Source organism: Proteiniclasticum sp., from assembly GCF_032054185.1.
In the GTDB taxonomy this organism is placed as follows: Bacteria; Bacillota; Clostridia; order Clostridiales; family Clostridiaceae; genus Proteiniclasticum.
The window spans coordinates 1-57,671 of the sequence record NZ_DAMBTF010000002.1 but is presented as its reverse complement, the minus strand read 5'-3'; the positions used below and the strand labels follow the sequence as shown (position 1 = coordinate 57,671).

Below are 57,671 nucleotides of genomic sequence, written 5' to 3'. Positions count from 1 at the left end.
TTGGAATTGTCGGGACAGGCATATATATTCCCGAAACCTATATAACGGGGAAAGAAATAGCCGGGAAGACCAATGGCGTCTGGTCAGAAGAAGCTGTTGTCGCGAAGCTCGGAATCCGCAGAAAGCCGATTCCAGGCGAAATAGACGGCACTCAGGAAATGGGTGCACTGGCAGCTCTGGACGCATTGAAGAACACTGGAATCGATCCTCTCGAGATCGATGTCATCCTGTGTGTGGGTGAGGAATGGAAAGAATATCCCCTGACCACATCGGCACTCTATATTCAGGATAGAATCGGTGCATTGAACGCATGGGGAATAGATCTTGCCAACAGATGCTGCACAACAGTATCGACCATGAAGATTGCAAAGGATATGCTGATGAATGATGAGAGCATCAATACGATACTCATTGCCGGCGGATACCGGAACGGTGATTTCGTGGACTATTCGGACAAGAACATGTCTATGATGTTCAATCTGGGTGCAGGAGCCGGGGCAATCATTTTAAAGAAAAACTACGGCAGAAACCTTCTGCTTGGTTCCCACATCATCGCAGACGGATCTCTTGCAAGAACCGCAGGTGTGGAAATTGGGGGAACCTGCAATCCGATTACGGAGGAGAACCGGGATGAAGCCTATAAGAGCCTGAGGCTCATGGATCCTGTCAAGATGAAGACAAGGCTGAACGAAGTGTCTATGCCGAACTGGTACAAGTGCATCGATGAAGCCCTCAGAAAATCGGATCTTGAAAGAAACGATATCGATTATCTTGCCCTGCTTCACATGAAGCGTTCAGGACACATCGCCATGCTGAATGAACTCGGGATGACAGAAGACCAGTCAATCTATCTTGAAGACTACGGTCACATCGGCCAGGTCGACCAGATTCTTTCTCTTCATCTTGCACTGGAAGAAGGCAAGGTGAAAGAAGGAAGTATCGTTTCCATGGTTGCAGCAGGCATAGGTTATGTCTGGGCGGCAAATGTTATCAAATGGGGTGAAGTATAATTGAGTACCTTCATACAGATCATCTTAAGAAGTCTTGAGACAGGAAGTATCTATGCCCTGGCGGCCTTAGGTATCATCATCATCTACAGAACTTCCTACACCACGAACTTTGCTCAGGGTGTAATGGCGATGTTCAATACCTTTGTGGTGACCTTTCTGTTCAATAAGTTCGGATTACCTCTCTGGCTTGCAGTCATCGGCGGTATCATCAGTGCCATTTTTACCGGTTTTCTCATTGATGTGCTCGTGCTGAGACATACGAAAAATGTTTCTCCGGTCGCAAAACAGATCATCACCCTGGGTCTCATCATGATTGTTCTTGGAATCGCTCCGATTTTCTTCGGTGTGGATCCTTTAAGACTGCCAAGACTCATCGAGTCCGGTGATGTGGGTATACTGGGTGCTTCCATTTCCTATAACGGTCTGTTCAATATCGCTCTGGGTCTTGCAATAATGATGCTGATGTTCTATATCCTCCAGAAAACAAAATGGGGTCTGGCCATCAGAACAACCGCCTCAAACGAATATGTCGCAAGGCTCATGGGGGTTCCCACAAAGAACGTGACTATGGCTGCATGGGGCGTTGCCGGTGTACTGGGTGTCATCGCGGGAGTCATGACGGCTCCAATGACCTCGGTAACCCTAAATCTGATGGACGAAGTACAGATCACGGCTCTTGTTGCCTGTGTACTGGGCGGATTCCAGACCTTCCATGGACCGGTCATCGGTGCCTACATCATGGGTATCGTAAGAAACCTTTTATTATTCTATGTTTCCTCCATCTGGGGTGGACAGATTCTATACATTCTTATCCTGATATTCATAGTGTTCAGACCTTATGGATTAATCGGTAAGAAGATTGTGAAGAAGGTGTAAGATGAAGACTTTGACGAACAAGAATATCTTTCAGAAATATCCCTTTGTCGGATTTATCCTTTTCGGATTACTCCTTGCTTCCATACCCACATTAGCTGAGATGGGTATCATGAAGAACGGTTATGTCACAACCATCGGGGGTGCACTGATCTACGCCATAGCAGCTCTTGGACTGAATGTCCTTCTGGGATGGTCCGGGCTGATTTCCCTGGGTACTGCAGGATTTATGGGACTTGCTTCTTATATCTCTGCGTATCTTACAGTGGATATGGAGCTTCCCTTTGAAGTGGCCTTCTTTATGGCAGTACTTATTCCAACACTCCTGGGTATCCTGGTCGGACTGGTATCTCTGAAGATCGAAGGTCTTTACCTTGCCATTGCGACTCTTGCGGTCTCAGAAGTGCTCCGAAAGACATTCGAGGAACTGGGACAGTTCACCGGAGGCTTCAGCGGAAAATCGGCTCAGTACCCTACACTTCTTGGAATATGGGTGCTGGACCGAACTACAATGTATTATTTCATTATATTTATACTGGTAATCATTATGATTCTGACATCCAATATGATGAACGGAAGGCTCGGCCGTGCACTCAATGCCATGAGAGGAAGCGAAGCTGCAGCTCAGGCAATGGGCGTGAATCTTCTTTCCCACAGGCTGATCGCCTTTGCACTGGCTACAATCTTCGCAAGTGTTGCAGGGGTACTCTACGTACATTTTGTCAAATTCTCCTATCCCTCAACATGGGTACTGAAAATGTCACTGGATTTTCTTGCCATCATCATCATCGGTGGACTAAGATCCATCTACGGAACAGTTCTTGGCGCATTCATCGTATATGCGGTTCCGGATCTCTTCCTTAAACAGATTCCCTATTTCGAAGATCTGTCCTATGTCCTAAACGGTCTATTGATCATTGTAGTCATCATATTCTATCCGAATGGACTGATCAGCATCGGTTACGATATCAGAAGATTCTTCAGGAAGCTTAAAAGAGGAGGGACTAAAGCATGAGCAACATGGAAAATCTCGTACTGAAAGTGGATGGACTATCCATCGCATTCGGCGGACTCAAAGCTGTAGACGATCTTTCCTTCGATATCAGAGACCAGGAAATCTATGGGCTCATCGGCCCGAATGGTGCAGGAAAAACCACAGTATTCAACTGCATCACTCAGTTCTATAAGCCGAACAGCGGCACACTGATGTTCAAGGGGCATGGCGATCAGGTGACAGACCTGACGACAAAGCCTGTACATGACATCATAAAACTGGGTCTTGTACGGACATTTCAGAATGTAGAGCTCATACGAGAGCTCAGCATCATAGACAACGTGCTCATCGGCGGACATATCGACTTTGAAGCCAATACTCTTTCCCAGGCGCTCAGACTGCCCAAAGCAAGGCGTGAAGAAAAGAAATACCGCGCTGAAGCAGAAAAGATTCTTCAGAATCTGGGTATCCTTGATCGAAAGGATATGCTCGTAGGCGGACAGCCTTACGGAATCCTGAAGAAAGTGGAACTTGCCAGAACACTCATGGCAAGACCAAAGCTCATCATTCTTGATGAACCCGCTGCCGGACTTAATGACAGTGAAACCCTGGAGCTGGCAAAAATGATCAGGAGAATCAGGGATGAATATGGCTGTGCAATCCTTCTTGTGGAACATGATATGAGACTGGTCATGGATATCTGCGACAGAATCTGTGCCATAAACTTCGGTAAACTTCTGACCATAGGAACACCTAAGGAAATACAGCAGAATGAAGCTGTCCAGGCAGCTTATCTAGGAGTTGATTAGTATGAGTGAAAAGAGAACTGCACTGGAAATAAAAGGTCTCAAAGTCAGTTACGGCGCAATTCAGGCACTTAAAGGGATCGATCTTACCGTCTATGAAGGAGATGTCGTGGCCATCCTTGGCGCCAACGGAGCAGGGAAGACCACAACGCTGAAGAAAATCAGCGGAATCATCGAGAGCTTTGAAGGGTCCATAAAACTCTACGGAGAGGAGATTTCAAAGCTTGAACCTGAGAAGATCGCAAGACTCGGTATATCCATGTCTCCTGAAGGAAGAGCGGTATTTCGGGATCTGACTGTAGAGGAGAACCTTAAGGCTGGTGCATTCACCCTGAAAAGCAGAGACCAGATTGCAAAGAATTTCGAAAGAGTTTATGGATACTTTCCGGTTCTAAAGGAAAGAAAGAATCAGGTTTCCTCAACCCTTTCAGGCGGAGAGCAGCAGATGCTCGCCATAGGACGTGCCCTCATGGGCAGCCCGAAGGTGCTTCTTCTGGATGAACCTTCCCTGGGTCTTGCTCCTCTTATCGTCCAGGACATCATGAAGATCGTCAAGGAAATCAAGGAAGAGGGTACAACGGTTGTCATCGTTGAGCAGAATGCAGCCCAGACCTTAAAAATCGCCGATTACGGATACGTCATAGAGCTGGGGAAAGTCAGTACCCACGGAAAGGCCGATGTCCTGGCGAATGATCCCAAGCTTGTCGAGGCATACCTCGGAAAGCACTAGCATTTATATTTAATGTACGTTCTGTACTTAAATAAAGGAAAAGCAACATACCTGCCCTACCAGACCCTATCATTATTTTGAAAATGACAATGGGAATCATTGTTAATTTTAAGGAGGAAATACAAAATGAAAAAGATCATTTCTATGCTTGCATCCCTTGCACTTGTTGCATCTCTTGCAGCCTGCGGCGAAAAGACAGAAACTCCAGCTGAGACTCCAGGAGAAACTCCAGCTGAAACACCGGCAGAAACTCCAGAAGAAGACGAGGAGCCTGCTCAGGGTGTCACAGATACAACAATCAAAGTAGGTAACTCAGCTGCAACTTCAGGGGCTTATGCTCCAGTAGGTGTTCCATTCAATGCCGGTATCGAAGCTTACTTCAAGATGATCAACGATGCAGGCGGAGTAGATGGAAGAAAGATCGAGTTCGTGCACATGGATGACGAATTTGACCCGGTCAAAGGTAAAGCCGCTCTTTCCACACTTGTTGAAGATGAAGAAATCTTCGCTCTTGTCGGACACTTCGGCACACCAGTAGTTGGTGCGACAATTGAAGATGTCAAGGAATACGGCATTCCAGCGGTTTATTTCGCAACAGGTATCGGTCAGCTTTATAATGACAAAGCTGAAGGCAAAGACAGAGGAATTTTCCCTGTACAGCCGATCTACAAAACTGAAGGTCAGATCATGGTAGCTAGAGCTGTCGGTGACTTTGAAGCAAAGAAGATCGGTGTCATCTATACTAATGATGATGCTGGTAAGGACCTTTTCGCAGGTGTTGAAGCCAAGGCAAAAGAACTGGGTATCGAAGTTGTCGCTGAGCAGGTTGCTGCCGGTGCTACTGACGTATCTTCCGCTGTTACATCCATCAAAAATGCTGAAGTTGACTTCATCATCGGTGCTGCAATTCAGGCGACAATTCCAACAATCGTCAAGGAACTTGCTGCACAGAACGTAAACAAAGATGTCATCACAACTTATGTCAACGTATCCCCGGTTATTTCAGAAGCGGTCATCAATGAAATCAAGGGCAAGTTCGATGTATACGGACTTGGATGGGTTGATCTTGTTGAAAATGCAGATGCACTTAAAGAATTCGGCGAGTGGGCACCTGACTATGCAACAAACGTATATGCAATGACAGGATGGATCGCTGGACACTTCTTCGTTGAAGGTCTGAAGAGAGTTGAAGGAACAGTTACATGGGACAAGTACATGGACGCTCTTGAAAGCGAACCGATCAAGAACCCATTTGGCGGAATCATCGACTATGCCGGCGGACTTAGAGCAGGTACACAGGAAATGAACCTTGCAAAGGTCGGCGAAGTTGAAGGCGCACCAGGCTGGGAACCGGTTGACGGATTACAGTCAATGGATTCACTTCTAGGAAACTAGAGAGAAATTGAATATTGACCGATATGGACCGTGGGACACATAAAATCTCTCTGATCCCTGTTCCCTCAGTATGATTAGATATAGGAAACCCGCCGGTAGTTTCGGTGGAATAATGTGTCCTGATGTGAGATATTGGTCTAAGGTAAGGGCAGGCTGATACCTGCCCTTATTTTTATAAATGATATATGGTAAACAGGAGGAGTAAAAATGTCATACAAAGATAAAGTGATCACCCTTGAACAGGCTCTTGATATGATCAGATCCGACATGAATGTCGTGACAGGTCTTGGTGCAGGAGAAGCTCAGCTGATCATGAACAATATCCATACTATTGCCGAACGCGTGAAAAACGTGACCATAACAAACTGTCTGTCCATGTCAAATGGTGAATTTTTGAAAGAGGAATATATAGAGAACTTCAATATCGACGGATGGTTCTTCTCACCCCCTCTGAGAAAAGCTTTTAAGAATGGTAATATCTCTTTTATCCCCAATCATCTGCATCTGGCAGGATGGAAAAGACTTGATCATGTCAGACCCGATGTCTTTGTGGGGACAGCATCCATGCCGGATGAGCACGGATTCATCTCCCTATCCACGTCTAATACCTATGAATCCCAGATGATCGAAAAAGCTGATGTTGTTATTCTTGAGATCAACCCGAATTATCCAAGGACTTTCGGAGATGTGGAGATTCATTACTCCGATATCGACTATTTCATTGAAGCGGATTATGAGGTTCCATCACTTGTGAGCGTCGAGCCTAATGAGAAAGACATGAAGATCGGAAACTACATAGCCGATCTGATCCATGACGGAGATACCCTTCAGCTGGGGATCGGTGGAATCCCGAATGCTGTCGCACATGCGCTGAAGGGCAAGAAAGATCTGGGTATCCACACGGAGATGATGACTTCCGGGATGGTCGATCTTATCGAGTGCGGAGCGGTAACCGGCAAGAAAAAGAGTCTGCATAAGAACAAACATGTGGCTACATTTGCGCTAGGCAACAAGAAGCTGTATGATTTCATCGACAATAATCCATCGGTTATGATTCTGAACGGAAAATATGTCAATGATCCGGCCGTCATCGGACTCAATGACAACATGGTGTCCATCAATACCGCACTGGAAGTGGATCTTACAGGTCAGGTCTGCTCCGAATCCATCGGTCATATCCAGTTCTCCGGAACAGGCGGACAGGCAGATACGGCGGTTGGGGCACAGAATGCGAAGAACGGAAGAAGCTTCATTGCGCTTTACTCAACAGCTATGGTAAGAAACCCTGTAACTGGAGAAAAGGAAGAGAAATCGAAAATTGTACCGTTCCTTAAGCCTGGAGCCATTGTGACCCTCTCGAGAAATGATGTGGATATGGTGGTTACTGAATACGGTGTAGCACATCTCAGAGGAACAAATGTCAGAGAAAGAATATTGAGACTCATCGAGATTGCACATCCTGACTTCAGGCAGCAGATTATGAATGAAGCCCATGAACTTGGACTCATCTACAACAAATAGGAGGAGCTATGCCGAATTTCAGTTTTAACGGAAAGAAAGTCTATTACGAAACCCATGGCGAAGGCAAGCCTCTTATGCTTTTAAACGGCATCATGATGTCCACGAAGAGCTGGACAATCTTTAAAGATGCCTTCAGTCATCAGAACAGGCTGATCCTCTTGGATTTTCTGGATCAGGGTCAGTCTGAAAAGATGTCGGAGCCGTATACTCAGGACCTTCAGGTGGAAGTGGTGAAAGCGCTTATAGATGAGCTGGGCTATGACCGGGTGAATATTCTGGGCATTTCCTATGGTGGCGAAGTGGCACTCAATTTCATCACGAAATATGAGGAAATGGTGGATCGCCTTGTGCTTTTCAACACCACATACAGAACAAGCCCATGGCTGAAGGATATAGGCGATGCGTGGAATCTCAGCCGGGATAATGCCATGGACTATTATCTGACGACGATCCCTGTCATCTATTCTCCGAAATTCTACAATGAAAACAGAAAATGGATGGAAGACAGAAAGAAGCTGCTTACAGACACGGTGTTCAGCAACAAGGATTTTATGGATTCCATGGTCAGGCTGACCATCAGTGCGGAAACCCATGATGTCACCGAAGCGCTGAAGGGGATAAAAACAAGGACTCTTATCGTCAGCAGCGAAAATGATTTCATTACACCCAAGGAAGAACAGGGAGCGCTTCACAGGCTGCTCGTAAATTCCGACTATGTCATGATTCCGGAAACAGGCCACGGCTCCATGTATGAGCAGCCTGCACTATTTACAGCGCTGACCCTTGGGTATGTGAATGCTTCGGATCTTACCATGAGCGTACTGTAATTCCAGAATCTTAAGGTGTTTCATATTGGGCGCTAATATGATAAAATCGAAATGATATAAATTGGAGACCAGTCGATTTAAGATACATTAGGGAAAGACTGGCAGTTAGGAGATACATTGGAAGAGTTTGTAAATTTACCGAAAACCAAAAGAGGACAAAAAACGTTAGACAATATCGTCAGGTCCGCGGAAGAACTGTTCTTTGAGAAAGGGTACCATGCGACTTCCATCATTGATATCACCAATGAAGCGAATATTGCACTTGGCACATTCTATATCTATTTCAAAGACAAATACAGCCTGTACAAGTATCTGCTTTTAAGCTACAGCCATTCGATCAGAAAAGCCATCGCGCTGGATATCAAGCCAGGTCATACAAGATTCGAAGCGGAAAAAATCGGTCTTAAAGCGTTTCTTCAGTACATTCGGGATAACAAACATGTTTACAACATCATCTGGGAATCGCTCTACATCGATAAGACACTGTTTGTGGAATACTATGAGGATTTTGCGCAAAGATACACTCATGGTCTTGTGACCGCGCAGGAAAAGGGTGAGGTTGTTGATGTGGATCCGGTGATCCTCAGTTACCTGCTTATGGGTGTTTCCAACTTCATCGGTCTGAAATATGTGATGTTCGATGAAGAAAATGATGATGATTTTGAAGAAGTTGTGGATAAAGTCATGGACATCCTGAAATCGGGTATGTTCCTCAGTAAGAAATAAAATCCGCCTATCTGACAGGAATAAAAGCCAAACCGGGAAACTTGTTGTTTTCCAGGTTTGGCTTTTATCATTTTCAGGATCTTGTGTCTATGGGATCTATTTCATACGAGATATTTTCTTTGGGGATATGATAAGATGGACGCTTTTATTTCCGCACCATTTTTACTTCGAATAGAATGAGATGACCTTTGGGAAATCTGACTGATATACGGAAATTCATCTGTTCAATGATATCAGATACAGAATCATAAGATGCGCCGGATAAGCCAGGTAGAATCCGTATTTGAGCAGCTCGTTTTTTGGACCGGGCTTTCCGTTATAGTAGGAGATGAAGATTATACTGATGACTGAATACATCTGAAGGCCACCTGAGAGGAACAGATTCAACAGAGTGATGATTATGGCCATGACAATGTATTTCTTTGGCTCGGCAACCTTTCTCAGTCCAAAGATGGTGAGCATATAGAGAATTCCGAGGATTCCGTAATCACTTCTCAGAAACTCTGAAAAGAACATGGCAAAGATGAGACCCAGCATAGCCAGGACCGGTTTTTTTACAAAATAGACATCCAGCATATGGATGGCAATAAGACCTAAAAACAAAGTAAAGAAGATATTCTGGTGGCTGCTTTCGATTCTGCCTGAAAAGGCCAGATCAAACGGAACTTCCGAGATGAATGCAAAGATCAGAAGTCTTAAACTGTATTTACGGACATCTCTTGTATGGAAGTACCCTTCAACAAGAAGAAAGCAGAATATAGGGAAAGAGATTCTGCCGATAATTCTGAACCAGGGCTCAAAAGGAAAAAATATTGCACCCACATGATCGATGATCATGGTGACAAGCGCTATGAGTTTTAATAACATCGTATTCATCACAATCAGCCTCCTATCTTTGATTATAGTTAATCTTTAGAAGAAGTAGAAGAGCTTTCAGAAATAATAAAGCTCAGAAATCAAAGGGATTCTTTGGATTTCCGAGCTTCATTTTCTGAGCCTTTACTTTCTTTATTCTGAGGACTTCGGAAGCCAGGGGAAGAATTTCGGGGTTCTCCTTGCATAGGCTTTGAAGTCTTCTCTGTCTTTGTACTTTTTCTCAAGAAGGGGTACACCTGATACGTAGAGAAGAAGAAGAGTCATGATGATCGGGCTTATGATGAAGATCGCATCTCCGAAGTTTCCAAGTGATACAAGGAAGATTCCCCACCACATGGCGGATTCTCCAAAATAGTTCGGATGCCTTGTGTAAGCCCACAGACCTTCAGTCATCAGTTTACCTTTGTTTTCAGGCTTCGCCTTGAAGCTTTTTAGCTGGGCATCGCCGATGGTTTCAAAGAGGAAGCCGATGATCCAGAATGCGATACCCACATAGTTTATAAGGGTAAGGGTCTGAATCTCAGATGAATTTGTGCTGATGATGGGCAGCCCTACGATATAGGAAAGCACACCTTGAAGGAGAAAAACATTTGCGTATGCCTTCAGCAGCGGGAAAGAATCACCCCAGCGTTTTCTCATATTCACATAGCGGTAATCTTCAGGCTTGTTCCAGTTCCTTACCGTGATGTACAGGAACAGCCTCAGTGCCCACAAAGTGACCATAGCTGTAAGAATGAAGGAACGGATACCCGGTTCCTCCTGGATGATCAGGGTGTATACCGCAACGATGAGAAACGAGGGACCCCAGAAACTGTCTACGATGGAATTGTTCCTTAGGATCTGAGCTATGATGAAAATGATGGTGAAGAAAATTAGAAGAAGTAATGCACTTCCGATGTACGGGTTCATTCTGTTGCTCCTTTCTCGCACATGTAGGATACCGCGACTGCGCCGGCACCTGCACTCATGCCTACAATGGTGGAAATATTCATGATGTATTCCGGTTCAAAACCCAGAAGGGAGACACATCGCTCTTTAAGATCCGAACTTCTCTCCTCGTCATTGGCATGTACGATGGAATATCTGGTGATTTTTCTATCTTTCTGGTCTGATTTCATGATTTCTATGATTTTTGAGGTGTTGGATTTTTCGCTGAACGCTTTGGCGGCTATGGTGCCTTTTCCATCTGCATCAAGAGAGACTACGGGTTTAAGGTTTATGACAGCACCTGCCACACCTCCGACCTTACTGAGCCTTCCTGATTTCACCATGTATTTCAGAGTGTTGACGCTCACAAGGATTCTTGTCCTTTCTCGGAGTTCACTGATCTCCTCTACAATGCGCTCATAATCCATGCCTGTTTCTATGAGCTCTGCCGCTTTCATCACAAGAAGGCCTTCAGCTCCGGAGTTCTGCTTTGAGTCGATGACAAAGATCTTTTTGCCGGCAGACTGAAACTTCTCCGCTGCCCTGGCAAATACGCCATGGGTTCCGCTCTGGGCTTTTGCCACAGTGATGACGATGATCTCATCATAATGGGCGACGATGCTGCCAAGAAAGTTCTCGACGGTCTTCGGATTGGGCTGAGCGGATTTCGGATATTCTTCCACCTGATCAAGAAGAGGATAGAAGATTTCAGGAGTCATGGTGACCTTATCAAGATAGGTTGTACCGTCAAACACAAGGTTTAAAGGGAGCATATGGATCTGATGTTCATCAATGAATTCCTGAGGAAGATCTGCGATGGAATCTGTAACAAGAGCAATGGAATATTTTCTGTGATGAGCTGTTTCATTCTGACGGACCATATCATCAGCTTTCTGCTGGAGAATGGTTCCCTTGGTTTTCAGAAACTGAAAGACTTCGGAAGGTCTATTGGAGTGGATGTGGACTTTAACTTTTCCCTTGTTTCCGGCAACGATGAGCGAGTCACCAAAGGAAGAAAGGTCTTCTCTGATGTGGTCAAGATCCATATCGTTACCTGAGATCAGCGCTTCTGTGCAGTACCTTTCACTGATATCTGTGTGGTCATGAACAGGATACTCGCTGAACTCGATGTCCTCCTTACTTAGAGAACTGTCAGCTGCAAACAGACCGGTTTTCAGAAATCGTGTAAAGCCTTCGATGAAATAGACAAATCCCTTGGCACCGGAATCCACTACATGGGCATCTTCCAGAACCTTGAGTTTATTTGTTGTTTCTTTCAGAGAGATCATTGCATCCACCATGGATTTTGAAAGAAGGTCATGGAAATCTTTCGCGTGATCCTTATAACGGTTCACTGAGCTGGCCCATTCTCTGATTACGGTGATCATGGTGCCCTCAACAGGATTCGAGATGGCATGATAGGCGTGGGGTACTGCCGCATTGACCATATCTGCAAAGGACGGAATGGAAATCTGATGATCATCCTTGAGGCTCATGAAGATTCCGTTGATGTACTGAGCCACGATTATGCCTGAGTTTCCGCGGGCACCTGTAAGGGCGGCATCTGCTATGGAATTCATGGTCTCTTTAACCGTCAGTGCAATCTTCGATTCCTGTATGATGGAATTCATGGTATGGGAAAGATTGCTTCCGGTGTCTCCATCGGCTACAGGAAAGACATTGATGTCGTTGAGCACTTTATTGTGTCTCATGACCTCCTGGGCTCCGGATAAGAAAGAATAATACAGTTTTTCACTGTCCAGGTATAGTATGCTCATAAATTTACACTCCTTATTCTAGCGTATTTTGAACAGATTTGTTGCCACAAAATAGGTCAGTCCTGCTGTTGCAGCATTCAGGAATGTACCCCAGATGAGATCGATGATGGTGATATTCAGCGGCCAGTCTTTCAGGGTAGCAAGATTTGTCAGGTCATAGGTTCCATAGGCGATGAGTCCGAAGAACGCACCGACTGTAATGGCATACATGAGACTTTCTTTCTCGAGAGCCGGGCTGATGACAAAGAATACAAGTCCTGCGATGAACAGAAAATAGAAGATCAGTGCTGCAGGCCAGTTTACATTAGGTGCCATGAGGTGACCCAGGTATTCCTTGTACAGTTTCTTCGATATGACACCCAGCCAGACGATATCTACCAGAAAAAATATGACTAAAGTGATCAGGTACAGTTTTAAAAATTGCATGTCCTACTCCTCCTTGAGTTTTATTTTATGGTACTTATATTCATCTTAAAGTAAAGTTATATATAATAATTGAACAAATCGTTATATCTCACACTATTCTGTAATTTTATGGGAGATTAGCCCTCATCCCGGTAAATGACTGGTGATGTGCCGAAGAACAGTCTGGTCTTCATAGCTTCCTCCTCAAGAATTTTAAGTTCCAGAAGAAGAGTTTCATCCCCTGTGGGGTCTTCAGGAGTCTTGATTTCTTTAATCGGATTGTTTGTCCGTTTCAGCTGGTTGCTGTAGTTTTTCCACAGGCTGTTCCTGATCCTGTTTGCGCTCGAGGGAAGAGTCAGTATGGAAAGTATCCTGCTTTTGAATTCATCAAGAACATCTGAACTGGCATCTTCCTGTAAATCCGCCATTTCACGACCTAATATTCTTGCCAGAGGATTTCTGATCTCCTGGCAGAGGAACTTCAGCTTGTACCAGGCCTCATAGAGATCTTTGAGGCTCTCTATCTGCTGATGTAGAAGCCAGCTGTATGCCATGGCTCTTCTCTTTAGGTCCCAGAAGAGAATGGGGTCATCCATGATCTTCGGACTGACTGATACAGCACAATGATGCTGGATTCCTGACCCGATGATGAAAGGGGGAGCAGGAGATGCGGAAATATTTCTTTCATCGAGGACAAATTCTATTTCAGGATAGGTCTTCTTAAGTTCTGCTCTCTTTACGCTGGACCACAGGTCTTCTTCGAGGCCGATTGCGGTTTGATGTGAGATGATGATGTTTTCTTTGACCATGCTATCTGTTCTCCTTTTCAACCAGCAAATTCACTTTCTCCACATAGACTTTCATGGGAAACTTCCGCTCAAGGCCTTTGGCGTTCATGTAACGGACCACTCCGAAAACAGCTCTTTCCTTCCATGGTCGGTCATGCTTGCCGAAGCACCATGCGATGCCGGCAAACCCGTTCGGGTCTCTCCCGTCAAGACTGTATTTATTGTTGAGATATACAGCCCGGTCATAGGCTTCACCGGGTGTCTTTGTCCATTCTATGATTTTCTTTCCCCAGTACATCCTCATGTATCCGTTCATTTTGCCTGTATGAACCATTTCAAGCTGAGCGGAGTTCCAGTAGGGGTCATGGGTTTTACCTTTTTCCAGCTCTTCCTGAGTATAGAGAAAAGGTCGTTCATCTTCCTTATGCTTCTCAAGGGTTGTCCGTGCAAAGGAGGCAATGGACAGGTAGGTATCGTAGTTCTCGTTTCTTTCCACGAAGTTCATGGCAAGCTCCCTTCTTGTGATCAGCTCATCCAGAAACACTCTTCGGCTCTCGATGTGCCGATCAGGAAGAGAAAGATAGATTTCAAGGGGCGAGATCTGACCGAAATGAAGGTATGGAGAGAGATTCGAAACCTTCTCCTCTGAAGGATCGTTTTTCAGCGTCATATAATCTACCAGCCTGTTTTCGATGAATTCTTCAAGATGTTTTCTCGCTTCATTATACCCGCCCCTGAAATACTCGGGTACGGCAGGAACATCTCGCCTGATATCCAGTGCGCTGAGAATTTCTTCCAGATCCTCAAAGATCATCGGCGACCCTTCGAGCTTGAGATGAAGGGAAGAGCGTTTAGGGGTTCTCTTTTCCAGAGGAAGCGCATATTGAGGAAGAAGTCTTTCAATCTTTCGTCTTATGGTCGCCGCCGAATACTCCTCCTTCATGGAAGTCTCATCAGCAGGCACCATGACGTTCGATTCGACCTGAACCACCGGGCATTTCACTTTCAGAAGAAGCTCTTCTCTCCAGACTCTTTCTATTCTTAAATATCCTCTGTCGGTAACAAGAAGTGCTGCCGATTTTGAGAGAAGCGCTGCACCTTCAGAAGGGGATCCCTGATGGACGTAAAACCTGATTCCGTCTACTTCCAGCTCTTTTTTGACTTCCAGTAGTCCTTCGACCATGAACTGATAGTGCCTTAAAGAGGCCTCAGGAAAGTCATCGGTGAGCCCGAAGAAGACAACGAGCGGAAGATTTAACCTGTCTGCCTGATTAATGGCATAGGCAAGGGCATGGTTAAAGGATGTTCTCTGGGATGACTGCATCCAGTAAAGGACATATTCACCGTCATTTTCGGGAAGAGTGTTTTTATGCTGGATGCGTCTCTCAGGAATCATTTTTAAGCCTCCTTGTTTAAATATCCATTCCGATCTTGCCGTCTTTGATTTCAATGATTCTGTCGGCCTTTTCAGCGATTCTTCGATCATGGGTGATGACGACAAAAGTGGTCTTGAATTTTTCGTTGATGTCTCTGAGCAGATTGTAGATGGTTTCGGTGGTATCTGAATCCAGATTTCCTGTAGGCTCATCGGCAAGGATGATCTTCGGATTGTTCATAAGAGCTCTTGCGATGGCCGTTCTCTGCTGCTGACCACCGGACATGTTGGTGGCCAGATTGTTTTTGACCTTTTCAAGGCCGACAAGGTTCATCAGTTCATTAGCTCTGTCGATGGTTTCTTTGCTTACTCTCTCATCGATGATTCTATGAGGCATGAGGACATTTTCGAGGGCTGTGAATTCGGGCAGCAGGTAGTGGAACTGGAAGATGAAGCCCATGGTTCTGTTTCTCAGATCGGCCAGTTCGTTTTTCTTCATCTGATCGGTTCTTTTTCCGTCAATGAACACTTCACCGCTGGTGGGTTTATCCAGTGTGCCGACGATGTTAAGGAGCGTGCTTTTACCGCTACCTGACTGACCGATGATGGAATTGAAACTGCCTTCTTTGATGTCCAGATTAAGGTCGTAGAGAACCTGTGTCTTGACAGCGGTGCCGTATATTTTATTGATGTTTTTCAGTTCGATTATTGAATTATGCATTTCTGATCACCTCTATCGGATCTAGTTTTGAAGATTTTCTTGCGGGGATTAAGGCGGCTATTACTGATGCGATGACTGCTATAAGAGCAGATGCGCCTATGAATATCGGGTCGATGAACAGTGGAACCACTGGAGTTCCGTCAGGATTCAGCGCAAACTTTGTGAATACGAATGCCAGGGTGAGTCCGAGAATCACCCCAAGGATCGCACCTGCTACGCCAAGGAGAAGGCCCTGGAAAAGGAAGATGAGACTTGAGGTCTTATCCCTGATACCCATGGCTTTCAGGATACCGATCTGCTTGGATTTCTGAACAACCGTGATGGCCAGGATGCTTGCGATACCCAGAAGTACGGAAATCATGACGAATACCTGAATCATGAGGCTTGATACACTCTGACCGTTAAGTCCGCTGAGAAGATCCTCATTCTGTGCTTTCCAGTTCTCCACGACAAGTTCCTCACTATTTAACCGCTCTTCGATGGATGCGGCTATGGTATCGGCAGCAAAGACATCCTTGACCTGCATATTGATGCTGGATACGCGCTCGTCCATACCGAACATGTCCTGAGCAGTCTTAAGGGTTGTGATGGTCCATGAGCTGTTTAATGAAGAGACACCGAGGTTGAAGATACCTGTCACGGTGAAGGTCTGATTCTCTCCCTGATTTGTGAGAACCTCCAGTTCATCACCGACTTTTATACCTGCCTCTGTCTGAAGGTCGATTCCGATGAGCACTTCATAGTCATTTTCGGGAATCTCGCCTTCAACAATGCTCTCTTTGATGTTGTATAAGCTGTCCGCTTCTTCGATATCGAATCCTCGGACAAGGATGCTGTAGGTGTCATCGTCAATGCTGATGAGGGCTGGTCCGTCAGCTGCAACAGAAAGGTTGATGACTTCCGCTTCATTGTCTTTAATGGAGCTTAGAATATCCTCATAGTCCGAGATGAGCTTGTCCTCATTGTCCGCTTTAAGGGTAATCTGAGGCTGATTTCCGATGGTGGTGTCCACCAGCGACTTTTGAAGACCCTGAATGAGGGATCCTATAAATATCTGGACTGAGACACCGATTGCTATGCCCAGGGCAATAAGCAGGGTCTGTCCTTTGCTTGATTTCAGAAATCTTAATGCGATTCTAAATGGAAGTTTCATCTGTATGTCCTCCTGATATGGAAATGATGTCGTTGAATGTGGTGAGATAATAATCAGCATGAAGAATCTGTGCTTTCTCGCCAAGTTTTGCGATGGCATTGCCGCCAACGATGATTCTGACTTCCTTGTCCACCTTTCTGATTTCCTCAATGGTGTTTCTGGCTGAGATCAGATTATAGGGATTGGAAATGCTGATGGCGATGTAGTCCATCTTCTGGGATTTCACACCTGAGAGGAATACACTTTTTGGCGTGTTCCCACCGACAAAGGTGGCCTTGTAGCCCAGCATGGTGAAGTAGTCTGTGATCATTCTTGCACCAAGCTCATGATACTCTTCAACCGGACAGATGACGGCAATGTTCTTTTCACTGATCACGCCGAATTTGTCATCTCTTTCTTTCACAACGTAAGGGTAGCAGTTTTCGACGATGGTTCTGATGATGGAGGTTCTTATGTGTTCCTTCCATATATCTGCCTGAAGATCCCCGGTGCTTTCCATCATATTCAGTGAAGGTGTAAGTACAGACTCATAGACTTCTATGATGCTCAGGTGTTTATCTTTGAGGAGACTCATGACATATTTCAGTGATTTTTCTCTGTCTTCTGTTAAAATGATTGCATTAAACTCAGATAAGTAATTTTCCATAACACACCTCATGTTTATTTTATTGTATCTCTATAAGTGTTATGATATACCACGTTTTGAAATATTGCAAACAATTTAATTATATAAATTGCAATTTATCACAATTCGTGATTTAATAGAATCAGAAAAATAACCCGCAATGAAATAACACATTTTGAGAGATAAAAAGGAGGGATCGGTGCACCACATCATGGGGTACCGTAAAAGCAATGAATAATGAATTTTCCCTACGTATAAAAGAACAGAGAAAGAAACATGGTCTTACTCAGAAAGAAGCCGCACAGGCTTTAGGCATCGGTCAGACCACAATCGCAAATTATGAAAATGGAACCAGAGTGCCTGATCTTATGAAAGTCGGAGAGATTGCCGATCTCTATAATGTTTCGGTAGATTACCTTCTTGGCAGAGAAAGCTATGAAGTCAAGGCGGCCGAAGACAGGAAAAAGGATGAGATTCCGGATTACAGTTATGAGGAATACATGAAAAGTCTTCTTGACGGCAACAAGAAGCTGGTGAGAAACATTCTGCTCTCTTTTCTGAAAAAAGGGGTGCCGTCAGTGACCATCTACAGAGAGTACATTGAACGCTCTTTAAAGGAAGTGGGGGAGCTGTGGGAAAAAGGAACTCTTCCTATATGGAAGGAACATTTCATCTCCGAGCTCTCACTTGAGAACATGGCACTGATCAAAAGAAGGAAATACCAGGAAATCGAACCGGAGAGACCTATTCTTCTGATCACACCAGGAGCCGAGCAGCACAGTATCGGTCTGAAAATGATCGGCGATATGCTGGAGGCGAACGGTCATAACGTCATGTTCCTTGGAAATCTCATTCCGACAGATAACATCATTCATGCCATCAAGGACAGAAAGCCCTATGCCATCCTTCTGTCCGTCACTATGCCTTATCATATAGAAGCTGCAAAAATGCTGATCGATGTGATCAAGCAGAATTTCGGGGCGAAAGCGCCGACCATCCTTATCGGAGGAACCGCTTTTGACCATGTGGAAAATGTCGCCACAATTACAGGGGCAGATAAACACTGCATGAACATAGACGATATCGAGAGGAATCTGAGAAGAATATAGCTGAAAAAAGGCAGCCTGTTTCTTAAGGAAACGGGTTGTCTCAGCTCTTCGCATATCATACAATAGTGCATAGAAAGAAGGTGAGAGAATGCCCTACGACATGAATGAAGTACTGTTTGCATTTATGCTGACCATATTTGCCGGACTTGCAACGGGTGTTGGAAGTATTCTGGCTTTTTACACGAAAAAAACCAACAAGAAATTTCTTTCTGCTGCGCTTGGGTTTTCCGCTGGTGTCATGATCTATGTATCCATGGTGGAAATCTTCGTAAAAGCGAGAGATTCTCTTGAAGCTGCCCATGGTGCGAGCAGAGGTTATCTTTATACCACTCTGGCATTTTTTGCTGGAATCTTTATTATCGGAATCATCGACAAACTTGTACCTAAAGGTGAAAATCCTCATGAAGTCAAGGATCCTGAGGATATGGATGTCTCACCTGAAAAGAGGAGAGAAGCCCTTGAATCCAGCCATCTTTTAAGAATGGGGATGTTTTCGGCTCTTGCCATTGCAATCCATAACTTTCCGGAAGGTCTTGCTACCTTCATTGCAGCCCTTGAGGATCCGACCATGGGTATCAGTATTGCTGTTGCCATTGCCATTCATAATATTCCTGAAGGAATTGCCGTTTCTGTTCCGATCTACTACGCCACAGGAAGCAGAAGAAAGGCTTTCAAGTATTCATTCCTTTCCGGTCTTTCAGAACCTTTAGGCGCGATCATCGGATACTTTCTTCTGGCGAACTTCTTGTCCGAATCCATGTTCGGCATCGTATTTGCGGTGGTTGCAGGAATCATGGTCTATATCTCTCTGGATGAGCTTCTACCTGCTGCAGAGAAGTACGGCGAACACCATATCGCCATCTATGGACTGATTTCAGGCATGATGGTCATGGCGGCAAGCCTCGTCCTGTTCAGCTGACCCAAAGAGGAAAAGAGATAAATTGAAATTAAAAAAAATACAGTCATGGAGAATGAACCACATTCTCCATGACTGTATTTTTTTACTTACATAAGATTAAGATACTAAAATCAGCGGTTAAGTTTCAAGAGGAAATGAGTGGTCAGAAACAGATCCACATTCTCTCTCTGCACGGGGATATAGGAAAGTGTATGGGGTACTCCTAGAATGTAAGAGGTGCTGTCCATGCACTCGATGCGTAGGGTATATATTCTGGAGAGAAATCTCTTCTTCATGCTGATCTCTTTCACCTGAGATAAAGGGATGTGCAGAGTATCCTCCTTTTCCAGTTTTCTGCTCAGACTTACGAGGGTTATGTCACTGCCGCTAAATCCTGCAAAAACGGGGAAGACACAGCTTTTTTTATTTACTTTGATCATATCTCCGGCAAAATGGCCGTCGAATCGTTGTTTTTCTTCATAAGCTAGGGCTTCAAAAATACTGACCATTGCTTTGTATGCATTCTCTTCTATATCTGTCATTTTCACTATCCCTTTCGAAGCTTTTGAATCTGAGGATAAAATGAAAGTCATGCATGAGAAAAATCCTCATACATGACCTTAATCTATGGTCGGAGTGACAAGACTTGAACTTGCGACCTCTTGACCCCCAGTCAAGCACGCTACCATCTGCGCTACACCCCGATAGCCAAATCTAATTATATCCTATCACATATCAGGAATCAAGGGTAGTGATGAGCAAAAATGTGGCCTCTATCTTCGTCTGAAAGTTTCAGCCGTATGCACTTGTATTTTATTTCTGTTTGTCATATGATTACATGTGAATATGATAATATGAAGGAGGGAGTGAATGGAAACCCTGAAAATCATTAAAGCCCTGGGAGATGAAAACAGGCTTAGGCTCGTCAATATTCTCTATGAAGATGAGCTCTGCGGCTGTGAAGTGGAAGGAATCCTTCAGATGACCCAGTCCAATGTCTCAAGGCATCTGTCCAGATTAAGCGATGCGAAGATAACAGTTTTCAGAAAAGATGCGAAGTACAGCTATTACAAGCTGGATAAGGAAACACTGAAAGAGCATCCGATGATCGCTCTGACTGTTGCAGACCTTAGGAAAGAAAAAATCTATCAGGAGGACCTTTTAAGGCTCAGCGCCTATAAGACAAGAGGACTCTCCTGTGACACCATAAAGGAAAACATTCTGATGTTTACGACAACCGGTTAAAATAATAGAAGAAAGGCGGAAATATAAATGAATATGAAAAGAGAAATGACAGATGTGATGGCAGAGGGAACAGCAAAGCTTGTGAAGCCTGTGGAGATAAAAATCTATGAAAAGGCACTCTGCTGCGAAAGCGGTGTCTGTGGACCATCCGTGGATCCTGAGCTTCTAAGAATCACAACGACCGTCAGAGGACTGAATAAAAGAGGATTCAAAGTGAGAAGATACAATCTTTCCATGAGTCCTATGGAATTCACGAAGGTTCCGGAGGTCACGGAAATCATGAAAAATGAAGGAATAGAGACGCTGCCCATAACCGTAATGGACGGAAAAGTCGTGAAGAAATCCGGATATCCTACAGCTGAAGAATTTAAAGCCTGGACGGGTGTAGATCCCGTAGAATTGTCGGACGATGCCGGTAAGATGCTGACCCTTTAGACTGAGGAGGAAATCATGAACTTATATCAGACAGAACAATTTGAAGAATACAAGTATCTTTTCTATACAGGAAAGGGCGGTGTGGGCAAGACCTCCACTGCATCATCCACCGCAGTGGGTTTTGCCGAAAAAGGAAAAAAAGTGCTCCTTGTGAGTACGGATCCCGCATCAAATCTTCAGGATATCTTCAATATCGATTTTACAAAGGACATCACTGAGCTTAAGGAAGTGGAGAACCTCCATGTCATGAATCTTGATCCCATAAAATCCGCTGCAGAATATAAGGAAACTGTTGTTGCGCCTTATAGAGGGATTCTTCCTGAAAGTGCCATCATCAATATGGAAGAGCAGCTATCGGGGTCCTGTACTGTGGAAGTTGCAGCATTCAATGAATTTACGAACCTTCTATCCAATGAGGATCTGAGAAAGAAGTATGATCACATCATTTTTGATACTGCTCCAACCGGACATACCCTGAGAATGATTGAACTGCCTTCTGCATGGACAAGCTTTCTGGACAGCAACACTTCAGGTGCAAGCTGCCTCGGACAGCTCTCCGGACTTGAAGGCAACAGAGAAGTCTACAGAAATTCCATGGATGTACTGTCAGATGAAAGCCTCACAAAGATCATTCTGGTATCAAAGGCAGATGAATCTCCGCTTAAAGAAGCGGCAAGAGCCGGAGCCGAGCTTAGGGACATCGGGGTCGCCAATCTCACCCTGGTCGTCAATGGCGTCGTTATTGATGAGGATGCCAGGGGAATCCGACTGGAAATGAAAAGGAAGCAGGAAAATGCGCTTAGGGAGATACCTGAGTTTCTGAAGGATGTCGAGACTTTCTACATTCCTCTGAGATCCTACGATATGAACTCTCTTGCGAACATCAGACTCATGCTGAATAGCGTCTCGGGAAAACTGGTGATTGAAGAGCTTCATGCAAAGGAACACATGAGTCTTAAGGAAGTGGCCAGAGAGATAAGGGAAGACGGGACAAGGGTCCTCTTTACCATGGGAAAAGGCGGAGTGGGTAAAACGACCATGGCCTCAGCTATTGCTTTATACCTCTCAAAGGAAGGGATGAAGGTCCATCTTACGACCACAGATCCGGCGAATCACCTGAGCGAAACTTTATCCGGTAACGAGAACCTCGTCATCACCGCCATTGATGAGGAAGCCGAGCTTGCGTCATACCGTGAGGAAGTCCTTTCCAAGGCAGAAGGGGCATCCCAGGAAGATATCGACTATATTGAGGAAGATCTGAGAAGCCCATGTACCCAGGAAATTGCGGTATTTCGAAAGTTTGCAAAGATCGTCAAGGGAAGCGAAGAGGATATCGTCATCATCGATACAGCACCAACAGGACACACACTTCTCCTTCTTGATACGACAGAGAGCTATCACAAGGAAGTGGAAAGAAGCCAGGGTGACATTCCGGATGAAGTCAGGGAGCTTCTTCCTAGGCTCAGAAATCCGAAGGAGACGAAGGTCATCATCGTTGCACTTCCTGAGCCGACTCCGTTCCATGAAGCGAAAAGACTTCAGGAGGATCTGAAACGAGCAGATATTCATGTTTCCAGCTGGATCGTGAATCAGTCCCTGCTCTTAAATGATACTGAGGATGAGTTCCTCAGGGAGAAAAGCGAAGGCGAAAAGAAATGGATCAACAGCATCAGTGATGTGACAGAGGGAAGATACACTCAGATTCCATGGATCAGAGAAGATCTTAAAGAAGAAGGTCTGCTGAGACTCTTTCAGTCATAAAGTTTACAGTATTTTTCTATAATATTAACTTCCGGGATTTCACCCCGATGTATAATATAATCATCAAAGCTTAAGGCGAAAGGAGATTGAATGCCATGCTCGAAGCAAAGGACGCATACTGCACAAACTGTGAAAGGATCACCTATTTCATTCCTGTTGAAACAGGTTATGAATGCCAAAGCTGCAAGGCGATCAATACCATGCGGGGAATGAAGGATATTTCTGAAGACCCTGAGCTGAAAGCGGATACGGTTGTGGATCTGTACCAGCCTGATGATATCGAATAATGTGACAGGATAATGGGCAAGGATGTATTTCCTTGCCTTTTCAATTGATATGAGCGTAAAAAGAAGGTAAACTAAGAAAGTACATTAAAATGGAACAAGTATGCCATGGAGGAAAATGATGCTTTCGGATAAAGTATACGGATTTATCAAAGAGAAAAACCTGATCAGAGAGAATGACCGGATTCTTGTCGCTTTTTCCGGTGGTACGGATTCTCTTGCACTGCTTCTGATTCTTCATGAACTGAAGGAAAGCCTGAAGATTGAGATCGGTGCATGTCATCTGAATCATATGCTCAGAGGAAATGATGCCGACGAGGATGAAAATTTCACAAGAGAGATCGCCAGGAAGCTTAATATCCCTTACTACAGCGTGAAGACGGACGTTAAAGCCTATGCAAGAGAGAATAAGCTCTCACTTGAAGCTGCCGGAAGAGAGCGAAGATATGTATTCTTTAAGGATGTTATGGTAAATCATAAGTACGACAGGTGTGCGACAGCACATCATCTGGATGATCAGGTGGAGACAGTGCTCATGAACATCATGAGGGGAAGCGGTTTAAACGGTCTGACGGGAATGTCGCCTTTAAGGGAAGAATTTGTGAAGCCCCTGCTTTTTCTCAAAAAGGAAGAACTGGCAACCTATCTCAAGGAGAAAAACCTTGAGCCCAGAGAAGACGATTCAAACCTCGAAAGTGTTTTCAGAAGAAACAAGGTCAGAAACGAACTGGTACCGTATATCAGAGAGAACTTTAATGAAGATTTTCCGGAGACGATCTGGCGTATGGCGGAGCTTCTGTCATCTGATTCAGATTTTCTCGAAGAAACAGCCGAGGAAAAGGTGAAGAGCCTGCTTCTCTTTGAGGACAGTCATAGCGTCATCATCAGAAAAGAGGCATTTAACCTTCACCTGGCGATACTCACAAGACTCATTCAGAAAGCGCTGAAAAGGGTCAAGGGAAACCTTTCGGATATCGAAGAGATTCATATCAGAGAGATCATCGCACTGAAGGAGAAAGAGACCGGAAAGATCATCGACATCAAAGAGGGCATAACCGCCCGTAACGATTATGGACAGATCATTATTGAAAGAAAAAAAACAGCAGAAAGGGAAGAAAGTATGCTTCATGAGGAACTGACTATTCCAGGAACCTATGTGGTTGAGGGAAAAACCATAACCTTCAGATATGTGGGTCGGGATGAAATCGTAAAGGACAAGAAACTGAGATTCTTCAACGGAGATATCATTGAGGAGAAGATCATCGTCAGACACAGGGATGAAGGGGACAGAATGAGACCCTTCGGAATGAACGGCTACCGTAAACTGAAAAATATCCTGATCGACAAAAAGATCAGCAGAGAAGACCGGGATACTCTCCTTATCTTTCAGAACAGAAACGAAATCTTCTATATCGGTACCATGATCATCAGCGATGATTATAAAGTCAAAGAAAGCACACAGAAAATTTTAGAAGTCGGGATTTTTGAGGAGGAAAACAGATGATAGCAGATGATGTCAAGGAGATACTGATCAGCCGTGAAGAGCTGGCGGAAAAATGCAGAGAACTGGGCGTAAAGATCAGCGAAGATTTCAGAGAGAAGGATCTGGTTCTTGTGGGGATTCTCAAGGGATCAGTTGTATTCATGACTGACCTTATGAAGGAAATCACCATACCCTGCAGTATAGAGTTCATGGAGGTTTCAAGCTACGGTACAGGTGCTGAGAGCTCAGGTGTCGTGAAGATCAACAAGGATCTTGATATGGATATCACCGGAAAGCACATCCTGATCATTGAAGACATCATCGATACAGGACTGACCTTAAGCTATCTTGTGGATTACCTTAAAACCAGAAAAGCGGCAGGAATCGATATTGTCTGCCTGCTGGACAAGAAGGAACGAAGAACCAGAGAAATTCCCGTAACCTACGTCGGATATGAGGTTCCAGATGAGTTCATTATCGGCTACGGCATCGATTATGCGGAAAAATATCGGAATCTCCCCTATGTCGCTTCGCTGAAGGATGAAGTCTACAGGAAATAACAAATAATCCTTTATTATTTGATCATTTCCTAGTAGAATAAATAGTATACAATTTAATTGAAGAAGAGTCCCTTCTTTGATGCAGAAAAGAAAGGAGCAGGCAATGTCATCTTGCCTGATGAGAATATGAATACGAATCGAAAAAAGATACCGGGTATGTTCAGCTTTATCGCGGTGATCATGCTGTTTGTTCTGGCTTCATATGTGTTTTCCGGTATGGATGCGCAGCTGAATTCCATTTCATTCAATCAGTTCACCCAGGAGTATAAGGCGGATCTGATCAAAGAAATCAATATTTCCAGTGATGGCATGACCATCAAAGGAATCAAGAAGGATGGAACAACTTTCACCACCGTAGCAGCACCGGAAAGACTTGCACAGTTTCTGGATGCGGAAGGCAACGAGGCGGTCATCGAGAGATACTCGCCAAGATCCGATTTTTCCATCTGGAGCATTCTGACGCCTGTACTGCTTTTAGGGGGCGTAGCGTTATTCCTGATTTTTATGAACAAGCAGAATCAGAATATCGGAAACAGCAACAAAAGCGCAATGAATTTCGGAAAGAGCCGTGCCAAGATGGCGAATCCTGAAAACAGGACTGTGACATTCAAGGATGTGGCAGGTGCTGAAGAAGAAAAATACGAGCTCCAGGAGATTGTGGATTTCCTTAAAAATCCCAAGAAATATCTGGATCTTGGTGCAAGAATCCCTAAGGGAATTCTTCTTGTAGGTCCTCCGGGAACCGGTAAGACACTGCTTGCCAAAGCGGCAGCAGGAGAAGCCGGTGTGCCGTTTTTCAGCATTTCAGGATCAGACTTTGTTGAAATGTTTGTAGGTGTGGGTGCTTCAAGAGTCAGAGATATGTTTGAGCAGGCCAAGAAGAATGCACCATGTATCATCTTCATCGATGAAATCGATGCGGTGGGCAGAAAAAGAGGAGCAGGACTTGGCGGCGGACATGATGAAAGAGAACAGACACTGAATCAGCTCCTTGTCGAAATGGACGGATTCGGAATCAATGAAGGAATCATCATGATTGCGGCAACCAACAGACCGGACATCCTTGACAATGCACTGCTCAGACCAGGCCGTTTCGACAGACAGATCGCTGTAGGATATCCCGATGCCAAGGGCAGAGAGGAAATCCTTAAAGTGCATGTGAAAAAGAAGCCTCTGGGAGAAGATGTCAATCTTGAATCCCTTGCAAAGATGACCACAGGATTTACCGGAGCAGACCTTGAGAACCTGACCAATGAAGCTGCGCTTCTCGCCGTCAGGGCAGACAGAAAGTTCATTACCATGAAAGAGCTCGATGAAGCCATAACAAGAGTCATCGCCGGTACGGAAAAGAAATCCAGAATGGTCTCTGACCACGAAAGAAGACTGACTGCCTACCATGAAGCGGGACATGCGATCATCGGAAGAGTTCTTCCGAATATGGATCCGATCCATCAGATCAGCATCATTCCACGTGGAATGGCAGGCGGATACACCATGCATATGCCTACAGAAGACAGATCCTACATGAGCAAGACAAGGCTTCTTGACATGATGGTTTCTCTTCTTGGTGGTAGAGTGGCAGAAGCTCTTGTGCTTAAAGATATCTCAACAGGAGCCAAGAATGACATCGACAGAGTATCAAAGATTGCTCGCTCCATGGTCACAGAGTATGGAATGAGTGAAAAAGTCGGTACCATCTCCTTCGGTGAAGATCAGGAAGTGTTCCTTGGCAGAGACTTCTCCAAGGCGAAGACCATGTCCGACAAGATGGGTGAGCTCATCGATGATGAAGTCAAGGAACTTATCGATACCGCATATAAGAAAGCGGAAGAGATACTTGCCGAAAACATCGACAAACTGCATCTTCTGGCTGCTAAGCTTCTGGAACTTGAAAAAATCGAGGCGGATGAGTTCGAAGAGCTGTTTACCACAGGAAACATTACTAAGAGAGTTCATGCTGAAGTCTTTGCTGCGAAGAAGGATGTTTCTGAAAAGAAAGCTGTTAAAGCCGAGACAGAAGAGGACGACTTCAAAGGGAATCCGATTACTGAAAGCTGATCAGTCTGCCTTGGCATGACAAGAATAAATAAAATGAAAGGCAGAATATCTGCCTTTCATTTTGGATAAAGATGTAAATGATTACAAAAAATGCTTCCACTTGTTCACTCCCTTAACAAGTGGTGTTATAATTATAAGAGATTAGGAGGATTTTATGATAGATGAGACAATTATAGGAATGAAAAGAGTTGAAACAAGGACCGTAGAATCTCTTGATACAGCGCTCACCATGGGGTCAGGCGATCTTGAAGTCTATGCGACTCCGGCAATGGTTGCACTTATGGAGTATACCTCGAAGGAACTGATTCGTTCCTTTCTCGCACCTGAAGAGACCACTGTAGGCATCAGCCTTGAGGTGTCTCATGTCCGAGCAACACCTGTAGGACATGAAGTCAGCGTTTCTGCAGAGATTACAGAAGTTGACGGAAGAAAGATCACATTGAGCCTGGAAGCTCATGACGGAGAACATCTCATCGGACAGGGCGCTCACGTAAGAGTTGTCGTCGACAGCGAGAGATTTATGAGTAGAATCGGAAGATAATAACAATTACAGGAGGGTATATTTTTGAAAACAGATATTCAAATCGCACAGGAATCAACCATGCTGCACATCAGAGAAGTGGCAGGACAGATGGGACTTACAGAGGATGATCTGGACCTTTACGGAAAGTATAAAGCCAAGATCTCTCTGGATGTACTGAAAAAAAATCAGGACAAGGAAGATGCAAAGCTTATCCTTGTCACCGCAATCAACCCTACTCCTGCAGGAGAAGGAAAATCCACAGTCACTGTCGGTCTTGGACAGGCACTGACAAAGATCGGCAAGAAAGCGGTCATCGCACTTCGTGAGCCTTCCCTGGGGCCGGTATTCGGCGTAAAGGGTGGAGCTGCAGGCGGCGGATATGCTCAGGTTGTGCCGATGGAGGACATCAATCTTCATTTTACAGGGGATATGCATGCCATAACCACCACCAACAACCTTCTTTCAGCAGCCATAGACAATCATATCCATCAAGGCAATGCCCTCAACATCGACATCAGAAGAGTGCTTTTCAAGAGAGTCATGGATATGAACGACAGAGCACTTAGAAAAGTCAATGTGGGACTTGGCGGAAAGCCGAACGGTTTCCCAAGAGAAGACGGATTCATGATCACCGTTGCTTCAGAAGTCATGGCGATTCTATGCCTTGCCACTTCCTTAGAAGATCTGAAGGCGAGAATGGGTGAAATCATGATCGGCTACAACTATGCAGGAGAACCGATATTTGCGAAGGATCTCCAGGTTCAGGGAGCAATGGCGCTTCTTATGAAGGATGCCATCATGCCGAACCTTGTACAGACACTGGAAAATACACCTGCAATCATCCATGGCGGACCGTTTGCAAACATCGCTCACGGGTGCAACAGTATTCTTGCCACAAAGACCGCGCTGAAGCTTGGCGATTATGTGGTCACTGAAGCGGGCTTCGGAGCCGACCTTGGCGCTGAAAAGTTCCTGGACATCAAATGCAGATTTGGAGGTCTTAACCCAAGTGCAGTGGTCATCGTAGCTACTGTAAGAGCACTTAAGCACCACGGTGGCGTAGTAAAGGCTGATCTGTCCACTCCAAGTGTCGATGCGCTGAAAAAGGGTATCGTCAATCTTGAAAAGCAGATCGAGAACATCAGAAAGTTCAACCTTGAACCTGTTGTTGCCATCAACAAATTCGTGTCTGACTCAGCTGAAGAGCTTCAGTTTATTGAAGACTTCCTTAATGAGATGAATGTCAGAGTTGCACTCACAGAAGTGTGGGAAAAAGGCGGAGAAGGCGGAGTTGAGCTTGCAAAGAAGGTCGTTGAGATCGCTGAAAAGGCACAGACCTATAAGACACTCTATGATGTGGAGCTTTCCATAAAAGAAAAGGTGGAGACGATTGTTAAAGAAATCTACGGCGGATCATCTGTAGCCTACTCAGCGGCTGCGGAAAAGACCATCAGAGAAATTGAAGCTATGGGACTGGATAAAAAGCCGATCTGTATGGCAAAGACTCAGTATTCGCTGTCCGACAATCCGAAGCTCATCGGAGCGCCTAAGGGATTCGAAGTCAAGGTCAATGAGGTCAAGCTCTCCAATGGAGCAGGATTCATCGTATGTCTGACAGGAGACATCATGACCATGCCAGGACTGCCGAAGGTACCGGCGGCAAACAATATGGATATTGATGAGGACGGGAATATATTAGGTCTGTTCTAGAATATATGCTGAAAATGAAGAAGGTGAAGCCCTAACCGGCTTCACCTTTACTGCGCTATTATTTCTTTCGGTGTTTTTTGCGGTGCTCAGCCGGCGTGAGGCCTGTTTTCCGCTTGAAGATCTGCGAGTAGTAGGACTGGGAATTGAATCCCACGATGCTTGAGATATTCGACACGGAGTAGTTGGTGTTCTCCAGAAGATTTATGGATTCCTCGATTCTCTTTTCGATGAGGTAGTTTATGGGCGAGATGTCATACTGCTTCTTGAAGACATGGATGAGATAGAATTTATCGAGGTAGGTTTCATTTGCCAGAAGATCCAGAGTGATCGGGGAGGCGTAATGAATGTCGATATAGTTTCGGATGTAGGTGCACTCCTTGGTGGCATTCTTCTGGGTGGAAATGACAAGATTTGATTTGCTTCTTCGGATCACGTTCAGGATCAGGATATTGAGGAGATTCTGGCAGATGGTATCATAGAAATCGCTTCTGTTTTCCACTTCATGAAGAAGAAGATCCAGAAAATGCAGGATTTCTTCTCTGCTCTTTCTGTAGTTATGGATGCTGTAGTATTCCGAAATCTGATCATCCTTGTGCTCAGGCTCCAGTAGAAGAGAGAGTCCTTCAATGCCCAGAACGATATATTCCAGAGGATTGGAATCCTTGGAGGACTCTGTGTGCTGGACGTTGGCGTTCACGATAACAAGATCGTCCTGCATCACATGATAGGTCTCGCCTTCAATGAGGAAATTACCGGAGCCGCTGACCACATAGAAGAGCTCGGTAAAGGGATGACTGTGAAGCGTAGAGTGCCAGTCCATCTCGTATCTCGCTTTTGAAACATAGATGAGATTGGAAGACACTTTCTCGTTATTTTCATTGAGAATCTTATACAGGACATTTGACATGGATTGTTCCTCCATTTCATGGATATACAGGATGTCTTAGGGTCTTATGATATAATTATATTGCGAATCAGGATGAATAGCAATATAGTTAAAATTCGTGCCAATATACTGATACTAAAAACGTTTACGGGATTTTATACTAGAGATAACATAAAAAATATATTTATCAGGAGGATCTTATGAAAAAAATACTTACACTTCTTATGATGTCTGTCATGGCCATTTCAATTTCAGCATGCGGACAGAAAGCGGAAACACCGGGGACAGAAACTCCAGGCACGGAAACGCCGGTTGAAACACCAGCATCAGGAACCGAAGGTGAAGAAAAAGAGGAAAGAACATTAAAAGTGGCAGGGCTTGACGGAGGATACGGCACAGAGCACTGGAAAGCGGTTGCTGAAAAATTTGAAGACAACAATCCAGGGGTCACCGTTGAACTGACTCTTGAGAAAAACATTGAAGATGTACTAAGACCACAGATCCAGGCAATGAATGTACCGGATATCATGTATGTTTCCGTAGGAAGAGAAGGCATGATGACGGAAACCCTGATCAAGGAAAAGGCAGTCATGGATATTACAGACCTCCTGTCCATGGAAGTTCCAGGTGAAAGTGTGACGGTCGGGGAAAAGATCATCCCAGGATTTACAGACACATTAATCACCAATCCTTACGGAGACGGAAAAACATATCTTGCACCACTGTTTTATGGTCCTACAGGACTCTTCTACAACAAGACACTTTTTAAGGATGGCGGAGCGTATAAGCTTCCTGGTACCTTTGATGAGCTCTTTGCACTGAATGACAGCGCAAAGGCTAATGGAAGCGCACTGTTCACCTATCCGACAACAGGATATTTCGATGCGTTCTTCTATGCACTCATCAATGAAGTGGGCGGAGCGGAAGTATTCAACAAAGCCATGACATTTGATGCAGAAACCTGGAAGAGTCCAGAAATGACTAAGGTATTTGAACTGGTTGGAGAACTTGTAAAGCATAACCATGTGGATACAGTCGCTCAGGCGAACAACGAAGGCTTCACCAAGAACCAGCAGCTGGTTCTGGACAACAAGGCGCTGTTCATACCTAATGGAACATGGCTGCCAGGAGAGATGGAAAAGGCACCAAGAGCTGAGGGCTTCGAATGGGGATTCAGCGCACTTCCCGCAGTGGAAGACGGCGGAGACCGCTACTCCTACACTTTCTTCGAACAGATGTATATTCCAGCCGGTGCCAAGGAAGCAGACCTTGCAAAGGAGTTCATGGCATACATGTATTCCGATGAAGCGGCAAAGATCATCTATGAGAAGTCCGGAGCAGTAATGCCCGTGACCACATCCTCATCCTTCATGCCAGACAACGATCCGAACAAACTCTACTACTCTGTATATGATGACGGCGCAAAAGCTGCCATGGGCGGATTCCAGTCTGCACCAGCTGTTGAAGGTGTTGACCTTGTCAGCGGTACCGGTATCCTTTTTGGAACCATCAACTCAGTGGCTACAGGGGACAAGACAGTAGCACAGTGGCAGGCAGATGTTGTCGAAGCTGTTGAGAAAATCAGTGCGGCAATAGGCAACTAACGATTACTTTCATTTATAATTACGGTGGGAGATCAGTCTCTCACCGTATATTAATTAGAAAGTCAAGGAGCTTAAGATGAAAAAAGATAAAGCGTTAAAAAGATTCATTGCAATATGCGTGAGCCCTGCACTCATACTGATGTCTGTGTTCATGGTCTATCCCACGATCAATGTATTTGTCATGTCACTCTATAAATGGGGAGGACTCTCAAGAAACAAAGAGTTTGTGGGTTTTAATAACTTCAGAATCCTCATTACCGACAAGAATTTCATCAAGTCATTCCAGAACACTCTCCTTATCGTGGTCCTTGTGACCATGATCACCCTGTCCATCGCACTGGTCTTTGCATCTATTCTGGTCAGGGAAAAAGTCAAGGGACAGAATTTCTTCAGAATCATCTTCTATATTCCGAATATCCTGTCTGTTGTCGTCATATCCTCGATTTTTTCAGCCATTTACGATCCCAGCATGGGACTGCTCAATGGATTTCTGAGGCTTTTCAAGGGTCAGGACTTCGTCAATATCCAGTGGCTGGGCAACCAGAAGATCGTCATCTATGCCATCACCATCGCCATGATCTGGCAGGCGGTGGGATACTACATGGTCATGTATATGGCCAGTATGAGCAGCATCCCGCTGCATCTCTATGAAGCGGCAGAGATTGAAGGGGCAGGTAGAATCACGCAGTTCTTTGTGATTACTCTCCCCCTTGTCTGGGAAACCGTGAGAACTACACTGACGTTCTATGTCATCAGTTCCATCAACCTCAGCTTTCTGTTTGTCAAGGTCATGACCTCAGGCGGCCCTGACGGGGCGTCCAATGTCATCCTGAACTATATGTACAATCAGGCTTACACAAACTCCAGTTACGGCTACGGCATGAGTATCGGAGTGACGATCTTCCTGTTCTCCTTCATTCTTTCATTGACGGTGAATAAGCTGACAAAACGCGACATCTATCAGTATTAAGGAGCAGAGAGAAAGAGAATGAATAATAAAAAAAGAAAACCGAATCTGTATAAGATGTTCATCTACATGGCACTCATCGCCATGGCCATCACGATCATTGTACCTGTAGTGTGGGTATTCATGGCCTCTGTCAAGGACAACAGCGAATTTTATACCAACCCATGGGCATTTCCCAAAGGTCTGAAGCTGTCCAATTTTCTGGAAGCCGTCGAGATCGCAAATATGGGTGAGTATTTCCTGACTTCCGTCATGGTGACCACGCTCGCCATCATCATTCTTCTTCTGGTTTCGATCCCCTGTGCCTATGCACTGGCAAGATTCGACTTTAAGGGAAGCAGGCTGCTCAATGCATTTTTTCATGCAGGAATTTTCATCAATGTGAACTACATCGTAGTGCCCATTTTTCTTATGCTTTTGGACTGGGATATCGCGCTGCGTGCTGGAAGCGGCATCGGATTTTTTCTGGACAACAGATTTGTCCTGGCACTTGTCTATGCGGCGACTGCGATTCCCTTTACCATCTATCTTCTTTCAAACTATTTCAGAACCATTCCGAAAGATTTTGAAGAAGCGGCAAGTGTGGATGGTGCCGGACACTTCAGGACCATGGTCACCATAATGATTCCTATGGCAAGACCAAGCATTGTAACGGTGATTCTGTTCAATTTCCTGGCGTTCTGGAATGAATATATCATCGCACTGACCCTCATGCCCAACGGAACAAAAACTCTTCCTGTGGGGCTCATCAATCTCATGCAGTCACAAAGAGGTGCGGCAAATTACGGACCGATGTATGCGGGACTTGTCCTAGTCATGCTGCCCACACTCATCCTATATATTCTGGTCCAGAAAAAATTAACTGAAGGTATGACCGTAGGAGGCGTAAAAGGATAATATGAGCAAGACAAAAGGAAATTTAACATTACCAAGTGAAAGCGGGTTCCTGGATGAAACCGTAGAAATGATGGAGAGGTGGGGTGCAGACGCCCTAAGAGACAGCGACGGTACAAAGCTCCCCGATGAAATCAAGAACCTGGATGCCAAGATCTATACCACCTATTTTGTCAGCAGAGGTCACAATGATTTCTCAAGGGAACATATGGATGAAACTCAGAGCATATACCTCATGACAAGACATAACGTGGCGACAGAGGAGGAACTCACCATTTCCATTATGGACGGATACTACAGGGAACAGGTTCAGCCCAACTACAGCTATGATCCTAAAATCTTCTGGGAAGTTATGGACAGGACTCTTGATCAGGTTGTGGACAGCTCTTTATGGACTGTGGATGAAGAAAAGAATACCGTCACCCTTAACCATACCGAGCCTTTTCATGAATATACGGTATCCTTCCTTGTTAAAGCCATCTGGGATCCCACTCAGATGTATAACCACATCACCAATAACTGGGGCGAAAAGGAACATGATATTCCCTTTGATGTGAGAAAGAAATATTCCAATGAATATATCCACAGCTATATGGAAAAGTGGCTGGAGGAAAATCCCAGAACTGATGTGGTGAGGTTCACGACTTTCTTCTATCATTTCACTCTGGTATTCAACGAAAAAGGAAAAGAGAAATTCGTAGACTGGTTCGGTTACAGTGCAAGCGTCTCCATTGAAGCGCTTGAAGCGTTCGAGAAAGAAAAAGGATATCGCCTGAGACCTGAGCATATTGTGGATAAAGGATACTACAATACAGCCTTCAGGGTGCCTACAAAAGAGTATCTGGATTTCATCGATTTCCAGAGCAGATTCGTGGCTGATGAGGCAAAGAAGCTTGTGGACAGGGTCCATGCCCATGGCAAGGAAGCCATGATGTTTCTTGGGGACAATTGGATCGGTACCGAGCCCTACGGAAAGTATTTCAAGGAAATCGGTCTGGATGCCGTCGTGGGATCAGTCGGCGGGGGAGCTACCCTTAGAATGATCTCAGGCATTCCAGGCGTGAAATATACTGAAGGGAGATTCCTTCCTTACTTCTTCCCGGACACCTTCAGAGAAGGCAATGACCCGACCATAGAAGCCAAAGAGAACTGGCTGTCGGCAAGACGTGCCATCTTAAGAAAACCTGTTGACCGGATCGGGTACGGTGGTTATCTCTCCCTTGCATATCAGTTCCCGAAGTTTGTGGACTATATCGAGTCAGTGGCCGATGAATTCAGAGACATCCACGGAAAGATCGCAGGGGTAAAACCTTACACCGGCATCAAGGTCGCCGTACTCAATTCCTGGGGAGAGCTGAGGTCCTGGCAGACCCATATGGTCGCCCATGCGCTCTGGTATAAGCAGATCTATTCCTATCTTGGGGTTCTTGAAGCCCTCAGCGGAAGCTCCGCAGATGTGAGCTTCATCTCCTTCGACGATGTGAGAAAAAACGGCGTTCCAGAAGATGTTGATGTCATCATCAATGCAGGAGATGCCATGACGGCATTTTCAGGAGGAGAGGAGTGGCTGGATCCGAAGCTGGTTGCGACCATAAGAAGATGGATTCATGAAGGCGGCGGATTCATCGGAATCGGAGAGCCTTCTGCTGTACATCACGGCGGACGTTTCTTCCAGCTGGCCGATGCTTTGGGCATCGATAAGGAGCTTGGCTTCAGTCTGAGTACGGACAAGTATTTCAGGACACCTGTAGAAGACCATTTCATCACAGAAAACACCAGAACAGATATCGACTTCGGTGAGGGAATGAAAAATATCTATGCGCTGTATGAGGACACGGAGATTCTCAGTTATCATGACGGTCAGGTGGAGCTTTCCGCTCATGATTATGGAAGAGGAAGAGCGGTCTATATTGCAGGGCTGCCTTTCAACATGGAAAATTCACGCCTTCTTCATCGTGCGATGTTCTACTCTGCACACAAGGAGAAGGACATGTCTGTGCTTTATGCGGACAACATCGAGGTTGAGGTGCATGGCTATCCTTCCATAGAGAAATATGCTGTAGTAAACAATTCGGACAGACCTCAGGAGACAACAGTCTGGGATCATGAAGGAAAAGAGACCTCATTAGCACTTCATCCTTCGGAAATCAGATGGATCAGCTACGGAGAAAAGGCATGAGAAAATCAGTTTTAGAAATCATCCTTTTATTATCCGGAATCATCCTTCTGTTTTTCGGATTCGGAAGGGAAGGCATGAAGGGACTTCTCATTATGACGGGTGGGCTCATATTGATGCTCACATCACTTTACCTTTACAACAGAGCAAGAAGATAGAAAAAGAAGCACATATCGAATCACGGAGGTAAACCCATGAATGGGAGAGAAGAAAGTAAGCTCAGTCTGGTGGTCATGGCTGCCGGGATGGGATCAAGATTCGGTGGGCTGAAGCAGCTTGAACCTGTCGGACCATCGGGTGAGTTCATCCTTGAGTATTCAGTCTACGATGCCTGGAAGAGCGGTTTCAGGGAGCTCATCATCATCATTAAAGAAGAAAACCGGGATCTTTTTCATGAAGCCATAGGCAGGAAAATCATGAATTTCATGGAAGTGAAGTACGCTTTTCAGGACATCAAAGATATTCCCGATGAGTTCAGGGAAAATGAAGAAGTAAAGAAAAGACAGAAGCCCTGGGGAACAGGGCATGCTGTTCTTGCTGCCCGGAAAGAAATCACATGTCCTTTCATGGTCATCAATGCAGATGATTTTTATGGAAAGGAGACTTTCTCTGAAATGGCAAGGATACTTACAGAGATTCCGAAGGGGACAGGTGCCATCGTCTCCTATCCGCTGGAGAGGACGATGACAAGAAGCGGCGGCGTGTCCAGAGGTCTATGCAGCACGAATGAGGCGGGATTTCTGACGGATGTCGTTGAACATACGGATATCCGGTATGAAGAGAACAGAATTCTTTCCTTTGGAGAAGAAGTTATGGAGGTTAAGCCCGATACTCAGGTATCCATGAATGTATGGGGATTTCTGCCGGAAATTCTGCCCCTTCTGTCACAGGAGTTTACAGCGTTTCTGGAAAATATCCGTGATCCTCTGAAAGATGAGTTTCAGCTGCCCTCGGCAGTAAGCAGTATGATCAGAAAAAACAGTATCCGGATCCTTGCAGGAAGAAGCACGGAAAAATGGTACGGGATCACCTATAAAGCGGATAAAGAGACAGTGAAGCTGGGGATAAAAGAGCAGACAGATAAAGGAAGATATCCTGAAAGGCTATGGGAGGATAAAGATGGAAGATAAAATGTATGAACTCATCGGAAAGTTCAGTATTGAAGGCGAGCCGGTGGACGTCATTAAGTATGGACAGGGTCACATCAATGATACATATAGGGTGACCACAAAGCTTCAGGATGATCAGGAAAAAAGATATATTTTCCAGAGAATCAATCATACCATCTTCAAGGATCCCATAAGGCTTATGGATAACATCAGAGGGGTCACAAAGCACATCAGAAAGAAGACTGATCTTCTTGGGGGGAATCCGGAAAAGGAGTGCCTCAACGTAATCAGTACAAAGGAAGGAAATCATCATCTCCTCAGTGGGGGAGAATACTATAGGGTATATGACTTCATAGAAGGGGCAAGAACCTATCAGAGAGTCGACGGCCCAGATGATTTCTATAAATCCGGACAGGCTCTAGGAAGATTTCAAGAGCTGCTTTCCGACTATGATGGAAGGACGCTGCATGAAACCATAGAAAACTTCCATAATACGGAAGCACGTTTCAAGGACTTCACAGAAGCGGTCAGTGAGGACATTAAAGGCAGAGCGGCAGTATGCAGAAAAGAAATAGATTTTTTTCTGGAAAGAGCATCGGATACGAAGATCATCAATCGTCTGATCCGTAATGGAGAGCTCCCGATAAGAGTCACGCATAACGATACGAAATACAATAATGTCATGATCGATGATCTGACCCGTGAAGCTGTCTGCCTTGTGGATCTCGATACGGTGATGCCCGGTGTGTCTCTTTACGATTTTGGGGATTCCATCCGGTCAGGAGCGACAACTGCTCTGGAGGATGAAAAGGATCTTCGTAAGGTGAATTTCGATCTTTCCTTATTTAAAGCCTATACACAGGGCTACTTAAGTACAGGCGGTTTTCTTACAGAAACCGAAATCATGTATCTGCCTTTTTCGGCTAAAATCATGACCTATGAATGCGGAATGCGTTTTCTGAAGGACTATATCGAAGGGGATATCTATTATAAGATCGAGTATCCGGAGCATAACCTTGACCGTGCGAGAAATCAGATCAAACTCGTTAAGGATATGGAAAGAGATTATCAGCAGATGATTGAAATTGTGAGAGAGAGCATTTAGCTCTCTCTTTTAAGTGAAGCGGAAGATTTCTTCTGATTTATATGCAATAAGCTAAGTGTTCATGACCGAAAAGTATGAATTTGTCCTTTTACTTGACAAACCAGTAGTTATTGCTAAAATTATATTGTTCAAAAACATAACAACAGAGAAAATGATATCGATCAGCAGCTTTTTAGCTGCTTTTAAATTATTAAGGGAGTTGTCTTATGATTCTGTTAATAGATGTAGGTAATACAAATATTGTCATGGGTGTCCATGACGGCACAAAAATCATCAGTGATTTCAGGCTTTCCACAAACAGCATGAAGACCTCGGATGAGATCTCCATTGATGTCATCAGCCTGTTTCAGCTGAATAAACTGGAACCGTCAAGTATCGACGGAGTCATCATATCTTCTGTAGTCCCTAATGTCATGTATTCACTGGAAAATATGGTGAGAAAAGTGTTCAAGGTGACCCCGATTGTTGTGGGTGCCGGGGTGAAGACAGGAATCAATGTAAAGACAGACAATCCCAAAGAAGTCGGTGCAGACAGAATCGTCAATGCTGTGGCTGCGTCAGCCAAATATAACAGAAGTCTCATCATCATCGATTTCGGAACAGCCACGACCTTCTGCTCCGTCAAGAAGGATGGAACTTATCAGGGTGGTATCATATCTCCGGGAATCAAGATTTCTGCTGATGCACTCTTTGAGAAGGCAGCAAAGCTTCCACGTATTGAGCTTATGAAGCCGGATACCGTCATCGGAAAGAACACAGTGGTCTCCATGCAGTCAGGACTTGTTCACGGCTACATCGGACTTGTGGAACATCTTGTTAAGCTGATGAAGAAGGAAATGATGACAGATGATGAAGAAGAACCGTTCGTTGTTGCAACCGGCGGATTCTCAAGACTGATGAAACAGAGCACAGACTGTATCGATGCGGTGGAACCTAATCTGACCCTGGAAGGGCTGAAACTGATATATGATAAAAATAAGAAATAGTATACTGGAGAGCAACGTCTTTCTTGCACCCATGGCTGGCGTAACGGACATATCTTTTAGAGAAATCGCCATATCCATGGGCTGTTCTATGGTATACTCAGAGATGGTCAGCGCAAAAGCGCTCCATTACGGCAGCGAGAATACGAAGGAACTCCTTCGTATATCACCTAAGGAAAAACCCATAGCCGTGCAGCTGTTCGGAAGCGATAAGGAGATCATGGCAAGAATCGCAGGTCATCTTGATGAGAACGAGGATATTGTCCTTCTGGACATCAACATGGGCTGTCCTGCACCTAAGCTGGTCAAGAACGGTGAAGGGTCATCCCTTATGCTTGATCCGAAGAATGCGGCAGAGATCATAAGAGAAGTGAAGAAGACGACGACAAAGCCTGTTACCTGCAAGTTCAGGAGAGGCTTCAAAAACGGGCAGGAAACTGCACTTGATTTTGCAAAAAGAATGGAAGATGCCGGAGCGGATATGATCACTGTCCATGGCAGATTCAGAGAGCAGTACTATTCCGGTAAATCGGACCGTGAGATCATCAGAAAGATCAAAGAGAGTGTTTCCATACCGGTTATCGGAAATGGAGACATCTTTACGGGTGAAGATGCTCTGGAAATGTTTGAAACCGGCTGCGACGGTATCATGGTTGCAAGAGGCGCCCTAGGAAATCCATGGATTTTTGAGGAGATCAGTGCAGCACTTGAGGGAAAGCTCTATGAGAAACCGGGCTTCGGCGAAAGACTCGATATCCTTATGCTGCACTACAGAAGTACACTTGCCTATGACGGCGACGCCAAAGCGGTGAGAGAGATGCGAAAGCATATCGCATGGTATCTTAAAGGGATGCCCAGCAGTGCAGACATCAAGGATAGAATCAATCACGAAATCGATCCGAAGATCGTTCTTGGAATACTTGGCTCCTATAAGGAGAAACTGGTTGAAACAGCTAAAATCATTGACATATAAGGATAATGTAACTATAATAGAAAATCAAATAAACCATTAAGGGGATTTAAAATGAGTGAAGCAAAAAAGTATATCATGACATATGAAGGTGTCAAAAAGCTGGAAAGTGAACTTGAATTTTTAAAGACAGTAAAACGTAAGGAAATCACCGAGAAAATCAAGGTTGCACTTGGTTATGGGGATCTCAGTGAAAATTCCGAGTATGATGAAGCGAAAAATGAGCAGGCTTTTGTCGAAGGCAAAATCAGCCAACTTGAAAATACACTGAGAAATGCAACCGTCATCGATGAAAATGATATTTCATATGATGTGGTCAGCGTGGGCTGTAAAGTTAAAGTATACGACTTTGAGTTTGATGAGGAAGTGACCTATACTCTTGTGGGATCAACAGAAGCGGATCCCATGAACTTCAAGATCTCAAATGAGTCGCCAGTAGGCAGTGCACTGATCGGACACAAGGTGGACGATGAAGTTACCGCAATGGTTCCAAATGGAACAAGCAAGTTCAAGATAATCGAAATAGGAAGAGAGTAGGTGTAGTTTTGACTAACGAAGAGAACAACATTATAGAACAGGAGTACAGCAGACTGCCAGAGCAGGAGCTGCAAAGAAGAGATAAGCTGAAGGCGCTGCAGGAAGAAGGACAGGATCCTTTTGATGTGTATAAGGTGGAAGTTACCCATAACTCCAGAGACATCAAGGAAAATCATGAAGAACTGGCTGGAGTCCTCATAAAGACTGCAGGAAGACTCATGAGAAAAAGAGTGCAGGGTAAAGCGGGCTTCTCAGATATTCATGACAGAGAAGGTAAGCTTCAGTTATACATCAAACTGGACAACGTTGGAGAAGAGAAGCTTAAGTTCTTCAAAACTCTTGATCTAGGTGACTGGATAAGTGTTGAAGGCGAAGTCTTCATCACAAAGACAGGAGAGGTATCTCTTCAGGTGTCATCCTTCGAACTGATTGCCAAGGCACTGAAGCCGCTTCCAGATAAGTGGCATGGCCTTGTCGATCCGGACATCAGATACAGACAGAGAGAAGTGGATCTTATTGTAAATCCTGACGTCAAGGAAAAGATGATCAGACGTACAAAGATCATAAGAGAAATCAGAAACTACCTTGATGCTCGTGGATACCTTGAAGTGGAAACACCGATTCTGTCCCCTATAGCAGGCGGAGCAGCAGCAAGACCGTTCACGACCCATCATAATGCCCTGGATATCGATATGTATCTTAGAATCGCTACAGAGCTGTATCTTAAGAGACTGATTGTCGGAGGATTCGAAAAGGTTTATGACATGGGCAAGAACTTCAGAAATGAAGGGGTAAGTTTCAAGCATAACCCTGAGTTCACCATGATCGAGCTTTATGAAGCCTACAGCGACTATAACGATATGATGGACCTTACAGAAGATCTCATCTCCTCCGTGGCACAGAAGGTTCTTGGAACCATGGTCATAAACTACGGAGAAACAGAAATCAATCTTACTCCACCTTGGAGAAGAGTCAGCATGGCGGATATCGTCAAGGAAGAAACCGGTGTCGATTTCGCCACCATTACACTCGAAGAAGCCCATGCCTATGCGAAGAAGTTCCATATGCAGGATGACTTCAAGTATGACATCAGCCATACTTCAAAGGGTGATGTCCTGAATGCGATGTTCGAGAGATTCTGTGAAGAGAAGCTTATTCAGCCGACATTCATCTACGACTATCCGGTAGAGATTTCACCTCTGACCAAGAAGAAGAGAGGAAATCCGGAGTATACAGAAAGATTTGAAGGATTCATATTCGGCAGAGAAATCTGTAATGCATACTCAGAGCTTAACGATCCGATCGTTCAGAGAGACAGATTCACTCAGCAGGCAAAGGAAAGAGAACTTGGTGATGATGAAGCGTACATGATCGATGAAGAATTCATGAGCGCACTTGAAACAGGAATGCCTCCAACAGGCGGACTGGGTATCGGTGTAGACCGTATCGTCATGTTCCTTACAGATGCACATTCCATAAGAGACGTCATACTCTTCCCGACCATGAAACCACAGGAATAGAAAACTTCAGGAGATCTTCAGCGAAGAAAAAGCTGAGGGTCTCTTTTTATTTGCAAATGATTCTTGACAATATCGTGTATCGATAGTAATCTTTAGTTAGAAATATCGTTACTCGATATTATAAAAGGAAAGGTGGTGAAGGGGATGGCAAGAGATCAGTTTCAGACCCTGACAGAGCCGATGTACTATATTCTTCTTGCTCTACTGGAGGAAGTCTGTGGCGTGGACATTATGGAGAAAGTCGAGGGACTTTCAAAGGGGCGAATTGCAGTAGGGCCTGGAACCCTATATACGCTTCTGGATAAGTTCCTGAAGGTGGGCATGATTGAAGAAACCAGGACGGAAGGCAGAAAGAAAAACTATATCATCACCGAAGAAGGGCTGGGTGCTTTAATTAAAGAGCAGGAAAGACTAAGAACGCTCCTTGATGATGGAGTGAGACTTGTGGATAGAGCAGGGAATGAAAAAGTCTGGAGGGGAAAAGATGTTTAAAAAAGATCGGAGTAAAAGAATAAGGAAAAAGGTCCTGCTTTTCACGTCGACGCCTCTTGAGGTGTCCAGCCTGGAAGCTTTCTTTGAAAGGATGTCCGAGGAAGGGTTTATTGTAAAGGATGCCTTCGGATCATTTTATTTCTTTGAGGAGGCAGTGCCTAAAAAAAGAAAATTCTACGTGGACTATTTCTACAAAGCTTCTTCCATGGATATAGGCCTTGCTCCAGCCACTGAAGACTATCTGGATTACTGCAGAAAAACTTCCTGGACCCATGCTTTCAGCCACCGGAAGATGCAGTGTTTCTATAATGAAGACCTGAATGCACCTGGCATAGAAACGGAAGACGAATTTCGTTTTCGCTCCATATATAAGGCGGCTCTTCCAGAAGTTCTGCCTATACTGTTCACGGTGATCGTATTCGGATTTATGGGTGTGCAGTTTATCGAAAGCGCTTTGTCACAATATACTCAGTTTTCATTCTTCCTATCCTCAACGAATCTATTCGGTTTACTTCTGGGTGTCCTCATACTTGGATTTCAAAGTATCTTTGAAATCTGTCGTATCACTGCTTTTTATCTGAAGAACAGGAAGGCTCTTATGAGAGGCGATGGACTGGTGCTTGCTTCTCCGGAGAAAGCGGAGAAGATCGTGAAAGCAAGATTTTACGGCAAAGCCCTTCTTCTTATACCCCTGACTTGGATTTTAATGGACACTTTGACCGATTCATCTGCTGTGTTCTACAGCATGGGCATCCTTGTCGGACTTCTTCTTCTTTATACGGGTTTTACGAAGACGCGGTTCTCATCGAGAAAAGCCAACATTTTCGTGCTGGTTTTGATCACCTATATTCTGATGCTCTCAAGCACCTGGATTGTTTCGCAAGGTGCATTCGATAATGGAAACATACAGGGATACGAGATTCTTTCAATGGAAGAGCTTGGTTACCCTGCCGAACCAGGGTATAAGGAAGAGGAGTATATAGAGAAAGAGAGCGGGCTCCTTGCCTCTCATTTGAGTTTTTATAAAGGAATAACCTGGGAAGACTATCCTGCTTCGATAAGCGATGTCCAAGGTGTTCTCCCGTTTTACGAGGTGAGCAGTTTTGAAAGCTCAGTTCCATGGGTGATGAGTAAGTATCAGGAACTTTTCATGGAAGAGGGCATGATTGAGGAATCCATTGAAGAACAGTATCCTCTTCTGATCGAACTTGGCTATGAAGGGGTAGTGCTCAGGCAGCATCCATTACATAGTGCTCGTATGTTTCTTAAGAAGGACCACAGCATTCTTGTAGTGAGTACCCATGAACCTTTCTCTGAAGAAAAGGTTCTTCAAGTTCTTGAACTGGTGGAAGTTAAGCACTAATTTTGAAAGAACATAAAAGTGAGAAGTCGATGCAAACAGATTTTCGGGTTTTGCAACGACTTCTTTATTCCTATCTAAGATATTGTGTGCTTCTTAAATTCGATAATATATGCAATAGTAATAGAGCGATAAAATTATGTTGAAGTTCTTAGAGAAACATAGTATTGTGGTGAGGAAAATAGTTATACAACATAATATTGATAGATAACTAAGGAGGGTAAAGATTGAAAATTGATGATGTCATTAACAGATTTAATTCAACTCCTATTCTATTTATAGGATCTGGGATTTCAAGGCGATATTTGAATATGCCTGATTGGAAAGGTCTTCTGGAACATTTTGCGAAGTTGGTTTTTAATGATCCTTTTGTCTATAGCTCTTACGAGAATAAAGCTTAAATATTAGAATGCAAAGCTGGCATAATGCCTAAAATTGCAGAATTGATTCAAAATGATTTTGATGCGAAATGGTTTGTCGATCCTAGTATTAGAAAGGTTGATGGTGAAATTTTAAGTCAAATAAAAGATAGTGGATTATCACCATTTAAGGCTGAGATTTCAACATATATCAAACGGAAGACAAAGGTGGTATCTGCATATCAAGATGAAGTGAATATGCTTGCAAAAATCTCTGAAAAGAGTATTTCGGGAGTAATTACAACCAACTATGATTCTCTTCTTGAAGAAACATTAATTGGATTCAGAAAATATGTTGGACAGAATGAGTTGATTTTTTCTGCCATTCAAGGGATTGCCGAAATATATAAAATTCATGGATCAGTAGAAAATCCGGACAGTATTATTATTAATGAATCAGATTACTTAGCTTTTGATGAAAAGAGTACTTATCTGGCTGCAAAGCTGATGACGATTTTTATGGAGTACCCAATTATTTTTATGGGATATTCTGTAAGTGATGCGAATGTACAGAATATCATCAGGTCTATAGTAAGTTGCCTCGATGAAAAGCAGATCAAAATGCTTGAGGATAGGTTTGTATTTGTTGAATACAAGAAGGATATGGTTGGTGTTGAGGTAAATCCATTCACAATAATGATTGATAATAAACCTTTGGGGATGAGAAAAATGATATTGTCAGATTTTATGATATTATATCGTGCGATGGATACCAAAAAATCAAAGCTTCCAGTAAAAGTTTTGAGAAGATTTAAACAAGAATTATATGACTATACAATTACAAACGTACCAACCGCAAATTTAAGAGTTGCCGCGTTGGATGACAGTCGGGTGGATGACGAAGAACTTGTAATTGCGATTGGAAAAGTTTCGGACCTAGGACTTAGAGGACTTAGTGGAATTGATACAAATGAGTGGTACCGAAATATTGTTTTAGATGATTTAGAATTCTCTTCTGATGAACTTTTAGAGTATGCTTTCTCTAAAGTTCTTAGTCAGAACTCTGGAAAATTGCCAGTTAATAAGTATATTGTTTCGGCTACTAAAGAATTCCAAGAGTGCAAGGAGTTTGCGCAGAAATGGAAGTTTGATAACATAATTTCACCAACTATTCAAAAAAGCAGAAATTGCCTTGGTGGATACAGCTCTGTAAAACAAATATGGAATCTAGAAAAAGGTTCATTGGAACGAGCAACAAGGTTAATATCTCATCTTGAAAGGGCTCAAATTGATGTTGTTGAATTAGAAAGTGTTCTTAAAGAAATATTTGAGGAGGACTATAATTTATTGATAAATAGTAATCCTCCCATTAGGACAAACGTAAGAAGGTTAATCATGGTATATGATTTATTGAAGTGGGGAAATTAAAAGAGCCTCCAGACTCAAGCATTTGTAAACAAACACCGTACTGGAGACCCTTTTTGTTGCGACGCACCTATCAGAGTCAGCATCTATATATAGACACCTTTCTGTTCAGCACAATAGTGATTTAAGTTAATAAAATAATTATACAGATAGGTATGCAACTTGTAAACACCTAAATAATGTATTTAACTTGAACATAAAATTGGGTACAAGTGTAACAAATATCAAAGCGATTTGAACACAACTCCACATTAGTTCTGCACTGATATGAGTTATCCTAAAGAAGTGAGACGTTGATCTTGGCCATCTCTTCTCTGATTTTCTCAGGCCAGATGCTGCTCTGAACTTCTCCGATATGGTATTTCTTCAGCAGGAACTGACAGATTCTGGACTGGCCGATTCCGCCACCCATGGTCTGTGGAAGTTCTCCTTCAAGGAGCTGTCTGTGGAAGGGAAGGCTCATACGGTCCTCTTTGCCTGATTTTCCAAGCTGTGAAAGGAGCGCTTTCCTGTCTACTCTGATGCCCATGGATGAAAGTTCTAGAACATCATCATGAACGCCGTAGTAGAAGAGAAGATCGCCGTTCAGCTGCCAGTCATCGTAGTCAGGGGCTCTTCCGTCATGTTTTTCTCCATCAGGAAGAAGATCACCGATTCCGATGAGAAAATATGCACCGGTTTCTTTGGCAAAGGCTCTCTCTCTTTCCTTAGGTGTTTTATCCGGGTACTTTGCATAGAGTTCTTCTGTTGTGATGAAAGTGATGGTCTCAGGAAGTTCAGGGGTAAGAAACGGATACTTTTCTCTCAAGAGAATCTCCGCATCTTTGAAAATGGAATAGATGATACGCACGGTATCCTTAAGGGTTTCAAGGTTTCTGTCTCCTTCACCGATGATCTTCTCCCAGTCCCACTGATCCACATAGATACTGTGGATGCGGTCAAGGGTTTCATCACGTCTTATGGCATTCATGTTCGTGTAGAGGCCTTCACCCAAAGTGAATTCATAGTCCTTCAGGGCTTTTCTCTTCCACTTGGCAAGAGACTGAACGATTTCCACTTCTTTGCCTGTATCCAGGATATCAAAGGCTACAGGTCTTTCGATACCGTTCAGGTCATCGTTGATACCTGTTCCTCTTTCCACAAACAGTGGAGCGGAGACTCGTGTAAGCAGCAGTCTTTCAGAAAGCTCATGCTCAAAGAAAACTTTGGTCAGTTTGATGGCCTTCTGGGTTTCTTTCAGGGTCATGGTCGGTTTGTACATGGCGGTTTCCTCCTAAAATAAAAAATTCCTCTCCATCCCACAATAGGGACGAAAGGAAAGGCTCTTCCGCGGTACCACCCAGTTTAGCTTTTTATAAGCTCGCTTTTAAGATACAGACATGGTTATTGTCGATATCCGACTCCTATAACGGGGAGTTCCGGCCAGGTCTACTCGTTACCTTTCCTCTGGCAGCTCCGAGGTGTTCTTCAACCATGTTCATGTACCAGGATCACACCATCCCTGACTCTCTTAAACCTTAACCATGATTTACTTCTCTCATCTATGCTTTGTTATATTTCATTATAAGAACTTTCAGGCTGGAGTCAAGAATTATTTTTCGGATTTTTTGTATTGTGCCTGATTTATTTTTCGATTTAAGCCTTGCATTTATCTTTATCCTTGGTATAATAGTTTTTGTAATGACGTTCCGCGATAGCTCAATGGTGGAGCACTCGGCTGTTAACCGATAGGTTGGAGGTTCGAGCCCTCTTCGCGGAGCCATTTTTTTTAATTGAATATCTGCATTGAGAAAGAGAAGTAGTCATTCCCGATTTTTAGAGAGTATCCGGCAGGTGTAAGGATATATTAAGGATGACGAAGGGCGCTTTTGAGTAGAAATGGTATGTAAGAGCAGGGCTTATGCCAAGAAGGGTGGAACCGCGGATTATAAAATCCGTCCCTTCATGGTATAGGCTCTTTTTAGTTATTTCAGCATATATTGGAGGATGATTGTTATGGAAAAAACCATGGATAAAATTGTTGCCTTAAGCAAGGGAAGAGGATTTGTCTATCCTGGATCCGAGATCTACGGTGGGCTCGCTAATTCCTGGGACTACGGTCCATTAGGCGTTGAACTGAAAAACAACATAAAGAAGGCCTGGTGGAAGCGATTCATCCAGGAAAGTCCATACAATGTGGGACTTGATTCCGCGATCCTCATGAATCCGGAAGTCTGGGTGGCATCAGGTCACGTGGGCGGATTCTCAGATCCCCTTATGGACTGCAAGGAATGTAAGGCAAGATTCAGAGCGGATAAGCTTGTGGAAGACCACATGACAGAGCAGGGCGTTGAATATGCCTCAGCTGACGGATTCAGTGAAGAAGAGCTTAAGGGTTATATGGATGAGCACGGCATCGTGTGTCCGAAGTGCGGAAAGAAGAACTTCACGGAGATCAGAAAATTCAACCTGATGTTCAAGACATTCCTTGGCATCACAGATGATTCAAAGACAGAGATCTACTTAAGACCCGAAACCGCTCAGGGTATCTTTGTGAACTTCAAGAATATCCAGAGAACCTCAAGAAAGAAGGTTCCATTTGGTATCGGACAGATCGGTAAGTCCTTCAGAAATGAGATTACACCGGGTAACTTCATTTTCAGAACCAGAGAATTTGAACAGATGGAACTGGAATTCTTCTGCAAGCCAGGAACAGACCTTGAATGGTTCGAGTACTGGAAGAAATACTGCTGGGATTTCCTTCTTGATCTTGGTCTGACTGAAGAAAACATGAGAATGAGAAACCATGCACCGGAAGAGCTTTCTTTCTACAGTGTGGGTACAGCAGATATCGAATTCAGATTCCCGTTCGGATGGGGAGAGCTTTGGGGGATTGCGGACAGAACAGATTATGACCTAAAGCAGCATGCAGAGCACTCCAAGGCAGACATGAACTACCTTGATCCTGTAACCAACGAGAAGTTTGTGCCTTACTGCGTGGAACCTTCGGTAGGTGTAGACAGAATGCTTCTGTCATTCCTGTCGGATGCGTACACAGAAGAGGAACTGGAAGGCGGAGATGTGAGAACAGTGCTTAAGTTCCATCCGGCACTGGCTCCTGTTAAAGCTGCGGTTCTACCGCTGTCAAAGAAGCTTTCCGAGAAGGCTCTTGAAGTCTACGAGCAGCTATCCAAGCATTTCAACATCGAGTATGATGATGCGGGAAGCATCGGAAAAAGATACAGAAGACAGGATGAGATCGGTACACCGCTCTGCATCACAATAGATTTTGATACTTTAGAAGATCAGTCAGTTACAGTGAGAGACCGTGATACCATGGAACAGATCAGACTTTCTGTGTTTGATCTGGCTGACTATATCGAAAAGAAACTGGAATTCTAATAAAGACGGATAAGATGGAAGTATGCTGCTTCCATCTTATTTCCGTTATGCCATCAGGCAGATCAGGAGAGAGCGTTTGCAGTTTCAGAGAAATCAGATAGAATGAAAGTAGAATTTAAAGGAATCAGGAGGAAACATGAAAGAAAACAGCAGGAAAAAAACGTCTCAGAAACAGGTTGCGGAGACATCAGCTAAAAAGACTGTGGATAATGTCTACAATCTCATCATGGCCAATGCCATGTTCATCCTATTCAATATCCACATCCTGATTTATCTTATCTTTATCGGACAGCCGGAGAGCATCGGAACGTATTACCTCACCATGGGTGTATTAAGTCTGAATCTTGTGCCCAGCTATACCGCTCTCCTTTATACTGTGATGGCCATGAAAACCGAAAAGAAAAGTGTCGTCCGTCTGTTTATGGAAGGATACAGAAAGAGTGTAAAAACGGCTCTTCTCATCGGTGTGATCGGTACACTCATCATCACCTTCAGTCTCTACAATAATCTTTTCTTTATGATTGAAGGAATGGAATCCGCCTACTTCGCATCTCAGATGGGGATTTTCTTCACACTGTTTGCAGCTGCAGCTGCAGTGCCTGTTATGGTCCGTAATGATGGCGGGAAGTTCAGAGAAATCTTCAGAAAAACAAAAGACAGCTTTTTCAGACTCCTTTTAGGCGCAGCACTGGCTGTGCTGATTATGGGTCTATCCATATTCTTTGCACGCTATATCGTGTTCCCGCTGATATTCGGGTTCGGACTGGCTGCAATGGCTCAGGAAGCATTATCGGAAAAAGTACTGGCTCCGAAAAGAAAGGTAAGGAAATAAGCAATGAGCATAGATTTTAATCGTTTCAAACAGGATATTATAGGAAAAAAAGTTGGTGTTGTCGGACTTGGTGTGAGCAACATCCCGCTCATCAGATATCTGCTTACTTTAGGTGCAGAGGTCTACGGCTTCGACCAGAGAAAACTTGAAGCGCTTTCTCAGGAAGTGCATGATTTCAGAAGTGAGGTCAGGCTTTCCTTAGGAGAGAACTATCTTGATGATTTGAAGGGTCTTGATATGATCTTCAAGACACCGGGGATGCGCATTGACCATCCCGCTCTTCTAAGCGCAAAGGAAGAAGGCGCAGTGATTACTTCAGAGATGGATGAGTTTCTCAAGTACTGCAGCGCAAGAACCATCGGAATCACCGGAAGCGACGGAAAAACCACGACTACAACTGTAGTGGGGGAAATTCTGAAAAAAGCAGGCTATCATGTATATGTGGGTGGAAATATCGGGACACCGCTCTTTACAAAGCTTGATGAAATCAAGCCAAGTGATGTGGTTGTTCTGGAACTGTCGAGTTTTCAGCTCATGACCATGACGAACTCACCGGAAATCGCCATCGTGACAAATCTTTCGCCCAATCATCTGGACATGCATAAAGACATGCAGGAGTATATCGAGGCGAAGATGAATATCTTCCGTTACCAGAAACCTGGAGATCTCCTGATTCTCAATGAAGACAACGAAATCACAAAATCCTTTGCCCCACTTGCTAACGGGAAGGTGGAGTTCTTCTCCTCAAAGAATGAAAATGAAGATGCATACTTCAGCGACGGCAGTCTGTACCTGCGCTATGAGCGTATTGTGGATCTTTCTGAAATGAAGGTGAAGGGCGTACACAATGCTGAGAATTTTCTTGCCGCATTCCTTGCAGTGGAGGATTTTGTGCAGAAACCCATCATGAGAGAACTTGCACTTTCCTTCCCGGGCGTCAAGCACAGATGTCAGTTCATAAGAGAGCATGAAGGCGTAAGATATTATAACGACTCCATCGCCTCCAGTCCCACAAGAACTCTTGCAAGCATCAGCTCACTGGAGAAGAAAGTGAATGTCATTCTGGGCGGCTATGACAAGCAGCTTGACTTCGCTCCTCTTGCGGAAGAAGGATATAAATACATCAAAAATGCCATTCTGGTGGGTGACACCCGCCATAAGATCCAGGAATCATTCAGAACTGCATCGAAGAAGTCCGGACAGCAGATCCCCATACATATGGCTGAAACCTTTGAAGATGCAGTGAAAAAGCTGAGAGCGATCAGCCAGGAGGGTGACCTTGCGATTCTTTCACCGGCCTGTGCAAGTTTTGATCTGTTCAGGAATTTTGAGGAACGAGGAGACCGGTTTGTGCAACTGGTCAATGAATTCTAAAAAATATTACGGTTCATCGTTTTTCTGACTCTATTTAATTGTATGAATGCGGATTTTAGGGTAAAATTTATGAGAAGCAGTAAACTAAAGAAACGGGTATAAGATTTGGCCTTTAAGGCTACAGGAGGGTAAAATGAACAACAATACCAACATTAAAAAAATCGGGATAATGACTGGTGGAGGAGATTGCCCAGGACTTAATCCAGTAATCAGAGCAGTGACAAAGACTGCAATCAATGAGTTCGGATGGGAAGTCGTCGGTATCAGAAACGGATATAAGGGACTCTATGAGAATGACTGGGTGAAGCTTGATGAGAAATCGACATCCGGACTCCTTCATAAGGGCGGAACGATGCTATACAGCTCCAATAAGGACAACCTGTTCCATTACCTGGTGGAAGAAAACGGCGAAATGGTTTATAGAGATGTATCAGATGTTGGTGTGGAAAACATAAAGAATCTGGGCATCGATGTCATGTTCATCGTAGGCGGAGACGGAACACTGACCTCAGCAAGAGATTTTGCGAGAAAAGGCGTTCAGGTTATCGCGATTCCAAAGACCATCGACAATGACCTTGCTTCAACAGATACGACATTCGGATTCTCAACTGCTGTAAATGTGGCAACAGAAGCTCTGGACAGACTTCATACCACAGCGGCATCACATCATAGAATCATGGTTCTTGAAGTTATGGGCAGATATGCCGGATGGATCGCTCTTCATGCCGGTATTGCCGGAGGCGCGGATGCCATACTTCTTCCTGAGATTCCTTATGATATCCATAAGGTTGCTGAAAAGATCGAAGAGAGAAAGCAGAAGGGAAAGAACTTCTCTGTCATCGTAGTGGGAGAAGGTGCAAGACCAGTTGACGGCGAAGTGGTTGTAAGAGACGTCATAGAAGATTCACCGGATCCGATCAGACTCGGCGGCATCGGAATCAAGGTTGCACACGATCTTGAAAAGCTCTGCGGAAATGAGACAAGAGCAACAATTCTTGGACATCTGCAAAGAGGCGGAAGCCCATCAGCATCAGACAGAATCCTGTCCACAAGATACGGAGTTGCTGCGGTAAGACTTGCAGCTGCCGGTAAGTTCGGAAACATGGTGACTTTAAAGGGAGACAACATGTCCTATGATTCCCTTGAAAATGTCATCGGAAGAAAGTCAAAGAATGTCAATCCGACAGGAGAACTAGTGGAGACTGCAAAATCCATCGGTATTTCTTTCGGAATATAGAAACACAGACAAAGAGCTGTATCTTTAAAGAGATGCAGCTCTTTTTTTGTCCTCCATTTATGATTCTGTTTAGGACGTCTGAAGATCATGACTACTGGAAAACTACTGGAAAACAAAGAAAAGATTGACAGAAACATATAAATTGCAAACGATTACTTGTTGTGCACACGTTTGCATGATATAATCTGAGCAAGAAAAAACCCGAAGAATAAATTAAAGGATAGGTATTTTTATGCGCAAAAACAGAGTATATCGTCATGTGGGGTTAATGCTTCTGCTGGTGTTTCTACTGACACCCGTCTTGTCGCTGAAGGACATCACAACCGCCAGGGCGGCGAATGATTTGGAGATCACGGTTCACTATCAGAGAGCCGATGGAGACTACGAGGACTGGAACCTGTGGCTTTTTGAAGAGGGAGGTCAGGGGGAGGAATTCAGGTTCTCAGAAGAGGATGAGTACGGAAAGACCGCTGTTGTAAGGAAAACCTCCGAAAAAACACGATTCGGTTTTCTTGTGAGAAAAGGAAACTGGGTAGAAAAAGACATCGATACAGACCGGTTCTTTGATACCGCCGGAGGAAAAGCCGAAATCTGGCTGAAATCAGGAGTTCACATCGGATGATGACTACGGAAAGCTTGCCGTGATCGGTATTGACGCAGCAGATGTTCAGGAAGTGGGATTCATCGTCAGAAAAGGAGAATGGGAAGCGAAAGATGTGGATATGGACCGCTTCATCTCCATAGGCAAAGCCAAAGATGGTGTACTGGATGTGTACCTTCTGGAGAAGGATCCGAATATCTACTATGCAGAAGAGGATGTAGATCTTTCGCCGAAAATTCTTAAGGCCGAACTGACCACGGTAAACAAGATCAGAGCAGATCTGTCCATACCCATGACGCTTCTTCATGACCAGAATGAAGGATTAACCATAAAATCCGGTGAAGAAGAAGTGGAGATACAGACCATCTATTTCTCTGAAGGTGGAAGACCGGAGACCTCCACTCAGTTGGAAATCCTGCTTGCTGAGCCTCTGACCCTTGGAAAAACCTATACGTTAAGCAAGGAGGGTTATGGTGAAAAGGACATCATGATGAGCGGGGTGTTCTCCACAAAGGCATTTGAAAATGCGTATCATTATGACGGGGAGCTTGGTGCAGTCCATGAGCCGGGGAAAACGACATTCAGGCTCTGGGCACCGACAGCAACCAGTGTCGCGCTTAATCTGTTCACCTCAGGAAATGAAGGTGAAGCCTATGAGACCATAAACATGGAGAAAAAAGAAAGGGGCGTATGGGAAACTGAAGTAAGAGAGGATCTTCATGGCGTGTACTATACCTACTCTGTGGAAAATCTCGGTGTCATCCAGGAAGCGGTTGACCCTTATGCAAGGGCAGTCGGAGTAAACGGTCTAAGAGGTATGGTTGTGGATCTCGACAAGACAGATCCTCTTGGATGGTCAGAGGACAGTAAGCCTGAATTCAAGGAAGGCCTCATCGAGATGAGAAAAAATCATCCTGCTTTCCATATGGACAGTGCAGATGAAATCAGAGAACATCTCTCCTTCATTGATATGCCTAAGGAGAAGATGGTGGGTTACAGACTGGATGGAGCTGCTGTCGGAGACAGCTGGAGCGAAATCATTGTGCTCATGAATGCAGGTACAGACAGTGTCAGCTACACTGTCGAGGGAAGCTGGGACATTATGGTCAATGGCGAGAAAGCGGGAACAGCACCTCTTGCCTCAATTGAAGGCGAAGTGGAGGTGCCGGAACAGACGCTTATGGTTCTGGCAAAATCTGCCGGAGAAACACCATCTCCAGCAGAAGGGGAAAAGACTTCAGACGGTCAGGATATGATGCTGATCATCATCCTGATTCTAGGCGCAGGCCTTGCAGGCTATATCATCTATAAAGGCAGAGTAAACAGAAAGGCCGCATAATAGGCAAAGGATCAAGAGTCATCTTTATAAAAGAGCTTATCACTTTTCCTTTGACGCTTTTTTTCCAGTGCCATATCCACTACAATAGAAAGAAAAGCGCAAGGAGAATATATCATGGAAAGTAACAGAAACAGTCAGCCTGTGATCAGGATCCTTCATGCCAGCGAAGGGAATCTCAAGGATGTGTCGCTGGATATCCCGAAAAACAGTCTGGTGGTGTTTACCGGTCTTTCAGGTTCAGGTAAGTCGACCCTTGCAGTTGATACCCTCTATCAGGAGTGTCAGAGGCAGTATCTGGAGGCCATCGGTTATCAGGGCATCAGAAAACCGGATGTGGAATCCATCATGAATCTGTCCCCTGCAATAAAAATCGCCCAGAGCGAATACCATAAAAACCCAAGATCTTCTGTGGGTACCGTAACCAATATCTATACAGAGCTCAGAATGATCTTTGAGAAGCTGCATGAAAGATCCTGTCCATCCTGCGAAAAGATGATTCGGTCATCAGAATGCAAAGAGGAGCTGGAGAAGAACGGGAATGATTTCAAGGTTTATATGTACTGCAGCAGGTGCGGACATAAAATGGAGAAACTCACAAGAGGCCACTTTTCCTACAATACGAGAGAAGGCGCCTGCGAAACCTGTCATGGTCTTGGTGAGGTGCTGAAAATCAATATGGAAAATATCCTCAATGAAGATCTCTCACTGGAAGAAGGTGCAGTATCATACTGGGATCATGCCTATAAAGACTATTCCATAGGCAATGTCAATGCGTCCTTCAGGTATTACGGTCTGGAGGCATCAGGAAACAGACCGGTCAAAGCCTATAATGAGGGGCAGAGGATCCTTCTTCTTTATGGAGCAGAAAGCGATGAGGCAAAAGCCCATTTCAAAGACGTCCAGGTGCCCAGAAAGGTTTCTGATGGACGGTTTGAAGGAATTCTCACGACAATGTGGCGCAGACTCGATGATAAAGGAAGTGTGACAGCCCAGCTTGAGCCTTACTTTATCTCGGGAACCTGCGACAGCTGTAGCGGAAACAAGCTGAAGAAGCTGCCCGGATCGGTTGAGGTTCACGGAAGGACCATCACCTCGCTTTCTCTGCTCTCACTGATTGAGCTTCTGGAGTGGATAGAGGGTATAGAAAAGGAGCTGAGCAGTTCCGAGGTATCCATGGTCAGTGTCTATCTCAGTGACATGAAGACAAAGGTAAGAAGACTTGTCAGCGGTGGGATCGGTTATCTGTCTCTTGACAGAAAGACCATGACGCTCTCCGGAGGAGAAGCCCAGAGGATGAAGCTTGCGGCGACTCTTGACTCGACACTCACCGGAGTCATCTATATCATGGATGAGCCGACTGTAGGGCTTCACCCGAAAGATACAGAGGGTATCATGAAGATCCTGAAAAATCTGAGGGATCTGGGCAATACGGTCATTGTCATCGAGCATGATACAGATGTCATGAAAGAAGCGGACCATGTCATTGATATTGGTCCGGGAGCGGGAAAGTATGGCGGCGAAATTATCGGACAGGGTACGTATGATGAACTTCTGTCTCTTGAAAGCTCTGTTACTGGAAGGTACTTAAGTTCTGAGCACAAAACAGTACATACCTATAGGACCCATGATGACGGGTATATCGAAGTCAATGACGGGTCAATGTTCAATCTGAAGTCTGTCCATGGGAGGTTTCCGAGAAAATGCCTGACCTCAGTTACGGGGGTATCGTGGTCAGGAAAATCCACTCTTGTATTTGAAATCCTTGCAAAAGGAGATTCATCGGAGAAGCAGAACATAAACAGGGTAAGCGGGACACAGGACTTTGACAGCATCGTCATGGTAGAACAGTCTGCTCTGAGCAGAATGAAACGCTCGAACGTGGCAACCTATTCCGGAGTGTATTCGGATGTGAGAAAACTGTTCGGAACGCTTATAGAGGCAAAAGAACATGGACTAGATGCCAAGCACTTCTCGTTCAATACAATAGGTGGCAGATGTGAAAGGTGCGAGGGACTTGGCTATGTCACAAGCAATATGCTCTTTTTCGAGAATGTGGATGTGATCTGCCCGGAATGCAATGGAAAGCAGTTCAACGATCAGGTTCTTTCCGTGAAATACAAGGACCACTCCATACATGAAGTGCTGAAACTCTCTGTTGAAGAGGCCGCAGATCTTTTTAAGGAGAAGAGAGGCATGAAGAAGATTCTTGGACTTCTTATGGATGTCGGCCTGGGGTATCTGGAGCTGGGACAGACCCTTACAACGCTTTCTGGTGGAGAAGGACAGAGACTGAAGCTTGCCAAAGAGCTGATTCAGAGTGAAGGAAAGAAGATCCTGTATCTCATCGATGAACCCACAACTGGGCTTCATCCATTGGATGTGGAGAGGTTTCTGATCCTTTTGAACAGAATCGTTGATGCGGGCAATACAGTAGTGGTCGTGGAACATAATATTCAGGTGATCGAGGCTTCGGACTGGATCATCGATCTTGGGCCTTCTGGTGGGATATATGGAGGAGAAGTCATAGCCATGGGTACACCGGTGGAAGTGGCAGAAGATAAAAATTCGGTAACCGGAAAGTATATCTATGCCCGATAACTTGAACATCTAGAACAGGATCAGAGCACATCATGAGGCGGAAGTTGTGCTCTGAACTTTTTTTGAAGTTTCATCAACAGCATTGTCCTTGCAAGGTGTGGATAAAGGCGGTTTCACTGAAATTATTTGTGGAAAATAGTTCATTTTTCCATTGTATTCATTTATCTGCTATGGTATTATATCTAAGTCAGCGATTTAAGCAGATGACATTGACAGATTCTGCAAAAAAGTGATAAGATATAAGAGCTCGCTTGAGTGAGCAGAAAGAAACAGTTCTTTGAAAATTAAACAGAATATAGGTAAAAAACAAAGTGAACTTCTGAGCA

The 57,671-nt window shown here is 44.4% G+C and carries 54 protein-coding genes, 2 tRNA genes and 1 other annotated feature (1 of these 57 running past the window's edge); of the genes, 43 read left to right on the top strand and 13 right to left on the bottom strand.

The window, feature by feature from the left end:
• The 9 genes from RTX25_RS01325 to RTX25_RS01285 form a co-directional block, all read left to right on the top strand.
• A protein-coding gene (locus RTX25_RS01325; RefSeq protein ID WP_312649592.1) for a 3-oxoacyl-ACP synthase crosses the window boundary here: on the top strand, positions 1–1,010 show its 3' portion. The gene continues 10 nt to the left of window position 1, outside the view; the window shows 1,010 of its 1,020 coding nt (coding positions 11–1,020); the start codon falls outside the window, past its left edge; its stop codon occupies positions 1,008–1,010.
• Positions 1,011–1,886, top strand: a complete 876-nt coding sequence (locus RTX25_RS01320) for a branched-chain amino acid ABC transporter permease (RefSeq protein WP_312649590.1) — start codon at positions 1,011–1,013, stop codon at positions 1,884–1,886.
• A 1-nt stretch (position 1,887) separates the two neighbouring features.
• Positions 1,888–2,898, top strand: a complete 1,011-nt coding sequence (locus tag RTX25_RS01315) for a branched-chain amino acid ABC transporter permease (protein ID WP_312649589.1) — start codon at positions 1,888–1,890, stop codon at positions 2,896–2,898.
• The gene (locus RTX25_RS01310) at positions 2,895–3,686 is read left to right on the top strand and encodes an ABC transporter ATP-binding protein (RefSeq protein WP_312649587.1); all 792 of its coding nucleotides are present in this window, start codon (positions 2,895–2,897) and stop codon (positions 3,684–3,686) included. The genes RTX25_RS01315 and RTX25_RS01310 overlap by 4 nt, the downstream gene beginning before the upstream one ends.
• A 1-nt stretch (position 3,687) precedes the next feature.
• Positions 3,688–4,413 (top strand): ABC transporter ATP-binding protein, encoded by a 726-nt coding sequence (locus tag RTX25_RS01305; protein WP_312649585.1) that lies wholly within the window; start codon positions 3,688–3,690, stop codon positions 4,411–4,413.
• 126 nt (positions 4,414–4,539) lie between these two features.
• A complete protein-coding gene (locus tag RTX25_RS01300) occupies positions 4,540–5,808 on the top strand; it encodes an ABC transporter substrate-binding protein (protein WP_312649584.1) in 1,269 nt (422 codons plus the stop codon).
• 207 nt (positions 5,809–6,015) lie between these two features.
• Positions 6,016–7,329 (top strand): acetyl-CoA hydrolase/transferase C-terminal domain-containing protein, encoded by a 1,314-nt coding sequence (locus RTX25_RS01295; RefSeq protein WP_312649582.1) that lies wholly within the window; start codon positions 6,016–6,018, stop codon positions 7,327–7,329.
• 8 nt (positions 7,330–7,337) lie between these two features.
• On the top strand, positions 7,338–8,156 hold the full coding sequence (locus RTX25_RS01290) for an alpha/beta hydrolase (protein ID WP_312649580.1): 819 nt from the start codon (positions 7,338–7,340) through the stop codon (positions 8,154–8,156).
• Between the two features lie 117 nt (positions 8,157–8,273).
• Positions 8,274–8,882 carry a TetR/AcrR family transcriptional regulator gene (locus RTX25_RS01285; RefSeq protein ID WP_312649578.1) on the top strand — a complete coding sequence of 203 codons (609 nt, stop codon included), beginning with the start codon at positions 8,274–8,276 and terminating at the stop codon, positions 8,880–8,882.
• 216 nt (positions 8,883–9,098) lie between these two features.
• Here RTX25_RS01285 and RTX25_RS01280 read toward each other — a convergent pair whose 3' ends face one another.
• The 9 genes from RTX25_RS01280 to RTX25_RS01240 form a co-directional block, all read right to left on the bottom strand.
• Positions 9,099–9,758: a TraX family protein gene (locus RTX25_RS01280; RefSeq protein WP_312649575.1), complete on the bottom strand. Its 660-nt coding sequence runs from the start codon at positions 9,756–9,758 to the stop codon at positions 9,099–9,101.
• 132 nt (positions 9,759–9,890) lie between these two features.
• A complete protein-coding gene (locus tag RTX25_RS01275; RefSeq protein ID WP_312649573.1) occupies positions 9,891–10,667 on the bottom strand; it encodes a DUF1295 domain-containing protein in 777 nt (258 codons plus the stop codon).
• Positions 10,664–12,463, bottom strand: a complete 1,800-nt coding sequence (locus tag RTX25_RS01270) for a DegV family protein (protein WP_312649572.1) — start codon at positions 12,461–12,463, stop codon at positions 10,664–10,666. The genes RTX25_RS01275 and RTX25_RS01270 overlap by 4 nt, the downstream gene beginning before the upstream one ends.
• Before the next feature lie 18 nt (positions 12,464–12,481).
• Positions 12,482–12,889, bottom strand: a complete 408-nt coding sequence (locus tag RTX25_RS01265; protein WP_312649570.1) for a DUF2177 family protein — start codon at positions 12,887–12,889, stop codon at positions 12,482–12,484.
• A gap of 116 nt (positions 12,890–13,005) precedes the next feature.
• Positions 13,006–13,677, bottom strand: a complete 672-nt coding sequence (locus tag RTX25_RS01260) for a hypothetical protein (protein WP_312649569.1) — start codon at positions 13,675–13,677, stop codon at positions 13,006–13,008.
• Between the two features lies 1 nt (position 13,678).
• Positions 13,679–15,052 (bottom strand): deoxyribodipyrimidine photo-lyase, encoded by a 1,374-nt coding sequence (locus tag RTX25_RS01255; RefSeq protein ID WP_312649567.1) that lies wholly within the window; start codon positions 15,050–15,052, stop codon positions 13,679–13,681.
• Between the two features lie 16 nt (positions 15,053–15,068).
• A complete protein-coding gene (locus RTX25_RS01250) occupies positions 15,069–15,752 on the bottom strand; it encodes an ABC transporter ATP-binding protein (protein ID WP_312649566.1) in 684 nt (227 codons plus the stop codon).
• Positions 15,745–16,905, bottom strand: a complete 1,161-nt coding sequence (locus RTX25_RS01245) for an ABC transporter permease (RefSeq protein WP_312649564.1) — start codon at positions 16,903–16,905, stop codon at positions 15,745–15,747. The genes RTX25_RS01250 and RTX25_RS01245 overlap by 8 nt, the downstream gene beginning before the upstream one ends.
• The gene (locus tag RTX25_RS01240) at positions 16,889–17,551 is read right to left on the bottom strand and encodes a cobalamin B12-binding domain-containing protein (protein WP_312649563.1); all 663 of its coding nucleotides are present in this window, start codon (positions 17,549–17,551) and stop codon (positions 16,889–16,891) included. The genes RTX25_RS01245 and RTX25_RS01240 overlap by 17 nt, the downstream gene beginning before the upstream one ends.
• 209 nt (positions 17,552–17,760) lie before the next feature.
• Between RTX25_RS01240 and RTX25_RS01235 the strand changes: the two genes are divergently transcribed.
• Both RTX25_RS01235 and zupT read left to right on the top strand, forming a co-directional pair.
• Entirely contained in the window at positions 17,761–18,639 is an 879-nt protein-coding gene (locus RTX25_RS01235) for a helix-turn-helix domain-containing protein (protein WP_312649561.1), read from the top strand.
• Between the two features lie 100 nt (positions 18,640–18,739).
• Complete coding sequence (gene zupT, locus RTX25_RS01230; RefSeq protein WP_312649812.1) at positions 18,740–19,558, top strand: zinc transporter ZupT; 819 nt, start codon at positions 18,740–18,742, stop codon at positions 19,556–19,558.
• Positions 19,559–19,668: 110 nt separating this feature from the next.
• Here the strand turns inward: zupT and RTX25_RS01225 are convergent, their stop codons facing one another.
• Both RTX25_RS01225 and RTX25_RS01220 read right to left on the bottom strand, forming a co-directional pair.
• On the bottom strand, positions 19,669–20,079 hold the full coding sequence (locus tag RTX25_RS01225) for a hypothetical protein (RefSeq protein WP_312649559.1): 411 nt from the start codon (positions 20,077–20,079) through the stop codon (positions 19,669–19,671).
• Between the two features lie 86 nt (positions 20,080–20,165).
• Positions 20,166–20,241 (bottom strand) — tRNA-Pro (locus RTX25_RS01220).
• A 166-nt stretch (positions 20,242–20,407) separates the two neighbouring features.
• Between RTX25_RS01220 and RTX25_RS01215 the strand changes: the two genes are divergently transcribed.
• The 9 genes from RTX25_RS01215 (at position 20,408) to RTX25_RS01175 (ending at position 29,596) form a co-directional block, all read left to right on the top strand.
• Entirely contained in the window at positions 20,408–20,782 is a 375-nt protein-coding gene (locus RTX25_RS01215; RefSeq protein ID WP_312649556.1) for a metalloregulator ArsR/SmtB family transcription factor, read from the top strand.
• Between the two features lie 27 nt (positions 20,783–20,809).
• Positions 20,810–21,217: an arsenite efflux transporter metallochaperone ArsD gene (gene arsD, locus RTX25_RS01210; RefSeq protein ID WP_312649555.1), complete on the top strand. Its 408-nt coding sequence runs from the start codon at positions 20,810–20,812 to the stop codon at positions 21,215–21,217.
• A gap of 15 nt (positions 21,218–21,232) precedes the next feature.
• On the top strand, positions 21,233–22,978 hold the full coding sequence (gene arsA / locus RTX25_RS01205) for an arsenical pump-driving ATPase (protein ID WP_312649553.1): 1,746 nt from the start codon (positions 21,233–21,235) through the stop codon (positions 22,976–22,978).
• Positions 22,979–23,073: 95 nt separating this feature from the next.
• The gene (locus RTX25_RS01200; protein ID WP_312649551.1) at positions 23,074–23,265 is read left to right on the top strand and encodes a hypothetical protein; all 192 of its coding nucleotides are present in this window, start codon (positions 23,074–23,076) and stop codon (positions 23,263–23,265) included.
• 118 nt (positions 23,266–23,383) lie between these two features.
• Positions 23,384–24,766 (top strand): tRNA lysidine(34) synthetase TilS, encoded by a 1,383-nt coding sequence (tilS, locus tag RTX25_RS01195; RefSeq protein WP_312649549.1) that lies wholly within the window; start codon positions 23,384–23,386, stop codon positions 24,764–24,766.
• Entirely contained in the window at positions 24,763–25,305 is a 543-nt protein-coding gene (gene hpt, locus RTX25_RS01190) for a hypoxanthine phosphoribosyltransferase (protein ID WP_312649547.1), read from the top strand. The genes tilS and hpt overlap by 4 nt, the downstream gene beginning before the upstream one ends.
• Positions 25,306–25,431: 126 nt before the next feature.
• A complete protein-coding gene (ftsH, locus tag RTX25_RS01185; protein WP_397428505.1) occupies positions 25,432–27,363 on the top strand; it encodes an ATP-dependent zinc metalloprotease FtsH in 1,932 nt (643 codons plus the stop codon).
• A gap of 154 nt (positions 27,364–27,517) precedes the next feature.
• Positions 27,518–27,904, top strand: coding sequence for a thioesterase family protein (locus RTX25_RS01180; protein WP_312649545.1), 387 nt, complete (start codon positions 27,518–27,520; stop codon positions 27,902–27,904).
• A gap of 24 nt (positions 27,905–27,928) precedes the next feature.
• Complete coding sequence (locus RTX25_RS01175; RefSeq protein WP_312649543.1) at positions 27,929–29,596, top strand: formate--tetrahydrofolate ligase; 1,668 nt, start codon at positions 27,929–27,931, stop codon at positions 29,594–29,596.
• A 58-nt stretch (positions 29,597–29,654) separates the two neighbouring features.
• On the opposite strand, the gene RTX25_RS01170 is transcribed toward RTX25_RS01175, so the two are convergent.
• Complete coding sequence (locus tag RTX25_RS01170; RefSeq protein WP_312649541.1) at positions 29,655–30,503, bottom strand: AraC family transcriptional regulator; 849 nt, start codon at positions 30,501–30,503, stop codon at positions 29,655–29,657.
• 179 nt (positions 30,504–30,682) lie between these two features.
• Here RTX25_RS01170 and RTX25_RS01165 point away from each other — a divergent pair, with 179 nt between their 5' ends.
• The 15 genes from RTX25_RS01165 (at position 30,683) to RTX25_RS01095 (ending at position 45,986) form a co-directional block, all read left to right on the top strand.
• Positions 30,683–32,086 carry a carbohydrate ABC transporter substrate-binding protein gene (locus RTX25_RS01165; RefSeq protein WP_312649539.1) on the top strand — a complete coding sequence of 468 codons (1,404 nt, stop codon included), beginning with the start codon at positions 30,683–30,685 and terminating at the stop codon, positions 32,084–32,086.
• Between the two features lie 76 nt (positions 32,087–32,162).
• Positions 32,163–33,056 (top strand): sugar ABC transporter permease, encoded by an 894-nt coding sequence (locus tag RTX25_RS01160; RefSeq protein ID WP_312649537.1) that lies wholly within the window; start codon positions 32,163–32,165, stop codon positions 33,054–33,056.
• An 18-nt stretch (positions 33,057–33,074) separates the two neighbouring features.
• Complete coding sequence (locus RTX25_RS01155) at positions 33,075–33,950, top strand: carbohydrate ABC transporter permease (RefSeq protein ID WP_312649535.1); 876 nt, start codon at positions 33,075–33,077, stop codon at positions 33,948–33,950.
• Position 33,951: 1 nt separating this feature from the next.
• Complete coding sequence (gene gnpA / locus RTX25_RS01150) at positions 33,952–36,126, top strand: 1,3-beta-galactosyl-N-acetylhexosamine phosphorylase (protein WP_312649534.1); 2,175 nt, start codon at positions 33,952–33,954, stop codon at positions 36,124–36,126.
• The gene (locus RTX25_RS01145) at positions 36,123–36,281 is read left to right on the top strand and encodes a DUF6903 family protein (RefSeq protein ID WP_312649532.1); all 159 of its coding nucleotides are present in this window, start codon (positions 36,123–36,125) and stop codon (positions 36,279–36,281) included. The genes gnpA and RTX25_RS01145 overlap by 4 nt, the downstream gene beginning before the upstream one ends.
• Before the next feature lie 36 nt (positions 36,282–36,317).
• A complete protein-coding gene (locus tag RTX25_RS01140) occupies positions 36,318–37,253 on the top strand; it encodes a sugar phosphate nucleotidyltransferase (protein WP_312649530.1) in 936 nt (311 codons plus the stop codon).
• Positions 37,243–38,337 (top strand): aminoglycoside phosphotransferase family protein, encoded by a 1,095-nt coding sequence (locus tag RTX25_RS01135; RefSeq protein ID WP_312649528.1) that lies wholly within the window; start codon positions 37,243–37,245, stop codon positions 38,335–38,337. The genes RTX25_RS01140 and RTX25_RS01135 overlap by 11 nt, the downstream gene beginning before the upstream one ends.
• 206 nt (positions 38,338–38,543) lie before the next feature.
• Positions 38,544–39,323 carry a type III pantothenate kinase gene (locus tag RTX25_RS01130; protein WP_312649526.1) on the top strand — a complete coding sequence of 260 codons (780 nt, stop codon included), beginning with the start codon at positions 38,544–38,546 and terminating at the stop codon, positions 39,321–39,323.
• On the top strand, positions 39,307–40,293 hold the full coding sequence (gene dusB / locus RTX25_RS01125; RefSeq protein WP_312649810.1) for a tRNA dihydrouridine synthase DusB: 987 nt from the start codon (positions 39,307–39,309) through the stop codon (positions 40,291–40,293). The genes RTX25_RS01130 and dusB overlap by 17 nt, the downstream gene beginning before the upstream one ends.
• Before the next feature lie 51 nt (positions 40,294–40,344).
• Positions 40,345–40,827 carry a transcription elongation factor GreA gene (gene greA, locus RTX25_RS01120; protein WP_312649524.1) on the top strand — a complete coding sequence of 161 codons (483 nt, stop codon included), beginning with the start codon at positions 40,345–40,347 and terminating at the stop codon, positions 40,825–40,827.
• An 8-nt stretch (positions 40,828–40,835) separates the two neighbouring features.
• Positions 40,836–42,347, top strand: coding sequence for a lysine--tRNA ligase (gene lysS, locus RTX25_RS01115; protein WP_312649523.1), 1,512 nt, complete (start codon positions 40,836–40,838; stop codon positions 42,345–42,347).
• 144 nt (positions 42,348–42,491) lie between these two features.
• Positions 42,492–42,839: a helix-turn-helix transcriptional regulator gene (locus RTX25_RS01110; RefSeq protein ID WP_312649521.1), complete on the top strand. Its 348-nt coding sequence runs from the start codon at positions 42,492–42,494 to the stop codon at positions 42,837–42,839.
• Complete coding sequence (locus RTX25_RS01105) at positions 42,832–44,202, top strand: DUF2812 domain-containing protein (protein ID WP_312649519.1); 1,371 nt, start codon at positions 42,832–42,834, stop codon at positions 44,200–44,202. The genes RTX25_RS01110 and RTX25_RS01105 overlap by 8 nt, the downstream gene beginning before the upstream one ends.
• Before the next feature lie 224 nt (positions 44,203–44,426).
• Entirely contained in the window at positions 44,427–44,600 is a 174-nt protein-coding gene (locus RTX25_RS01100) for a hypothetical protein (RefSeq protein ID WP_312649517.1), read from the top strand.
• A gap of 24 nt (positions 44,601–44,624) precedes the next feature.
• A complete protein-coding gene (locus RTX25_RS01095) occupies positions 44,625–45,986 on the top strand; it encodes an SIR2 family protein (RefSeq protein WP_312649515.1) in 1,362 nt (453 codons plus the stop codon).
• A gap of 274 nt (positions 45,987–46,260) precedes the next feature.
• Here the strand turns inward: RTX25_RS01095 and asnA are convergent, their stop codons facing one another.
• Positions 46,261–47,244 (bottom strand): aspartate--ammonia ligase, encoded by a 984-nt coding sequence (gene asnA, locus RTX25_RS01090; protein WP_312649514.1) that lies wholly within the window; start codon positions 47,242–47,244, stop codon positions 46,261–46,263.
• A 41-nt stretch (positions 47,245–47,285) separates the two neighbouring features.
• Positions 47,286–47,536 (bottom strand) — a binding site (T-box leader).
• A gap of 134 nt (positions 47,537–47,670) precedes the next feature.
• Between asnA and RTX25_RS01085 the strand changes: the two genes are divergently transcribed.
• The 8 genes from RTX25_RS01085 (at position 47,671) to RTX25_RS01050 (ending at position 57,345) form a co-directional block, all read left to right on the top strand.
• A tRNA-Asn gene (locus RTX25_RS01085) sits at positions 47,671–47,745 on the top strand.
• Positions 47,746–47,972: 227 nt separating this feature from the next.
• Positions 47,973–49,364, top strand: coding sequence for a glycine--tRNA ligase (locus tag RTX25_RS01080; protein ID WP_312649809.1), 1,392 nt, complete (start codon positions 47,973–47,975; stop codon positions 49,362–49,364).
• A 136-nt stretch (positions 49,365–49,500) separates the two neighbouring features.
• Complete coding sequence (locus RTX25_RS01075) at positions 49,501–50,196, top strand: DUF624 domain-containing protein (RefSeq protein ID WP_312649512.1); 696 nt, start codon at positions 49,501–49,503, stop codon at positions 50,194–50,196.
• Positions 50,197–50,199: 3 nt separating this feature from the next.
• Positions 50,200–51,570: a UDP-N-acetylmuramoyl-L-alanine--D-glutamate ligase gene (gene murD, locus RTX25_RS01070; RefSeq protein WP_312649510.1), complete on the top strand. Its 1,371-nt coding sequence runs from the start codon at positions 50,200–50,202 to the stop codon at positions 51,568–51,570.
• Positions 51,571–51,703: 133 nt separating this feature from the next.
• The gene (locus RTX25_RS01065; RefSeq protein ID WP_312649508.1) at positions 51,704–52,807 is read left to right on the top strand and encodes a 6-phosphofructokinase; all 1,104 of its coding nucleotides are present in this window, start codon (positions 51,704–51,706) and stop codon (positions 52,805–52,807) included.
• 232 nt (positions 52,808–53,039) lie between these two features.
• Positions 53,040–53,429 carry a pullulanase-associated domain-containing protein gene (locus RTX25_RS01060; RefSeq protein ID WP_312649507.1) on the top strand — a complete coding sequence of 130 codons (390 nt, stop codon included), beginning with the start codon at positions 53,040–53,042 and terminating at the stop codon, positions 53,427–53,429.
• 19 nt (positions 53,430–53,448) lie between these two features.
• Entirely contained in the window at positions 53,449–54,747 is a 1,299-nt protein-coding gene (locus RTX25_RS01055; protein ID WP_312649505.1) for a hypothetical protein, read from the top strand.
• A gap of 114 nt (positions 54,748–54,861) precedes the next feature.
• Positions 54,862–57,345, top strand: a complete 2,484-nt coding sequence (locus tag RTX25_RS01050) for an excinuclease ABC subunit UvrA (protein WP_312649503.1) — start codon at positions 54,862–54,864, stop codon at positions 57,343–57,345.
• Positions 57,346–57,671 lie beyond the last annotated feature (326 nt).

Coding starts and splice junctions, on each gene's coding strand:
- RTX25_RS01305 (WP_312649585.1), top strand. CDS start 3,688: ATGAGTGAAAAGAGAACTGCACTGGAAATAAAAGGTCTCAAAGTCAGT.
- RTX25_RS01145 (WP_312649532.1), top strand. CDS start 36,123: ATGAGAAAATCAGTTTTAGAAATCATCCTTTTATTATCCGGAATCATC.
- RTX25_RS01295 (WP_312649582.1), top strand. CDS start 6,016: ATGTCATACAAAGATAAAGTGATCACCCTTGAACAGGCTCTTGATATG.
- RTX25_RS01270 (WP_312649572.1), bottom strand. CDS start 12,463: ATGAGCATACTATACCTGGACAGTGAAAAACTGTATTATTCTTTCTTA.
- RTX25_RS01170 (WP_312649541.1), bottom strand. CDS start 30,503: ATGTCAAATGTCCTGTATAAGATTCTCAATGAAAATAACGAGAAAGTG.
- RTX25_RS01180 (WP_312649545.1), top strand. CDS start 27,518: ATGATAGATGAGACAATTATAGGAATGAAAAGAGTTGAAACAAGGACC.
- RTX25_RS01200 (WP_312649551.1), top strand. CDS start 23,074: ATGCTCGAAGCAAAGGACGCATACTGCACAAACTGTGAAAGGATCACC.
- RTX25_RS01255 (WP_312649567.1), bottom strand. CDS start 15,052: ATGATTCCTGAGAGACGCATCCAGCATAAAAACACTCTTCCCGAAAAT.
- RTX25_RS01065 (WP_312649508.1), top strand. CDS start 51,704: ATGAACAACAATACCAACATTAAAAAAATCGGGATAATGACTGGTGGA.
- RTX25_RS01095 (WP_312649515.1), top strand. CDS start 44,625: ATGCCTAAAATTGCAGAATTGATTCAAAATGATTTTGATGCGAAATGG.
- arsA (WP_312649553.1), top strand. CDS start 21,233: ATGAACTTATATCAGACAGAACAATTTGAAGAATACAAGTATCTTTTC.
- RTX25_RS01265 (WP_312649570.1), bottom strand. CDS start 12,889: ATGCAATTTTTAAAACTGTACCTGATCACTTTAGTCATATTTTTTCTG.
- hpt (WP_312649547.1), top strand. CDS start 24,763: ATGATAGCAGATGATGTCAAGGAGATACTGATCAGCCGTGAAGAGCTG.
- greA (WP_312649524.1), top strand. CDS start 40,345: ATGAGTGAAGCAAAAAAGTATATCATGACATATGAAGGTGTCAAAAAG.
- RTX25_RS01275 (WP_312649573.1), bottom strand. CDS start 10,667: ATGAACCCGTACATCGGAAGTGCATTACTTCTTCTAATTTTCTTCACC.
- tilS (WP_312649549.1), top strand. CDS start 23,384: ATGCTTTCGGATAAAGTATACGGATTTATCAAAGAGAAAAACCTGATC.
- RTX25_RS01105 (WP_312649519.1), top strand. CDS start 42,832: ATGTTTAAAAAAGATCGGAGTAAAAGAATAAGGAAAAAGGTCCTGCTT.
- RTX25_RS01235 (WP_312649561.1), top strand. CDS start 17,761: ATGAATAATGAATTTTCCCTACGTATAAAAGAACAGAGAAAGAAACAT.
- RTX25_RS01215 (WP_312649556.1), top strand. CDS start 20,408: ATGGAAACCCTGAAAATCATTAAAGCCCTGGGAGATGAAAACAGGCTT.
- RTX25_RS01315 (WP_312649589.1), top strand. CDS start 1,888: ATGAAGACTTTGACGAACAAGAATATCTTTCAGAAATATCCCTTTGTC.
- RTX25_RS01310 (WP_312649587.1), top strand. CDS start 2,895: ATGAGCAACATGGAAAATCTCGTACTGAAAGTGGATGGACTATCCATC.
- RTX25_RS01225 (WP_312649559.1), bottom strand. CDS start 20,079: ATGACAGATATAGAAGAGAATGCATACAAAGCAATGGTCAGTATTTTT.
- asnA (WP_312649514.1), bottom strand. CDS start 47,244: ATGTACAAACCGACCATGACCCTGAAAGAAACCCAGAAGGCCATCAAA.
- ftsH (WP_397428505.1), top strand. CDS start 25,432: ATGAATACGAATCGAAAAAAGATACCGGGTATGTTCAGCTTTATCGCG.
- RTX25_RS01240 (WP_312649563.1), bottom strand. CDS start 17,551: ATGGAAAATTACTTATCTGAGTTTAATGCAATCATTTTAACAGAAGAC.
- RTX25_RS01250 (WP_312649566.1), bottom strand. CDS start 15,752: ATGCATAATTCAATAATCGAACTGAAAAACATCAATAAAATATACGGC.
- RTX25_RS01300 (WP_312649584.1), top strand. CDS start 4,540: ATGAAAAAGATCATTTCTATGCTTGCATCCCTTGCACTTGTTGCATCT.
- RTX25_RS01290 (WP_312649580.1), top strand. CDS start 7,338: ATGCCGAATTTCAGTTTTAACGGAAAGAAAGTCTATTACGAAACCCAT.
- RTX25_RS01140 (WP_312649530.1), top strand. CDS start 36,318: ATGAATGGGAGAGAAGAAAGTAAGCTCAGTCTGGTGGTCATGGCTGCC.
- RTX25_RS01135 (WP_312649528.1), top strand. CDS start 37,243: ATGGAAGATAAAATGTATGAACTCATCGGAAAGTTCAGTATTGAAGGC.
- RTX25_RS01165 (WP_312649539.1), top strand. CDS start 30,683: ATGAAAAAAATACTTACACTTCTTATGATGTCTGTCATGGCCATTTCA.
- murD (WP_312649510.1), top strand. CDS start 50,200: ATGAGCATAGATTTTAATCGTTTCAAACAGGATATTATAGGAAAAAAA.
- RTX25_RS01160 (WP_312649537.1), top strand. CDS start 32,163: ATGAAAAAAGATAAAGCGTTAAAAAGATTCATTGCAATATGCGTGAGC.
- arsD (WP_312649555.1), top strand. CDS start 20,810: ATGAATATGAAAAGAGAAATGACAGATGTGATGGCAGAGGGAACAGCA.
- RTX25_RS01280 (WP_312649575.1), bottom strand. CDS start 9,758: ATGAATACGATGTTATTAAAACTCATAGCGCTTGTCACCATGATCATC.
- RTX25_RS01260 (WP_312649569.1), bottom strand. CDS start 13,677: ATGGTCAAAGAAAACATCATCATCTCACATCAAACCGCAATCGGCCTC.
- RTX25_RS01050 (WP_312649503.1), top strand. CDS start 54,862: ATGGAAAGTAACAGAAACAGTCAGCCTGTGATCAGGATCCTTCATGCC.
- RTX25_RS01155 (WP_312649535.1), top strand. CDS start 33,075: ATGAATAATAAAAAAAGAAAACCGAATCTGTATAAGATGTTCATCTAC.
- RTX25_RS01075 (WP_312649512.1), top strand. CDS start 49,501: ATGAAAGAAAACAGCAGGAAAAAAACGTCTCAGAAACAGGTTGCGGAG.
- zupT (WP_312649812.1), top strand. CDS start 18,740: ATGAATGAAGTACTGTTTGCATTTATGCTGACCATATTTGCCGGACTT.
- RTX25_RS01130 (WP_312649526.1), top strand. CDS start 38,544: ATGATTCTGTTAATAGATGTAGGTAATACAAATATTGTCATGGGTGTC.
- RTX25_RS01110 (WP_312649521.1), top strand. CDS start 42,492: ATGGCAAGAGATCAGTTTCAGACCCTGACAGAGCCGATGTACTATATT.
- RTX25_RS01060 (WP_312649507.1), top strand. CDS start 53,040: ATGCGCAAAAACAGAGTATATCGTCATGTGGGGTTAATGCTTCTGCTG.
- RTX25_RS01245 (WP_312649564.1), bottom strand. CDS start 16,905: ATGAAACTTCCATTTAGAATCGCATTAAGATTTCTGAAATCAAGCAAA.
- gnpA (WP_312649534.1), top strand. CDS start 33,952: ATGAGCAAGACAAAAGGAAATTTAACATTACCAAGTGAAAGCGGGTTC.